The sequence below is a fragment of the Catenibacillus scindens genome (genome assembly GCF_014202115.1).
Classification (GTDB): domain Bacteria; phylum Bacillota; class Clostridia; order Lachnospirales; family Lachnospiraceae; genus Catenibacillus; species Catenibacillus scindens.
In genome coordinates this window covers 57,672-115,342 of record NZ_JACHFW010000003.1, presented here as the reverse complement: position 1 = coordinate 115,342, position 57,671 = coordinate 57,672, and the positions used below count along the sequence as shown (strand labels likewise).

Below are 57,671 nucleotides of genomic sequence, written 5' to 3'. Positions count from 1 at the left end.
AGAAGGGTATCATTTATGTGTCAATACGTCTGGGATTCCAATAAAAGATCTGGTAGAAGTTGTTTATGATTATAGTCAGGTCTGGTTTGCCCATCAGACAGAAGGAGGAAACAAATGATAAAATTTATTCAATATCCAAAGTGTTCTACTTGTATTCGGGCAAAAAAGTGGCTGGAAAGCCACGGCGTTGATTTTGAGGACCGCCACATTGTGGAAAATAATCCTTCTGCAGAAGAACTGAAAGCATGGCATCAAATAAGCGGCCTGCCTTTGAAAAAGTTTTTTAATACCAGTGGAAAACTGTATAAAGAAATGTGTCTGAAAGATAAACTTCCCCAGATGAGCGATGAGGAAATGTATGATCTTCTGGCCACCGACGGGATGATGGTAAAGCGGCCCATTATTGTGGGTGATGACTTCGTTCTCGTAGGATTTAAAGAGGGCGAGTGGGAAGAAAAATTGCTGTAAATGAGTCCGCAGGATAAATTAAGCCAGCTCCGTGAGAATTTTCTCACAGGGCTGGCTTTAAAATTCCTGCAGGTAGTGAGCCAAGACCAAATACTCCCCAGCTTACTGCGGGGTATTTTACTCACTCAGGTTACTTTCGCACCAGGCGTCTAACTGGGATTGATATTCGTCAATGACTTTCTGTACATTGGCGTCTTTTAATTTCTCTATGTACTCATCAAGAGTGCTTACTCCCTTGAGAAATAATTAGTTAAAAATTCTTTTTTCTCTCAAAATTGCAGGAATTGAAATCTTATAAATAGACAAAAGACTTTGCAAGATAGTTTCTTTATCCTGTGTCATCCTATTTTTAACCCACTCGATCAGAAGTCCCGCAGAAGCTTCTGTATAAAAAGCCGCTAAAAAGTTTTTGAATTGTGAATCCACGGTAATCTGCAATTCATCTTCCACCTGTTCAATCGCTCCGTAAATAACTGAAAATAAATCATTGTAGAAAAACCGTTTGATTTCTTCGTATCCCATGGAATCGAAAGCACAGTTTATAATGTGCTTATTTTCATCTGCATACGCCATAACGAACCTAAGGGCTTCTTCCGTATTAACTAGCAAATCGAAGTTCTTTACTACTTCTACGGCTTCCTGTTCCAATGTCCACTTCAAAAGAGAATAAATATCCTCAAAATGATAGTAAAATGTCTTTCTGTTTATCCGGCAAACAGCACACAATTCGCTGATGGTGATTTTAGAAAGTTTTTTGTGTTCCATTGTATTTTTCAGCACTTGGGCAAGCGATTGCTTGGTTTTGAGAGACAGTTCTTCATTTGTCATCACCTTTTACCCTCCCCATATATCTTGCAACTTATTATACATCTGTCCGATAAATCTTTCCACGGACAATGATGAAACTTTTGTCCGGTATCTTCTCCATCAAGTAATCGGGATTTGTCCCATATCTCCCATTTACATTATATTTGCCCGTTTTATCTAATTGGGGAGCAAGATATACTAAAGGTCATAACTGGAAGAATGGAGGATAAAGATATGTTGATTTGTATCGCGCGTGAATTTGGAAGCGGCGGCCATGAGATTGGGAAACGCTTGGCCTATACACTTGGATACGATTTTTACGACCAGGCGCTGGTTACGGAAGCAGCCAGCCGCAGCAGCATTTCCCCCGAGATACTGGAAAAAGCCGATGAAAAAAAAGAAAATTCATGGCTGCACAGCTTTGTATACGATGATACCGATCAGAACCTGCGGGGCATATCTGCGAACGAAGCTATGTTTCGGATGCAGAGTACTGTCATTTTGGAGGCAGCGCAGAAAGATAACTGTATCTTTGTAGGACGCTGTGCGGACTATGTGCTGCAGCAGGCGGCAATCAAGCGGCTCAGTATTTTTATCACAGCCCCCTTTTCTGACCGTGTGCAGCGAAAAATGAAGCTGCTGGGTAAGGAAGAAAAAGCTATAACGTCATTGGTTCGAAAAACGGATAAGCAGCGGAAAAATTACTATGACTATTACACCGGCGGGAATTGGGGGAAGCCATATAACTATGACCTTTGTGTCAACAGTTCCACGCTGGGAATTGAACAGACTGCGGAGGCTCTGGCTGTGTTGGTGAGGCAGATGTGATGATGGAAGCATTATTTTCAGGAAAGGAGCGAAAGTGTATGTGGAGTCGCAGTTATAATGTGATTATGCGGACACCCATCGGGGCAAGATATGGAACTGTGTCCGTCACCGTAGATAACAGTACAATCAGCGGGATGCTGGACATTCTGAAGAAAGCTAACCCATTTCACGGAAACATCAAAGAAAAGGGCGACTGCCGGATCAAAGGGGAGTTGACAACGCTGATGCGAACCATCCCCTATAACGCTATGGGCCGGATCACGAAAGAGGCGTTAGTATTAAAGCTAAAGGGGGAACGGGAAAGTTTTGAGATTACCGGCACGGTTTCTGCTCCTATCCCTGTAAAGGAGCAAACCATATGAGAAAATTTTATCAGATCATTGTAAATAACCCTAAAAAAATAATCATTTGTTTTGTCCTTTTGGCGGTTGTCGGCGCAGTTCTTTCTGGAATGGTCGGAGTGAACTATAACATGACAGATTTTCTGCCGGAGGACACAGCATCTACCGTCTCTCTGGAGGTTATGGAAGAGGAATTTGAAGGCGGCATTCCCAACGCCCGGGTGATGGTGAAAGATGTTTCTATTCCGGAGGCACTGGATTACAAAGAAAAGATCCTTAGCTGTGAAGGAGTAACCGATGTCACATGGCTGGACGATGCGGCGGATATTTTGCAGCCCATCGAAACGATGGATACGGATACGGTGGAGACCTATTACAAAGACAATTCCGCTCTTTTTACCGTGACCATTGAGGATGGAAAGCAGGTAGAGGCCATAGACGCAATCCGAAACATCATCGGCGATGATAACGCTATGGATGGGGATGCGGTATCTACAGCCATTGCCACGACAGGGACAGTCAGCGAGATCAACATCATTACGGTAGTTGCAATCCTGTTTATATTTATTGTGCTGATCATCACGACCACTTCCTGGATAGAGCCTGTCCTTGTTATGATTGGGCTGGGGATTTCCGTCCTGATCAACAACGGAAGCAATCTGATTTTTGGAGAGATTTCTTTTGTGACCAATGCCGCAGGAACCATTTTGCAGGTGGCTGTATCCCTGGATTATTCGGTTTTTCTGATCCACCGCTTTGAAGAATGCAAGATGGAAATTACAGATTCCAAAGAAGCTATGGTAGATGCCCTGTGCAAGTCCACCAGTTCCATTCTATCCAGCGGATTGACCACGGTCATAGGTTTTCTGGCACTGGTTTTTATGCGATTTCGGATTGGCCCTGACCTGGGTCTTGCACTGGCAAAAGGCGTTGCCATCAGCCTGATCACTGTATTTACTTTTATGCCGGTCTTGATTCTGGCAACGCAGAAGTGGCTGCAAAAATCCCAGCACCGCAGCTTTTTGCCGGGCTTTCGTGGATTTGGTAGGGTGGTCTATCGGGTGATGATTCCTCTGGTCTGCGTATTTGTGGTACTGATTGTCCCCAGTTATCTGGCATCCAACTCCAATGATTTTTACTATGGTTCGTCTAAAATTTATGGGGATACAACACAATATGGACAGGATGCGGCGGCCATTGAGGAAATGTACGGCAAGAGTGACACCTATGTGGCGATGGTGCCACGGGGTGATTTAGCTACGGAGCAGGAGTTATCCAGCGCCCTCAATGATATTCCACAGGTAAAAAGTATCCTCTCCTATGTGGATACTGTCGGTTCGGAAATTCCTATGGAATATCTGGACGAGGATGTTGTTTCACAGCTTGTGTCAGAAAACTACAGCCGGTTTGTCATTACAGTAGAGGCGGATTATGAGGGTGAGGAAACCTTTGACCTGGTAGAAAATATACGCAATACCGTTAATACTTACTATCCGGACAGCTATTATCTGGCTGGTACCGGTGTGAGTACTTACGATCTGATGGATACTATAACAGTGGATACGATAAAGGTCAACCTGATCGCCATTGGCGCAGTGTTCCTTGTACTGCTACTGACCATGAAGTCCCTTTCCCTGCCTGTAATTTTGGTGCTGGCGATTGAGACTGCCGTCTGGATCAATGTATCTGTCCCGTATTTCGCAGGTTCCGTAGTTTTTTATATTTCGTATCTGATCATCAGCTCTATCCAATTGGGAGCAACGGTAGACTATGCAATTCTGTTTACGGAACGCTATCTTGAGTTCAGGAGTCAGATGGGGAAAAAATCTGCGGTGATAGAAACTGTGGCGGTAGTTACACCTTCAGTACTTACATCGGGAACCGTACTGGCGGTTGTCGGATTTTTGCTTGGCTATATCTCCAGCCATGGCATTCTGTCTCAGCTGGGAATATTTATTGGGCGAGGCAGTCTCCTGTCCCTTTTCATTGTCCTGTTTGTACTGCCGGGGCTTTTGTACCTGCTGGATGGACTTGCCCAGCGCACAACCTTACACTTGCATTTTTATAAACCATCCAAGGAGGGAATCACCAAATGAAAATTTTAAAGCGCGTTTTACCTATGACGCTTGCGAGCTTGCTGGTCTTGAATTCAGCAATCCCGGCTTTTGCCGCTGACACATCAGGCGTAGCGCCCTCAGAAAAAGAAGAAGTCATCTACATTACGCTGGATGCCAGCGGAACACTGAAAAACACATATGTGGTCAACAGCTTTTCCGGTGGGAGCATTACCGACTACGGCAATTATGCTTCCGTAAAAATGCTGAATACCAGCGATCCCATTGAACAGAATGGGGATACCATTACCTTTTCTACCTCTGCCTCCAAAGCCTATTATCAGGGGGAATTGACGGATGCGGAAATACCGTGGAACATCTCCCTGCGTTACTATTTGGACGGAGTGGAATACTCCGCTGCGGAAATCGCAGGAAAAAGCGGAGAACTGGAAATCCGTTTCCAGATCACAGAGAACACCGCCTGCTCCGACACCTTTTTCGATGATTATGCCCTGCAGGCTTCCTTCACCCTGGACACGGAACGGTGCAACAATATTTCTGCCCCGGACGCAACGATTGCCAATGTAGGAAGCGACAAGCAACTTACCTACACGGTTTTGCCTGGTGAAGGAATTGATACTACCATTACCGCAGATGTGACCGATTTTGAGATGAGCGCCGTTTCCATCAATGGCATCCACCTCAATCTGAATGTGGAAATCGACGACACGGAACTGAAAGATAAGGTGAATGAGCTGATCGATGCGGTGGAACAGCTGGACGATAGCGCAGTAGAACTTTCCGACGGTTCTGCAGAGTTGTTGGATGGCAGTTCTGAATTAAAGGACGGAGCATCTTCTTTGCAAAGCGGAGTCGCCTCTTTGGATGAGGGCGTGGTCACGCTGCAAAATGGGCTGACCACAGTACAGAGCGGGCTTGATACCTTGAATTCACAATCGGGAACCCTGACTGCTGGTTCTTCGGAATTTAAGGCGGCTTTGGTCACGATTCAGACGGCGGTCAACTCGATTTCGGTAACGAGTGAAGATCTGACCGCGTTGACAGAAGCCTCCGGCCAGATCAAGCAGGCCATCAGCGACCTCTATGATGGCGCGGCTGCCTTGCAGGCAAACCTCGGTTATGGCCAGTACAAGGCACTGATGGCTCAGAATGGGTTGGATATTGACGCGTTGCTGGCTGGAAATGCCAGTGCCGTGGAGACAATCCAAAGTTATGAAGCCATGCTGGAACAACTTTCTACCGTTCCGGGAATGGAAGATCTGGTCAACCAGTACAAATCACAATTATTGGGAACATCAGAGCAGATAAAGTCATTGTTGAATGCCAACAGTGCCGCTATTGGCGGAATGGAAAGTTACCTAAATGGTATTTCTGCTGAGTTGCCCGCTCTTACGGAAGGACTGGCCGCATTGAATACCCAATATGAGATATTTGATTCTTCTATCAGCCAGTTGGTCAATACCCTGGGTAATATGACCGGAAATCTCTCTGCTTTGGCGGAGGGCATCAACCAGCTTGTGGTCAGCTACGAGGAACTGGATTCCGGGATTAATGACTACACCGGCGGTGTGGCACAGATTGTAGCGGGATACAGCCAGGTAATGGGTGGCGTATCTTCTCTGGCAGAGGGCAGCAAAGAGCTGGTATCCGGCTCCGGGGAACTGTATGACGGAACTGTGGAATTGTACGATGGTGTTGTATCCCTTTGCGATGGCGCTCAGGAAATGGCTGACGGAACTGGCGAGTTCCGTACCGAAACAGCAGATATGAACGACCAGATTGATGAGGAAATAGACAGTCTTTTGGAATCTATAGGCGGCAGCATGGATGATCCCGTTTCTTTTGTCTCTGAAAAGAATACCAATGTGGAGTCAGTGCAGTTTGTCATTCAGACAGAGGCCATTGAAGTGGAAGAGACGGATGACGTAGTAGTCACCCAAGAGGAGGAACTTTCCTTTTGGCAGAAACTGCTGCAGCTGTTTGGACTGGAGTAATTGAATTTCCATCATAAAAATGCGAGGAGGTGGTGACAAGATGGAAAATTAGCCGTACTGGACTTGGAAGAATCCGGCAGGAAGATCGGTGAAAAGCTGTTTGTCCTGCTTTCTCCTGTTATGAAGTGACTTTTGTCAAGAGGTAAATGAAAGAAATTTTTACCCTTGGCATATGCCACATTTGTTTGTTGTCTGACAGCATCTGAAAAGGGCCGGATTTAACAGTTCTCGGCATATGGCCACTCTGTTATTCGTGGATTGGTTACCTACAGGCTAATGGTCCGCCGGGAGTTCTGCTATCTAATTGCGTGGATCACGGTTTTTCGTGCGCACATAGGAGGATCGCAGTTAACTCGAACCTTGAAGGGATCTCAGCCCTTTTCAGATGCTGTCATATATTTTCTTTGTTACTGGCAGAAATCTGCTTTTAGATGCTGATTTCTGCTTGGATGCCCATCACATCAGGGCCTCTTGGCTGTCAAGAGCATATGCCGCTTCCGCGGTGCCCAGTTATACCGAAAGTTGGATTATCCCGAAACCTTATTTTTCAGCCTGTTTCCATGCTGATTTCGTTCAAAAAATTCGGGATAACTTTTTCTCCCTTTTGAGCTGGTTTCAATACTTTTTCATCAGAAGCTTCCCAACATTCGGGATAATCTTATAGCTTCCCATACATCCATCCTTGATAATAGTTTACAGCAGGAAGTTTACCTGACTATAGAAGAGCTGCGTTGGCATGGCAATAATGCCTTCGATCAAATCATCCTCTATGATTTTCTTGCGGATTTCACCCTCACCGCTTGACTGCGTGGACAATGCCCCATTTGCAAGCACCAGACCAATCTTGCCGTTAGGCGCAAGGTGATGAATCATGTGTTGAATCCATGCGTAGTTGGCATTGCCCGCAGGTGGAATACCATATGATCTGCAGCATAACGTCGTATATTTTTTTGATTATTCCCGAATACTGTAACTGCGTACTATAATCGGAACGGAGTATCTGTATGACTTTTTCACAATGCTGTTTTATCTCTTCCATGTGCTTTGGCGAACCTCATCTAACCACTTCATAAAAATCTCGCTTGAATCTGTCCCCGTCTTTGCGGAACAGATACTTTCATACTTATATTCCGTGTCTATTTTACCGCTTTTACAGTCATAAATCATTCTTAATTCCGTGGGGACAGGTTTTTCGTAATGTATGTATATTTGTCTTATCTTCTCAAGATCCGCTTCCCCAAGATCCAGAAGATCCCATATCGCGTCCGGATCGGCAGCTATATTATTTGTTGTTTTTATCTGACCATCAATCTTGAAAAATGCATTGAACGAAATACTGCTTTCTTCGATAGAGCCATAGGCATAAACTTTATCAGTCCTATTCCCCGCAAATTCGACACATAGTGAAATAATCCGTGACTGCGCATCCATAAATTCATCTTCAAACACTCTATCCATAGCGTCCCCCTTTGAAACAAAACTCTTTTTTAACTTCCGCTGTATTCTCCTGACAGAAGCATTTCTTTCACTTCATCGTATTCGTCCGGCAGCGCCTGCGACAACAAGCCGGACGCTTCTACACGGAAGACCGTTCCGTCATCATATAATACAGCCAGCACCATATGCTGGGGATCTGTAATTTCCTCTTCACCCGTTCCGGATTCCCAGCCAAAAACACCATACTTGTCTAACGCCTCAATGATCTGCTGTCCGTCCGCATAATATCCGCCCTGTATCTGGTAGAGGTCATCAAAGAGATACGCGTCCGACGTTTGATACCTTTTTCTGTCCGGCAGATCATAATATACACATTCTGTACTTGTATTCTTATTTTCCATAAAAGCTACAGCATATACATTTTCTGTAAAATCAGATGTGCGTTCTTCTATGCCGTCTTCAATGAGATAACTTACATCATACATGCTGAATTTGCGTTCCGGTTCGTATTCTTCCAGGAGCAAAGGTATGTTGAGCGTATCCACATCTTCTGTCGTGATGTCAAAATCCTCAATAAACTGTTCCAGATCAACTTTGCTGTACTGTTCTTTTGTAAGTCCTGCCGCCCGGATCAGTTCTTCCGGAGTGATCAGCCTCTGTTCCGAATACGTCTCTTCCCCGGTTTCTGTCACATAGATACCCGGTTTCTGATCCAGACTCCAGAGAAATTCATCCTTGTTAAAAGTTTCTTCCGTAGTGATCTCTATCGCAGTAAGCCCTTCTTTATCCGGTTCTTCTCTGTAAAAAGGAATATAAATATATGCGATTTCATATTGTGCTTCATCTGTAATAACCGAATAGTGCCCTCTCAATTCCCGCCATGTTATTTTTCCGTGTTCACTTTTTTCATGGGAACTTGCATTTCCTTTCCAGCTTTTACATTCGCCCTGAAAAAACTCTATGAATTCTTCCGCCTGTTCCGTTAAGTTTAGCGTACTGTCCCCGGCATACTGCGAAAATAATCCCGTCAGCGCTTTTGCATCTTCCTTCTCTGCGCACCCGATAATGTTTTCTATCATTTCATCCGCCAATTCTTTATCAGAACGATATGCATTGGATGATCCCCGCCTGAAAACGATGCATCCGCTCAAACTGCATACAAGGGCGCAGCATACGATAAGCAGTAATACCTTCCTCATAAATTCTCTTCCTTTCAGCTAATATACGGTCACTTTCCCGCTCCTGGATATCGCGCACTCCGCCTCTTCGGTATAGATATCTTCCCGGAGCTTATCCTCATAATCAGATCTGCCAATCTGTTTCCACGCTTCAGACTCTGCCATGCGCAGATAGATCCCGGCCGGCACGCCCTGACAGTTCTCCGTCAGCCAGTCCGGCACAGCCTCCAGAAACGCCTCGTACTGTTCTGAACACAGGGCGTCGTCCATAAAAATATACGTCACGGCGGAAACCTCGTTCAGTATCGCTTCTTCTTCTGCCGCGCCGCTGCCGCCGTTCTTTATCTCCGTGTATATCTTTATCCCTTCGGAAGGCAGATACTGCTCTGCAAATGCGCGTACCTGCTCTTCATAGGCGGGGCGCATCAGGATCGCCCCGTAATCGTCTTCATACCGGTACATGCCGTTTTCATATGTGCGGTACACTGTCACAACATCCGATTCACCGCCCTGTTCCGGATACACCTTTAGGTGTTCCTGCTCGACGGCATCTCCCGGCGCGTAGGATATATAATGAAACTGCTGCTCATATTTCCCTTCGATCCAGTCCAGCATCTGCACGACAGATGTAACGACCCCTTTCTGTGTATCGGTCAGTTCCTCATAAGGCCCGGTAAGGCCTGTCATGTCCATAACCTCTTCCTGTCTGGCACCAAGCCATGCGCCGCCGTCATAGCTGGCCTTCCATTCGTCGGGCCCGAAGGTGATGCTCCCGTCCGGAAATGTGCCTTCACCGACAGTCAGCCCCGTATGGCAGTTCACGATCTTTGCGCTGACACTCCAGTTTGGATCCCCTGTTTCCATGATTCCGGTCAGGACATCCGATGTCGTGATCGTCAACAGCATCTTTGCCTGTAGAATACCGTCGATATTCTCGTCGATATGATATATGAAACGGCTGTGATCGGTATCCGCCTCTACATAATAGCCCTGTTCGTCTTTCTCCATATCTTCCAGCACATCGTCAATGGACCCGGCGTACATCTCTATAAGTTCTTCTTTCTGCGTCGGCGTCACTTCCAGAATTAGATCATCCCCGTCACGCCTTACATCGGTACAGTAATCTTCAAAAGCCTCCATGTTGTCCTCGATATCTGTATTGGCAAACTTAAATATCGAGGCAGGTATGGTAATCTTCTCTGTCATCTCCGGCAATGTTTTTCCGGCATCCGGGTCCTGGACCTGATCTGCTGCCGGAGCGCCCGCACAGGCGCTGCAGACGAGTACCGAAGCAGCTGTCACCGTTGCGAGCACTGTTTTATATAGCTTGTCCATCCTCTCACTCCTCTGAAAACACATTTCTATGCTGATAATAATACCATATTCAAGCTGTAAAAGTTACCGTTTTTATAGATTTTTTCATCTCAGATCTGCTGAGAACGGCAACACCCCAGGCAGTCAGGGTATCTGTGCGCAATGTATCTCCACTCTCTGTCCTGACAACTGTTCTTCCATGATTAGTACGAGTGCTCCACCGCCTTCTTCTGACTAGTATCCGGTCACTACTGCCGTGATCTCATATTCATATACTCTGCCTTCGACGTCTGTATATGCTAAGACGGCTCTACGGTCTGTGATGCAGGAAAAAAGATTATCCCGAATTTTAGGAATATATCGTTCCAATCCCAGCGGAAGTGTCTTAAAAGTATGGAAAAGTTATCCCGAATCTTTTTATAAAAAGCTGGTGAATAAGCGGTTTTTTCTGAAGATTCGGGATAATCCAACTTTCGGTATAACATCGACAATACCGGATGTCACCTGGGATTCATATTCCGCGGAAATGTTTGTAATTGCCGCGATTTCATTGGTGATGGCGTCAGTATTGCAGTTAAATCCAAGATATGGGGAAATTATGGCAGATTCCATTTCCTGCGCCTGAAGCTCCCGGATATCTGATGAATTTCCATCCCATGGAAGGGTGATAAACTGGTTGGCAATAATGGTATCTCCGGAATGGTATGGGACAGATTCATTGCCGTCCGGATATTTAGCAACTCCGTCTTCTACAACATAGTCCCGTCCCTCGATTCCCCAGGCCAGCAGATTGCTGATGCGGGAGTCTGTGTACATCATGGAAAGGAAAGTGATGGCGGCTTCCGGATATTTTGCCGAACTGGGAACTGCCCAGGCAAATTTTGTGTAGGAACCGGTTGTGATAGGCAGGCTTGCCAGTTTTACAGATGTCATGGACATTCCGCAGCTTGCTGAGGCTGAGGCAGATGCGCTTACATTACCTGCGGACTCTCTGGCTGCAAAACCGCCGCCGTATATAAGAATACCGCCGTTACCGCCGTTGGATCCAAGGCCGGACAGATAAGACCACTCATCGCTTTCTTTTACTGCTTTAAGGATGGGTTCCAGATCCGCCAGGCACTGGATCTGCTCAGCCTGTTCCAGAAGTCCCAGATCCTCAAGGACATCTGTCCGCATATTCATATATAAGTCGGCAACCACATCAGCATTAATGGGAACCGCCATAACAGCGCCGTCAATGGTTGTCGCTCCCATATAATCGCCCACAATGTCAAGAATCGGCTGGCCGTAAGTCTCCAGAAGATCTGTAATATCCATTAACTGTCCCTGGGTGGCCATTGCTGTAAAGTGGGCGGAGCCGCCCGGATAGGTGACAAGAAGATCTACCTGCTCACCTGCGGACATTCGCTGCCTGCGCCAGATGAATTGCTCTCGGAATTGCCGCAGCCGCTAAAAAGGCTCAGGCACATAGTCATTGCAAGCCCCGCCGTTATTAACTTTCTTAACTTCATTAAGATCTCTTCCTTTATTTACGCGATTGGTAAAACTGCAACCGCTCAGCCCAACGCTGAATTTTTTTCTAAAGTATAGTCGAATTTCCTTGATAGAAACAGAGCTAAAGGCTTGATAAAATCGGCTAAATACGATACCATAATTCTATATATGCGCAAGAGATGAAAACAGGAGAGTGATTTTTATGGAACTTAACCGGATCATTTCCTGGCTTTACCACTATTCACAGCCAGAGCAGGAATTAAGAGATTATTATGAAACACACGGAACCATTATTTCCGGGGAAGCCGATGGCGATACGGCGGTTAATTCCGGGGCGCCTCCCCGCGCCTATGAAAATGATCTTAGGGGCGTACTGACTTTTGAAGATTTTTCCGTGTCCCGCAATACCGGGGACGGCAGTTCTCCTGTTTTTAAAGAACCGCTGTATTTTTCGGAAAATTCCGACGTGTTTATCAGCAAACATCCCAGGTATTCTGCTGTACCTATGCATAAGCATCAGTTTTTTGAGATCGTCTATGTTTACGAGGGATATTGTGAACAGACCCTATCCTGTCTTGGATACACGCGCACGTATACGATGAAGGAGGGAGATTTTCTCTTTATTCCGGCGAACCAGGAGCATGCCATTACCGTGGACAGTGACAGTATTGTTATTAATATCGGCCTCAGGACAAGCACTTTTGAGCGCACTTTTTTACATAACATTCCCCAGGATTCCATACTTGGCAGATTTTTTTCGTCACTGCTGACCATGGAGGATTCCACCCAGTTTATTATCTTCCATACAGATGCGCATTTTCCCTGCAAACCTTATGTACATCAGATTTTTATGTCCTACTGCAATGGAGGCGTTTATGCCAAGAATCTTTTAAACCTTCAACTGAGCCTGCTTTTCCTTTATCTGCTCCAGGAATACAGCGAAAATGCCGAAATCATCAACGGAACTACAGATTCCGTCTATCAGATCCCGGCATTAATCGCTTACATGGAAAAGAATTATTCAACTGTAAATATTAAAAGTATGGCAAAGCATTTTGGTTATTCAACAGACTATCTTAACCGGATTTTTAAGCAATGGACCGGACAGACTATTTCCGAAGCTCTTATGCGTGTTAAAATGGAACACGCAGTTCGTTTTCTGGAAAATCCCCGGATGACGGTCAGTGATGTGGCGGAATCTCTCGGCTATAAAGATACGACAAATTTTATCCGCAATTTTAAAAAATATTATGGTGTTACACCGAAAGCTTACAGATCCGGCGCAGGGACAGTCCGTTTATGAGTAGAGTTTTTCCACATCCTTTTTTAACAAATCTATATTGTCTATATTCAGGTGCAGGTAGGGAATTTCGCAAAGCCGTGCCAAAGAGTCCTGGCCGTGAAAACGGGGAATGTTTTGCCAGCCGGCAAAATATTTGTCCAGCAGCGGGCGGACAGGAATGCACTCCTTTAATCGGTTAAATGGGCCGTCAATCTCAGGGAGCTCACCCAGAGGCTTGATGGCTTTATAATGAAACTCGTAGCTTCCGGCGCGAAGAAGTTCCTCCCGGCCGTTGCTAAAAGGCAGGATAAGCCGCGCCTCACAGTCAAAAGGTACCTGGACGCGAAGGCGTATGGTTTTGTCTGTTTCCATGTGCCAGCCGACAGTGTAAATGCCGGCCGGGGAATTTAAGGAGGCTTCCACAGATTTCAGGCGGAAATTGGGCCGGGGCGTCAGCACCGCCTTTTTAAAGCCGGGGGACTCTGCTGCCGGATTAATGCCGGCCATGTATCGGTACATCCACTCCATGACCGAACCGTAAGCATAGTGGTTAAAGGAGTTCATACCCTCGGAACTGATACTTCCATCCGGGTTTAAGGAATTCCACCGCTCCCACACGGTTGTGGCTCCAAGATTGACCCCATAGAGCCAGCTTGGCATTCCTTCATTGAATAAAAGCCGATAGGCCGCCTCGTCTTTTCCTGCGGCGGAAAGTACCTGGCATATATAAGCAGTTCCTAAAAAACCGGTATTCAGGTAGCCGTTGTTGGACAGCAATTTTGCTTCCAGCGCATCTGCGTTTTGTTCCACAGCATTATCGGGAAGAAGGCCCATGTATAAAGCGAGGATATAAGCCGCCTGATTTCCAAGTATCCGCGCGGTTTGGGCCACGATCATCGTACTGTAATAGTAATAAGCTGTAGAAATATAGGTAAGGTCTGTGGCGCCCAGAAACATTTCTTCCGGATCATCGTGATCCATGGCCAACCAGTCGCCGCGTCCCCCCAGGCGCTGCAGGCCGGCGTATTTTCGCCAAAGGCGGGGATAATTTCCGTGACGCATCCTACTTCCTTTTGGGTCATTGCCATATCCCACAGATATTTGCTATAGAAAGCATAGCTGTCCATGTTAAAGCAGGCGGTATTTAAAAATACCTGGGCGTCGCAGGTCCATCCCATGCGTTCATCTCTCTGGGGACAGTCGGTGGGGAAATCGAGAAAGTTGCTTTTTTGCCCCCAGCGGATATTGGAAATCAGTTGATTGATCTTTGGGTGATCCGTTGTCAGCGTCCCAGTGTCCTAAAGCTCGGAATAGAGGACACATCCGGTAAAATCTTCCAGATGGATGTCTGAGAGGCCTTCTACTTTTACATAGCGAAATCCATAATATGTAAAATGAGGGGAGACAAGGCGGCGCTGCCCATCGGAAATATATACATATTCCGCCTTTGCGCTGCGAAGGTTCTTGTTATAAAAATTTCCCTCCTGGAGAATCTCCCCATGAAGAAGACGGATTTTTGCCCCTTTGGGCGCATCGGCCACAAACTGCACAAATCCGGTCATGTTTTGTCCCATATCCAGAACCCATTCCCCCGCGGGAGTGTGAATCAGCTCTTTGGGTCGTATTTTCTCTTTAATCCTTACGGGAAGGGACAGCCGCGGCATAAGTTTCACGCCGTTTCCTTCAACTGTTTTGGCTGCGCAGATTTTCTGGCCGCTGCCGGGAGCGTACCATTCGCCGTTGTAAATACTGTTGGATATAATATCGCCGTGGCGGACGGTCCATGAGGCGTCTGTCGCACAAAAAAGCTGTTCTCCTTTTCGGATCTCCAAAATCAGGCGGAAATCACTGCCATAATCCGGGCCGCCAAATCCCATGGAGCTTTTGTACCACCCATTTCCAAGACTGGCCTCGATGTGGTTTTCGCCTTTTTTCAGCCGGACTTCATAGGTCTGGTACTGAAGCCACATATTGTAGTCATTACACCCCGGCGCCAAATATTCGTCACCGCATTTTTCCCCGTTAAGAAAAACTTCATAGACGCCGAGCCCGCAAACATAGATCCTGGCGTCCTCCACTTCCCTGTCCACAAAAAAGTCTTTACAAAAAACCGGGTTTTGAGTATCTGATTCCCAGTAACCGATCCATTGGCCATCCCATGGCCCGTCCGGCTTTGTCGTTTCAAACCAGGACGTCTCGCTGATCCCATGTTCACCGTTATCCGCTTCCACGGCAACCTTCCAGTAGTACCGGGTATATGGCCGGAGCTTTACCGGAATTTCCCATCCCAGGCTTGACGCCTCTTCACTTACGCCGGAATCATAAATGAGTTGGGTAAAATCGGGAGTTTAGGACACATAGATCCGGGCGTTTTTTTGAGATTTCCCCTCTGTGTCTGATACCTTCCACGACACCCTTGGCGTACCGAGATAAAAGCCAAGAGGATTTGTCATATGATTAGTTTTACAATCAAAAATTTTCATGATTAAACCCCTTTCCGTTAAAATATAAATTTTAATGTCAAATTAAGGACTCCTTCGCCAGTTCTGGCGGGGGGACGGGTCAGCGTCAGCGGACATCTCCCCACCGGATATATCGGGTTGGACTTTGTACAACTATATTAATTCATATTTTATTGCGGGGAAATGGCAAATCGCGTGAAATTTTCGGCTAAAAACGATAAGAAAAAGGGGCCGCAGGATAAATCAACAATTTCATTGAAGATAAAAATGAATTGTCATATAATTATAATATGAGTTGCTCATTTGTCGGGCAACTCCAATACAGCAAATTTATAAATGACCGATGAAAAAACTGGCATTTATAATCTTGTCTTTAAAGGAGGAATATGAATGAAGGGAAAAAGAATCTTGCTAATGATGTCCGCCACACTTTTACTGGCAGGAATGCCGGCGTGGGCTTCTGAGGTTACTGATGGAACTATGGCGGCAAGTGTGGAATTTCCCCAGTATAACGAGCCTGCGAATAGCAGCGACAGCGCGGAAGGTTTCGTGTCCCGATTGTATCAGCTGGTGCTTGGCAGACAGCCGGACGCAGGGGGCCTTAATGCATGGACAAATCAGCTTGTCAGCGGACAGGCCACGGGAGCCCAGGTTGCCAATGGATTTATCTACAGTACCGAATTAAAAGGCAGAAATTTAAGTAATTCAGATTATGTGGAAATGCTTTATCAAACCTTTTTAAATCGTCCTTCAGATGCGGAAGGAAAAGCAAGCTGGGTGAATCTTCTTGAAAAAGGCATGTCCAGAGAATATATCTATAAAGGATTTGCCAATTCCGGTGAATTTCAGGAAATCTGCGACAGCTATGGCATTCAGAGGGGTGAAGTAGTTTTAACGGCGCCGAAAGACCAGAATCAGGGCGTCACCATGTTTATTTACCGCTGCTACGAGAAATTTCTTGGACGAAAAGCGGACGACGCCGGCCTTAATGACTGGGCCAACGAACTTCTGACAGGCCGTATTGATGCGAAAGAAGCGGCCAAAGGCTTTGTGTTAAGTTCGGAATTTCAGCAGAAAAATCTGAGTAATGCAGACTATGTGAAAACGCTTTATCTCGGCTTATTTGACCGGGAAGCGGACTCAAAGGGGTTATCTGAGTGGACAGCCCATCTGGATGCAGGCAACTCAAGAGAAGCTGTTTTCTATGGATTTGCTGATTCGGACGAGTTCAGACAACTGGCGGCCAGCTTTGGCTTAAACAGCTCCTGGGCAGGAACGCCGGTGACTTACGTGGATAACACTATTTTTAAAGAGATGCCATCGGAATATACTTTTTCCAGCGGCGCCGGGGGATGGGCGACACAGATTACTTTAAATGACGATGGAACATTTACCGGTCATTACTCTGATTCGGATATGGGAGATAGGGGCAGCGGATATCCAAGAGGGACAGTTTATATATGTGATTTTAGAGGGAAATTTACGCAGCCCCAACAGATTGATGCGTATACATATTCAATGAGGCTTGAGTATTTGTCGCAGGATGGAACTGTGGGCGATGTATACTATGAGGATGGGATTCGTTATATTGTATCATCCCCTTATGGTTTTGATAACGCCGATGAATTTTTTATCTATCGTCCGGGCATCCCTATGACAGATTTGCCGGAAGGATTTAGATTATGGCTATCTGCATTTTTCAATGTCCAAACGACAGATACCCTTCCATATTATGGAATTTATAATGCAGACGGTGAGGAAGGGTTTGTTGCTGATGAGTAAGCAGGTAATCGGTTCGTTCTGCTAAGGATTGCAATCCCCTTTTTCATTTTCAAAATCTATGGTAAAATATGGCCTTGAATGGGAGGATGCCGCATATAACTTACGCGGCATCCTCTTAATTTCAATCTCCATCTATTTCTACCACCACCTGACATTGCTTTTTAAAACATGCAATGCCATATTTAAGAATTTTGCTGCATCCCTCTGATTTTAATCTATCCGCATATCCGCAAACATTGATCTGATGCAGGGCATTTTTACATGCAGATTCATATTTGCCATTTTCAGCATATTTTATTTCCAGGATAATTCCAGTATTTTCCTCATCTTTGATAAAAATATCGCTGTATCCATTTCCTGTTTCTTTATTAGATCTCACATACCATCCACTTTTGTATCCAAGGATGCCCAGCATGATCCCATGATAAAAGTTCTCTTTGGCAGACTTTTTGACAAATGTATCTCTAATGCTGATCGTTTTATTCAAATAGGCAGAAAATCTTTGCTGTACCGCATTAGCATCCCCCTTTTGCAGAGCTTCACAAAATGCATTTAAATTTTTTCCATCTTGTGCTACATTCTTCTTAAACATCTCCATAATCTGTTCAGTAAAGATATTTCGTATTTCTGTGTTCGGAATAGCCAGAGAGTACAATTTTCCAGTCAATCTTTCACGATAAGTCAGATATCCGGTCATAAACAACACACTCCAAATATTATTAATGGAATCGTAAAGCCTGTTATACGTCAGTTCTTCGTGGATCTCTTTGACTACGGCTTCTCCCGCCACCAAAGCTTCAATTTCATCGTCAGTAAAGCCAAAATATTCGTCAAAGCGAACCGTTGTGATAGACAAGATTTTAGGATTATTAAGTCCGGTAAAAATGCTCTCTTGGCATTGACCACTTAGTGAGGTCTTTTCGAGCTTAGTAGGAAAGCCCGCCTTGACCACTTGGCGAGGTTTTGTCGAGCCTAGTGGCAATGGCGTTTCTTTAAAAAGAAGACAACCTGTCAACACAGCAAAATAAAGACTGTCATTGGTTTTTAACACCTGCTCAAATATATTACGGATTAACAGAACCATTTCATCATAATATCCTTGTTCATTAGCCTTTGCCAGCGGAACATCATACTCGTCAATAAGAATAATTGCCTTTTTTCCATAATGTTTTTCCGCCAATACCGACAAAGTTCTGAGACTTCGCATTAAGACATCGTCAGGCATACCAAAATTTCCCGGTTTATTTGGGTCAACATTGATAAGTTTCCTGTACAATTCTTTTTCCTGAACAGATAACCTGCTGCTACTCAGCAGTTCACTATACCTGAGCGCCTCTTCCCCGATGACTGAACATATAAGAGAACGGGCTGACCAGTAATCAGCCCCGCTGATTCCTTTCAGGCTGATAGAAATAACCGGAAATTTTCCCATATATTGTTCACAGAGCTGTTTTTCACCGGAAATCGTCAGTCCTTCAAACAGTGCCGGATTACATCCTATCTACAGGAAGCATTTCAGCATACTCATATTCAGTGACTTTCCAAATCGTCGAGGACGGGTAAAAAGATTGACTTTACTCCACTTTGTCAATAAATCTTTGATCATTCCAGTCTTATCAATATAGTAAAAGTTTTCTGTGCGGATTTCCTCAAAGTTCTCTATTCCCACCGGTAATCTCTTTCTTTCTCCATCTCCCATTAATCAACGCCCCTTCCTGAAGATGTTCCAGCCGTCTCTTCTGTTCTCATATTATCATGCAAATTTCACAAAGACAAGGTTTTGCAGGAGGAATCCTGCAGGGCCTTGATGTAGCTGATCTGGGGAGAATATATGGACTATTAGAATGAAATAAAAGGAAAAGCGCAGTCAGAAGTTGATGGACCCAAAGCTATGATGACTGCCTACAATAAGGTAAGGTGATCATTTCATTACGATCATTTCATTACTTTGATCTGTTATATACCGTTTCTGCCCTCCTGCGCAATAGCCTCCTCCAAACTGGACAGATCCTCTCCGGTAATGGAAGGCATCTGCATCAGATCTTCAAGTGTATAGGTCTGAGGTTCCTCGAAAGACTTTTCCTCGCCGTCGATGATCAGGCGGTAGAAATGGGCCTCGTCAAAGCCGATTTCCCGCTCCACGGCGGCCACCGTCTGTCCGCCTTCGGACCACTTGTAATTCTGCTCGATGAGGATGGCTTTGTCCCCCTCTACAGCTTTGACAATGCCTACGTGGGAGTAAGTGAGGGACTGCATCATATCCCCCGGCTTTGGCTCGGAAACTTCCACAAGCCGGACGTCGTGGCCGGGTTTCACAACAGTCGGCATACCCCACACAATGTTGATATTATATGTATCGACACCGTAAAGCTGCTTGTAAAATTTGATCACATATCCGGCGCAGCAGTAGTCTCCGGTATTGGAATTACCGGTGCCGGTAATGTAGTTGGCCTCAATTCCCTGAAAGGAGTCGGTGGCCATCCCATCGTAGGTGATGGGGACAACTTCCTCGGCGTGAGCGTTGACAGGAGCAAACAGGGCGAGAGCGCCGCAGAGCAGGGCGCCGGCGAAAAATTTTAATTTCATAAATATCCTTTCTGCTAAGAGCTGTCCGGACGGGGCCTGACCGTGGTGTGCAAACTGGGGACAGAGTCGCTGCCGCTGATAAGCGGGAGTATCTATGTGCGTAAACAATAAGTCATAATTACTTCACAAAACTTTATAAAATGTAACAAAAACTTAACAACTTGTTCATAATACCACAGGGGGCTCTTAAAATCAAGTGGGGTTTATTGGATGGGAAAAAGGCTTTTGTGACAGTTGGCCGGAAATGTCACATTTGATGGGCAATATGATCAATTCCTGTAGGCAAATTCCAGGGAAATATGATAAACTATAGGTGTATACTCGGACAGTATGTGTCAAAAGAGCGAAAAGGAGAGGTAAAAGGTGAAGACATTTGTTGAAGATGTATTAAAAGGACAGGGTGACAATTATATTTTCCCATTCTTTTGGCAGCACGGCGAGAGCGAGGACGTTCTGCGTGAATATATGAAAGTGATCCATGAATCCAATATTGGCGCGGTGTGTGTGGAGGCGCGTCCTCATCCGGATTTTGCCGGGCCTCGGTGGTGGCACGATATGGATATTATTTTAGATGAAGCCAGGAAGCGGAATATGAAAGTGTGGATTTTGGACGACGCCCATTTCCCCACAGGCTATGCCAACGGATTGCTGCCACAGAAAGAAGACAGCCTGTGCAAACAATATCTGGCTTATAACTGCGCGGATATTTACGGCCCAGTAGCGGAGGCGTCCCTCCATGTGGCGGAGCTGGCCCACTACGCGCCGACGATCCATGATTTTGTTAATCCCATTTTTGATGAGCAAAATCCGAGAAAATTTGACGATGATCAGCTTTTTGCTGTTGTGGCTGCCAGAGTGCTGGAAGGGGACACGGTGAGCAGGGACACTGTGGTGCTTACCGATAAGGTGAAAGACGGATGGCTGGAATGGGACGCGCCGGAAGGCGTATGGCGGATCTTTGTGTTTTATCTGACGAGAAACGGCGGCGGAAAAACAAATTACATTAACATGCTTGACGCGGATTCCTGCCATGTTCAGATCGAGGCTGTGTATGAACCTCATTACGCCCATTATAAAGACGATTTCGGAAAGACTATCGCCGGTTTCTTCTCCGATGAGCCGGCGGTTGGCAATACGAAAGGTTTTGCCTTTGACGAGTCCATCGGGCGGAAAAAGATGCATCTGCCATGGAATAAAGATATGAATGCCATGATGGAAGAGCGACTCGGAAAAGATTATGTGAAAGTTCTCCCTGCCCTTTGGACGGCCATGGATGATGATCTGGAAACCGGCCGGACACGCTACGGATATATGGACGCCGTGACAGAGCTGATCTCAAAAAGCTTCAGCGGACAGATTGGTAAATGGTGCGAGGATCACGGCGTGGAATATATCGGCCATATTGTGGAGGACGGCGGGCAGCACAGCCGTCTTGGAAGCAGTATGGGCCATTTCTTCCGGGCCATGAAAGGACAACACATGGCCGGCATTGACGACATCGGCAATCAGGTGATTCCGGGAGGGGATTATAACCGCCGGCTAGACGGTTTCGCCAAAGGCGGGCAGGGTGAGTTTTTCCACTTTGAGCTTGGGAAACTGGGCTCGTCCTATGCCCATATTGATCCGAAAAAGCAGGGAAGGGCCATGTGCGAGATTTTCGGCGCCTACGGATGGAATACCGGCGTAAAGACAATGAAATATCTGGCGGATCATTTTCTTGTGCAGGGTTTAAATTATTTTGTACCCCACGCGTTCTCGCCGAAAGCATTTCCTGATCCGGACTGCCCGCCTCATTTTTACGCCCACGGGGAAAATCCCCAGTACCGCCATTTTGGAAAGCTGATGGCGTATATGAATCGGATGTGCCATCTGTTTAACCATGGCCGCAGCGTTGTTCAGGCGGCGCTTCTGTATCATGGCGAGGCTGAGTGGAGCGGCGGCTATATGTTTGATCAGAAACCGGCAAGAGAGCTTATGGAACATCAGATCGACTTTGATATTGTTCCGGCGGATGTGTTTGCCTTTGGGGAGTATTTTAACACTGGCCTGACACCGGCGGGGGAGAAGGAGGGAATGGCCCTTCTTGAGATTAATGGCAATACATACAAGGCGCTGGTTCTTCCTTACTCCCAGTTTATTACCCAGGCGGTGGCCCGGTTTATTATAAAGGCCCAGAAGGAAGGTTTTCCTGTAGTGTTTGTTGACGGACGCCCTGAGGGAATCTGTGATGTGCCTAAGGAGGTGTCTGCAGAACTGATGAGAGAGATGGAAGGCTGCGGATGCGTGGCAGCCCTCTGTGAACTTGCCGGCTGCCTTCAGGGGAAGGGTGTTTGTGAGATTTCCCTGGATCAGTCATTTAAACGGTTCAGATATTATCACTATGTCCAGGATCAGGCACATATATATATGTTTTTCAACGGGGATCCGGGGCAGTGTTTTGACGGCACGGTGACCGTGTCGGCCGCAGGTCCTGCTTTCCGTTATGACGCCATGGAAAACCGGATGTATAAAGCAGATGTCAAAGATCTGGGCGGGGAGAGCCGGATCACTCTTAAACTGGCTCCTGGCGAGAGCGCTGTGTTTATCTTTGACGAATGTGTGGATAACCTTCCGGAATTTTATACCGGTAGTGGACGAAACCGAAAGGTGGAAGGTCCGTGGCAGGTTTCCCTGTGCGAGACGAAACAGTATCCCGACTTTAAGCCTCTGGCTGTGGTAGATGAACTTCATGATATCGGCCGGCTGGCCAGAGATTTCTCCGGATTTATCCGCTATGAGAATACATTTACTCTTTCCGGCGACAGTGATCTCCCGGAAAAATTAGTCATCGACCAGGCCTATGAAGGCGTTGAAGTGTGGGTCAATGACAGCTACGCAGGTATGGTGATCGCTTTGCCTTATGTCTTTGATATAAAGGATAAGGTGAAAACCGGGGAAAATACACTGCGGATTGAAGTGGCCACAACCCTGTACCGCAAAGTCAGCGGCATGGAAGATAAGAACAATCCTTTCAGAAATCCGCCCATTGTTCAGGAACCGATAGGTATTATCGGAGATGTGCGAGCCTGCGTGTATTGAGTACACAGGCGGGGCTAAAATCCCGCATATGGTTGGTCTTGAGAGACTGGCTGTATGCGGGATTTTTTTGTCATAGGAAACTGCGTTCCCTATGACATGGTCAGATAACGGTTTGCAGTCAATGTGTGCAGAGATGAGCGATCCAGCCTGCCGCCCGGAGATTGCAGGAAAAGTTGAAAATATGGAGCAATACGATACTATTTTCATCGGCTTCCCTATCTGGTGGTATGTAGAGCCGAGAATCGTGGATACCTTCCTGGAGAGCTATGATTTCTCCGGCAAGACTTTGATTCCTTTCGCAACTTCCGGAGGAAGCGGTATCGGCAAAGCAGAGAAGAGCCTGAGAGAACACTGTTCAAAGGCAAACTGGAAACGGGGAAAACTGGTAAACAGCGGAGCGGCTGCACGGTCAAAGTCCGTTCTGGGAGAGTGAGGCGGCTATGCCAAGGGGGTCTGAAGAATTAACGAACGCAAGAAAAGAAGAAATCTTTCTGGCACTTTTGAAACGGGAACATGATGCCTGGATTGCGGATATAGAAGAAATGATGTGCCAGAATACTTCCATAGATGCGGAAGCATTTGCGGAAACGATGGCCCGTATTTTGGAAAAACGCGGCTGTATGCTGAAGCTGATGTCCATGAGCATTTATGATATGGAAGTCAACAGCAGGCTGGAAAATCTGTTAGATTTCAAAAAGTCTTACGCAGGAGCTTTTGATGCTTTGGCCGGATGTCTGGAAAAGTTTTTCCCTGTCATGACAGATAAGGACAGGAAGGAGTTCCTTTATAGTTTCTTTCCGTTTCTGTTTGGAATACATCCATTTACTACTCATACAGAAAAGCAGTTAGCAGCTATGAAACAGGCAGGGATAAAAGAGGGTGACTGTACGATTTTTGAATTGGCAAAGCCTTTTTTGCTTCGGTTATTGAAATCCTTTTTATAAGATGCGATCTAAATCAATGATATCAGGAAACGGAAGAAAATAAAGAAAAAGACTGCCCCATGAGAAATTTCATTCCTCAGGGACAGTCTTTTTCTTTGGAGAAGGTATTTTTTGTTTCATATGGGGTGTAACAAAAAACTATATAATGTATTGGGGGGGTTTACGGTTATTATAATACCATGGGAGGCAAATAAAGTGTCAACAAAGATGGAAAAAATTTGAAACACTTTCTATGCAAAATGCCGTGAGGGTAAAACAGGAGTTTCTTTTGGGTATGTGACAAAATATACAAAAATCAGACAAAAACAGGTTCCATATCTTTTAAAGGGGGATTATTTCGATTATAATAAAGTGTAATTATCTGCGGACAAAAGACAGGAAGGTGCGAAAAATGACAAGAGAAGAACAGCAAAGATATATGATTTCCATATTGGAGCGGATCGTGAATATTCCCAGCCCGTCAGGGTATACCAAAGAGGTTATGGATTTTCTCACGCAGGAGGCGTGGGCTATGGGCTATCCTGTGGAACATAATAATAAGGGCGGTATTATTATTAAAGTGGCCGGAAAATCAGGGGAAGTTCTTGGCCTTGGCGCCCACGGGGATACCCTGGGGGCAATGGTGCGGTCGGTCACAAAGAATGGTTGTCTGAAGATTTTTCCTGTGGGCGGTTATATGATGTCTACCATTGAAGGGGAGTACTGTAAGATCCACTGCCGCAGAAACGGAAGGACTTACACAGGGACAGTGCTGACCACAAAACCGTCCGTCCATGTATATGACGACTGCCGTACCCAGGAGAGGGTGGCTGAAAATATGGAGATCCGTATTGATGAGATCGTGGAGAGCGACAAAGAAGTGGAGGCGCTCGGCATCGGTGCCGGAGATTATATCAGCTTTGATCCAAGATTTGAATATACGCCCAGCGGCTTTATCAAATCACGGCATCTGGACGACAAAGCCAGCGTGGCGGTGTTGATGACTTTCCTGAAATATCTCCATGAGACAGGGAAGCAGCCGGAAAAAACACTGAAGATTATTTTTACCAATTATGAGGAGATCGGCCACGGCGCCAGCTTTATACCGTCGGATATCCAGGAGTTTCTGGCGGTGGACATGGGGGCTTTGGGGGACGATCTTACCGGGAACGAGACAAAGGTGTCCATCTGCGCCATGGATTCTTCCGGGCCCTATGATTATGATATGACCAACCGGCTGATCCAGATCGCCGAAGAATTGGGACTTGGCTATGCGGTAGATATTTTTCCTCATTATGGTTCCGATGTTTCTGCGGCTTTGCGTGGCGGCAATAATATCCGCGGGGCGCTCATCGGCCAGGGGGTTCATGCCTCCCATGGTATGGAGCGCACCCATATCCAGGGGATGATGAATACTCTGGCGCTGATCAAAGGCTACACAGGACTGGAGGATGACCATGATTAACGCGGTAATCTTCGATATGGATGGGGTTTTAATCGACACAGAAAAATATCTGGTTCGATTTTGGGTGCAGGCCGGCAGAGAAGCAGGATTTGACGTCCGGCCGGAGCATGGACTTCTCATCCGAAGCCTGGCCGGGAAATACGCCGGCCCGCTGTTGAAGAAAATCTTCGGGAAAAACTTTGATTATCCGGCGGTGCGGGCACGGAGAAAGGAACTGATGGCCCGCCATATCGCAGAAAATGGCCTTGAGAAAAAACCTTTTGTGGATGAAACCTTGGACGCACTGAGATCTATGGGGATAAAGACGGCGGTGGCTACAGCTACCGATCGGGAGAGAGCCAGAAAATATCTGACACAGATCGGCGTCCTGGATAAGTTTAACAAGATCATCTGCGCAGATATGGTGGAAAATGGCAAGCCGCAGCCGGATATATACCTGTACGCCTGTAGTCAGATCGGCGAGGTGCCAAAAAACTGTATGGCCGTAGAAGATTCCCCCAACGGCGTTCGCTCAGCGGCATCGGCCGGGCTTGTGACGGTCATGGTTCCGGATCTTACCCCGCCTGACGATGAACTAAAGGCATTGATTCAGGCAAAGGGAGAAAGTCTTAAAGATATTCCGGAAATTGTCAAAAGGATCAATGGACGGGATATGGATTTTCAGATATGAGAAAAGGCAGCCAACGTTCGGCTGCCTTTTCTTTGGAGAAGGTATTTTTTGTTTCATATGGGGTGTAACAAAAAACTATATAATGTATTGGGGGGGTTTACGGTTATTATAATACATGATCTTTGGCGGGAAGTGTTCACAAAAATCTTTTTTTTTGGAGGATGTTTTTGTGCAAAACATGAGAACGATATCACAAAAGATTTTTTTGCTGGATATTTTTGTGTAATCTATGAATTTACGGTTTTTTAAAAAGGAAGGTTTTGGGCAGATAGCCACAAATGGCCGTCGTTTGTGGGAAAATAATAAGGTTTCAGTCTGCCCGTTCTCTTATTGTTGAACTGTAAAAAAAGAAAAAGCAGCCAAATCCGAACGGCTGCTTTTCCTTTTTGGAGAAGGTATTTTTGTTTCATATGGGGTGTAACAAAAAACTATATAATGTATTGGGGGGGGTTTACGGTTATTATAATACTGAATCTTTGGCGGGAAGTGTTCACAAAAATTTATTTTTTTAAAGAATGTTTTTGTGCAAGCTGTGAGCGGACAAAAACAATATTGTAGAGAATGGCAAGTCTTTTTTCTTATAAAACCATTTTTTAAGAAAAAAGTGACAATAATCGGGAATAAATAACTGTCAGATTCAAATGATATGGCGGATCTGGCGCCCCGGCTTTGGAAATAAAACTGGGAGTGTTGAATATTTCAGGAATATACTTTAATATGGAAGATACTATTTTATAATATTTCCGGAGATGAGAAAATGAAAAATCAAAACAAAGGGGCATACAACATCTGGCAAAATACCGCTTTTATGTTAAAAACTGCCTGGAAAACCCGAAAAAGCGTTCCGGTGCTTGGGGTTCTTTTGGCGGCGGCCACTGCCGGACAGTCGGTGGCTGAGCTGCTTGTGGGGCCGGTACTGCTTATGGAAGTGGAGGAAAAAGTCCCTCTGACCAGTCTGATTTTGTCGATTTTGGGATTTACCCTGATCCTGTTTATTCTGGCCGGACTGGGCGCATGGCTGAAAGACGGCGGGTTTATCGGCCGGATTGCTGTGCGTATGAATCTGCTGCGGCAGATCGACAGTAAAGTGGCGGGAACTTCCTACCCGAATACCCTCGATACGAAATTTATTAACAGCCAGAGCAAAGCCTTAAAGTCCACATCGGCCAACAGGGAGGCAACGGAGGCTATATGGACCACATGGACAGATATTTTGACCAACATCTTTGGTTTTATTGTCTATCTGACTCTGCTGTCCGGCCTTCATCCTCTGCTGACTGTGGTGGTGATCGCAACAACGGCGGCCGGTTATTGTGTCAATAAGCGGTTCAACAGTTGGGGGTACCGCCACCGGGAGGAGGAGTCTGCCTGTCATGAGCGGCTGGCCTATATTCACCGCGTTTCAACCCGGCGCTCCTATGCCAAAGATATCCGTGTTTTTGGTCTGAGAGACTGGCTGGAAGATGTGTGGGATAAGACAATGGGGCTGTACCGGGCATTTGTGGCCCGAAGGGAGGCAGCATATTTGTGGGGCAATGCTGTGGATCTTGTGCTGACATTTGCCCGCAACGGCATTGCCTACGCCTACCTGATTACCCTGACATTGACTCAGGGGCTGGCGGCCTCGGAATTTTTGCTCTATTTTAACGCAGTCAGCGGATTTACCCAGTGGGTGACAGGAATTTTGGAAAAATTTTCCCAGCTTCATCTTCAAAGTCTGGATATTTCCGCTCTGCGGGAATTTCTGGAATGGCCGGAGCCTTTTAAATTTGATGATGGCGAGCCCCTGGAGGCGGACCCGGAGAAATCATATGAACTCTGCCTGGATGATGTGTCCTACCGTTATCCTGGCAGCGAAAAGGATACTCTGTCCCATATTTCTCTCACGATTCATCCCGGAGAGAAGGTGGCTATTGTAGGATTAAACGGCGCGGGAAAAACCACCCTGGTGCGGCTGATCTGCGGTTTCCTTGACCCTACACAGGGGCAGGTGCTGCTCAACGGACGGGATATACGAAAGTATGACCGGAGAGATTATTACCGGATGTTTTGTGCGGTGTTCCAGGATTTTTCACTGTTAGAAGCCAGTGTGGCCCAGAATGTGGCCCAGCGGGTTGACGGGATTAATACTGACAAAGTGTGGAAATGCATTGACCAGGCCGGGCTGACTCAGGTTGTCAGGGATCTTCCCCTGGGGATTGATACTCCTGTGGGGCGTCAGGTTTTTGAGAATGGCGTGGAACTGTCCGGTGGTCAGACCCAGCGCCTTATGCTGGCCCGTGCATTATATAAAGACGCGCCCATTCTTGCCCTGGATGAGCCTACAGCGGCCCTGGACCCTATCGCGGAAAATGATATTTATATGAAGTATTCCAAGATGACCCACGGACGGACATCCCTGTTTATTTCCCACCGGCTGGCATCCACCCGGTTCTGCCACCGGATTCTGTTTTTGGAACATGGAAAGATTGCTGAAGAAGGCAGTCACGAAGCGCTAATGGACGCCGGTGGCGCTTATGCCCGCCTTTTTGAGATTCAGAGCCGGTATTATCAGGAAGGAGGGGGAACTCATGAATCAGGAAAATGAAAAAATATCTTTCACAGAAGCTATCAGATGGCAGGGGCGTTCATGGAAGGTTCTGGGGAGCCTCTGTCCGTCCTTGTTTATATCGGGCATTTTATATGAGGTGTCTAACGCCGCCATTCCTCTGGTGGAAGTGTGGCTGTCTGCCCGTATCCTTAACGAGCTGGTGTCGGAGCGGGATCCCCGCATCCTTTTTCGCCTGGTTGTTATCCAGCTTGTATCTTCTGCAGTTCTCGCGGCGGGGCGGGCTCTTCTGCTTCGTTGGAAAAACTATGAGGAAGCTGTCTGTAGTCAGGGTGTGGAAAAGATTTACATAGATAAAATGATCGGAATGGATTTTGAAAATATAGACAGCCAGTATGTGTACGATACCTACTCTCAGATCTGCCAGTCGGACAACTGGGGCGGCTGGGGGCTGAAAGACAGCATCTACAGGACGGCCCAGATGGCCGGGCAGTTGGCCCGCATTGTGGGCGGCGTGGGCCTGTCTGTCACGTTGTTTGCCAGCAAAGTTCCTGTGGACGGAGGCTATGGATGGCTTAATCATCCCCTGTGTCTTGTGGTGATCCTTGGTATACTTCTCTTTGTGACGCTGTTCTCTTTTGTATGTTCAGACAAAGCTAACGGGTGCGTGGATAAAGCTTCCGGGGAGATTATGCTCTCCAATCGTTTTTTTGCCTTTTTTGGAAATATGTGTACAGAGCGGGAGAGGGCGGCGGATCTGCGCGTTTATGAGCAGCAGGAAAATGTGTGCAACCCTTATATGGAGAGGATGGATATGTTTCGGCGGGGCGGAGTGCTGGCGAAAACTTTTGCCGGCCCTATGGGATTATGGAACGGCCTGTCCGCCAGCCTTTCGGCAATACTGACAGGGGCTGTCTATCTCTTTGTTTGTATGAAAGCCTGGGCCGGGGCATTTGGCGTAGGCTCCATTGCCCAGTACGTTGGGGCGATCACCAGTCTTTTCCTTGGTCTGACAAATCTCCTAAGATCCCTGGGGGTGATGCGGTTTAACGCCGCTTATCTGAAAAATACTTTTGCGTTTTTGGATATTCCTGACAAAATGTATCAGGGTTCCCGGCCTATTGAGGGAACTGCGGATAACAGGACTGCTGCAGGTAAGGGGCTGCCGGATCAGCCGGCGTCCAATAAAGAGTTTGAGATTGAATTTCGGGATGTATCTTTTAAGTATCCGGGAAGCCAGGATTATGCCCTCAGACATGTCACTATGGCATTTAAAATGGGCCGGCGCACAGCGGTGGTTGGGATGAATGGTTCGGGAAAGACTACATTTATCAAGCTTTTGTGCCGGATGTACGATCCGACTGAGGGGCAGATTCTTCTCAACGGCGTGGATATACGCCAATACAGGTACAGCGATTATATCCGGCTGTTTTCTGTTGTTTTTCAGGATTTTGTTCTCTTTGCCCTGCCTCTTGGGGAAAATGTGGCCGGAGTAAAAGATTATGACCGGGAACGGGTGAAGGAATGTCTGGAAAAAGCCGGTTTTTCCCGGCGTCTGGATAAAATGCCCGACGGTCTTGACACCTATCTGTATAAAGATCTGGATAAAGAGGGTGTGGAAGTTTCCGGAGGTGAAGCGCAGAAAATTGCCATTGCCCGGACTCTGTACAAAGACGCTCCTTTCGTGATTCTTGATGAGCCGACGGCGGCTTTGGATCCTGTGGCGGAGATGGAGATTTATAGCAAGTTTAACGATATTATTGAGGACAAGACGGCAGTTTATATCAGCCACCGCCTGTCCTCCTGCCAGTTCTGCGATGAGATCCTTGTGTTTGACCAGGGCCGTATCGTTCAGCGGGGCAGCCATCAAATCCTTGTGGCGGATACAAAGGGCAAATATTGTGAGATGTGGACGGCTCAGGCCCAGTATTATCAGGACGGGGAACAAAAATTTGCCCCGCTCTGATGACGGAAATTGGTAACAGTTCAGCCATCAGGGATGGCGAGGGCTGAACTGTTACGGAAATTGAAAAAATTAAATGATACAAAAAAATTACAAAAAAAATAGTAAAAATAATAGAAAAAATGTGGGGACATGGGATAATTATTTATCAGATGTGGGAAGAATCCCGCGCCAAGACCCGCAAGCGGGGCTTGAAAATAGTTTAGAACGGCGGGTTAGAAGATGCGCCGTCCTGAACGGTTGCAGCAATTATTTCAGGAAATCAAAGGGGAGGACATATTAATGAAACGAAATATGAGACAATGGGTAGAAGATGTGAAGGCTGCACCGGTGAAAAAGCCGCTGCCGGTGCTTTCATTTCCGGGGATACAGCTTATGGGTATTACGGTGCGCCAGCTTATTGAAAGCAGCGATCTGCAGGCTCAGTGCATGAAAGCGGTGGCGGACCGGGTGGACACGGCGGCGTCCGTGAGCTTTATGGATCTCTCTGTGGAGGCAGAGTGTTTCGGCTCCACAATACGGGTGTCAGACGATGAGGTGCCTACAGTGATCGGGGCTGTGGTTAAGGATGAGGATGACGCGGGAGCGCTTAAAGTGCCGGAAATCGGCAGCGGCCGCACAGGTATTTATGTGGAAGCCATAAAAAAGGCGGTGGAGATGATTACAGACCGTCCGGTACTGGCCGGGGTGATCGGGCCTTTCTCCCTCACAGGAAGGCTTCTGGATGTGTCGGAGGCCATGATCTGGTGCTACGACGATCCGGATTCCGTTCATCTGGTTCTTGAAAAAGCCAGTGAATTTATTACAAATTATATTCTGGCCTTTAAAGCGGCGGGGGCCAATGGTGTTGTTATGGCGGAGCCTCTGGCCGGACTTCTCTCTCCAGCTCTGGCGGAAGAGTTCTCGGCGGAGTATGTAAAAAAGATCATCGACAAAGTTCAGGAGGATGACTTCATTGTAGTCTACCACAACTGCGGAAACTGCACCATTCAGCAGATTGATTCCATTGTGGCCACTGGCAGCCCTGTTCTTCATTTCGGCAACGCTATTAACATGAAAGAGATGATGTCCCACATCCCGCCCCATATTGTGGGCGCGGGGAACGTTGACCCTGCCGGGGAATTTAAAAACGGCACACCGGAGTCTATCCGGGAAAGCACCTTGAAAGTGCTGGATGAGTGCAAAGATATGGACAATTTTGTCATCTCCTCCGGGTGCGATATTCCGCCCATGTCCCCATGGGAGAATATTGACGCTTTCTTCCAGGCGGTAAAAGATTTTTACAGTGGGAAATAATATATTGATAATAATTCAGCCATGAATCCGGTATTCCCGGCGCCATGGCTGAATCAGTACACAGATTTACCGGAATTGCTTTGGAGTGATTCCGGTATATTTTTTAAATACTTTTGAAAAATAACTCTGATCTTCAAAACCTACCGATACGGCGATATCAATAATGGAGAAGCTGCTGTTGGCCAGCAGGCGTTTGCTCTCTTCAATGCGCACCTGGTTCAAGTATTCTTTAAAGGACATCCCCATTTCCTTTTTAAACAGTGTGGAAAAATAGGAGGCGTTAAGATGAACCTGATTGGCCACAATATTTAATGTGAGAGGTTCGCTGTAGTGCTGGCTGATGTAGCTGACCGCCTTTTTCATAAGATCCCGGTTTTTAATATTGCTATGGCTTAACAGGTTGTTGGCGAACGTTTCTACAATGTCCTGGAGGATGTAGCACAGGGATTCATAGGTCTGGCACTGGGCGATCTTGTGGATAAAGCCAGTGTTCAGATGGAGGATGGGATCGGCCATCCCGCCGGCTTCAATGGACGCCCTGGACAGAAGAGCGCAAAGCTCCAGGGCCCGGGATTTAATGGTTTCCAGCTTCCCTCCCTCTGCGAAGAGAACGTAGCCTAAAAGATCGTTGAGAATCCCCTTGGCCTGGGCCACATTGCCGTTTTTTACCTTGGTGATCAGATCATTTTCTTTTTCTACAGGGTAGGAACTTGTATCCAGAATGTGGTTTTTGTAGCTCTGGATGCTCTCGTTGATCTGAGACTGCTGAGAGAGGCGCTTCTGCTTTTCCAGGAGGATCTGGCGGCTCTCGTTCATGAGGTTGGAAAATAGGTAGTACAAAAGCTTGCTGACCTGACCGGCGGTGTGGGGTGTGATTACAGGAATATTCTGCGCCTCGTCATAAAGTTCCAGAAGATCGCTGGTAGGGATATCCGGGTAACGCCGGGACAGGTCTGAGAGCATAATAGCGTCCGGGGCGTTTAGAAGAAACGGGCCTACAAGGACAGAGCCGAAAAGGGATTCTTTATTCATCAGCGGGAAAACGATGTGATTGAGCCCCGCCGGGCAGGTGAAAATGTAGGTTTCTCCCAGGGATATGGAATAGCGGCAGGCTTTCAGATGGACGTTTTCACACATATCGTCAGATTTGGCGTATTTGCGGAAAATAGCGCAGTAGGCACAGCCTGAAGTGTCCGGATCCAGGGCATGTCCCTTGTCATCAAGTATCCGCACAGGCAGTCCGGTACAGCAGTGGAAGGCAGTGAGCATTTCATTAAGTTTTTTCTGGTCGACAACTGTATATAAGTAGGGGATCATATTGCATTCTTCCTCTGGTAAAAATTTTGAGATATACATAATTATTCTTGGAAAAATTATAGCATATTTTCGGGAAAATTGTAAATATATCAGATCGAAAGATAAATAATCGGGCTGCGGAAATCCTTTTTTTTGTCTGGAAATTTTGCAAAATAATTGCCGATATTCTGTAAAAAATTCCACGGAAGTATTTGGGATATGTTATAATAAATTTAACGTAATAGTTCAGGACGGCGGGAAAAAAGATACAAGTCAACAAAAAATGTAACAGTTCAGTTTGCGCCTGCCGCTGCGCCGTGCGTACGCCGCCCTGTTCCTGATGGCGGAACTGTTACCAAAAATTGGAGGTATGTACGATGGGAATGGAACTTTTAGAAGAAATTTCTGGATTTTTGCAGAAAGGAAGAGCTAAAAATGTAAAAGCCCTGGTGACCCAGGCGCTGGAGGAGGGGATCGACCCCAAGGCCATCCTTAACGAGGGCCTGCTGTCCGGGATGATGATTATTGGTGAGAAATTTAAAAAGGACGAAGTCTTTGTACCGGAGGTTCTTGTAGCTGCCCGCGCTATGAACGCCGGTCTTGCCATCCTTGAACCAAAGCTGGTTGAAGTGGGCAATGAACCTGTGGGAAAAGTGGTTATCGGCACTGTCAAGGGAGATCTTCATGATATCGGTAAAAACCTTGTGGCCATGATGCTTAAAGGCGCCGGTTTTGAAATTCATGATATTGGCGTAGATACCGACCCGGAAAAATTTATTTCTGAGGCGGAGAGCGTGGGCGCCGACGTGATCTGTATGTCTGCGCTTCTGACAACTACTATGCCAAATATGAAGGTTGTCATTGACATGCTCAAGGAAAAAGGACTTCGCGATAAATATATTGTTATGGTAGGCGGCGCTCCGGTTAATGAGGCATTCGCCAAGGAAATTGGTGCTGATTACTATACTGAAGATGCTACAACAGCCGCTGAGGTTGCCAGGGACGCTGTTCTGGCAAAATAGGAGGTTTTATAGTAAACGACAAATATATTTGTCGTTTACTATAATTTTGGCCCGTGCCGGATGCAGGGCAGCCCTTGTGGGCTATCCCTGAACGGTGCGGGCTCAATTGTCGGAAAAAAGAAGAAGGAGAGCAGATATGCAGACAAAAAAAGAAGCGATGTTGGCAATTTACCGGGGCGAGATGCCTGATTTTATCCCTGCGGAAACCCAGTGTACCGCCGGTGTGGTATTTCCCGGTGATAGATATTTTGGTGAAAATGAAACAGGGGACGACTGGTGGGGCGTGAACTGGACAAGGCTCGGCCCGGATCCCGGCATTGACGGAAGTATGGTGACGCCACATTTTATCATGTTTGACGATATGGAAGAATGGGAAGAAAAGGTACATTTCCCGGATCTTGACGCTATGAACGCGGAGCAGATTTTGCAGGCTATGGCGTCCGGACTTGATTATGAGAACAATGCCACCCATGTGCTGATGCTTTCCGGTGCTTTTGAGCGGATGAATGAGATGATCGGTATGGAAAACGCCCTGTGCGCTTTTTACGAGTGCCCGGAGGCGGTAGCGGACTTTTTTAACGCCATGTGCGACTATAAGCTGAAATGTATTGAGATCGCCCACAAAGCGGTTCATCCGGATATTATCCATATGCACGATGACTGGGGAACTAATTCCAATATGTTCTTTTCACCGGATATGTGGCGGGAATTTATTAAACCTATCGAAGCCAGATACGCGAAAAAGATCCATGAGCTTGGCATGATCTATGAGCATCATTCCTGTGGATATATTACCCAGATCATTCCCGATCTTGTGGAGATCGGCGTAGATTGTATCAATCCGCTGAACGTGTGCAACGATATGGAGATGATCAAGAGGGAGTACGGATCAAAGATCACCCTTAAAGGCGGCATTGACAATCAGAAGATTGACGCTCCCGGGTGTCCGGAAGCAGAGATCCGGGCGGAGGCCAGACGCGCTATGGATGCCTACGCCGCCGGCGGCCGCTACATCCCCGGCTATATTTACTCTGACGCCAAAGTGCGGGATATTTTTAATGACGAAGTTGCTAAATACGGCGCAGATATTTATAAAAAGTAAAATAATAAAAAAGGGAACGCGGGTGTTCCAAGCCATTTTTTCGGCGTGGAGACACCCGCGTTTTTATAAAAATATGGAAATAATGTAAAAATATATGTTGTATTTTGAGGGGATGCTTTTTTCACAGCCCCTTTTACTCCTTCACGCCGCCCAGGGCGATACCCGCTACAAAGGCTTTCTGGAAGAAAGGATAGAGAAGCAGAACGGGAATAACACCGATAACGGCCATGGCCATGCGGATAGAATTTCCGGGCATCCTGGCCAGGGCCTCGCCGACGCCGGAGCTTCCTGCAAGGCTGGATAGATTGTTAATATTATCAATAATGCTTTTTAGGAACTGCTGCAGTGAGTACAAGTGTGTATCGTTAATATAGTACAAGCCGTTAGTCCAGTCGTTCCAGTAGCCCAGGCCCACCATCAGACCGATGGTGGCAAGGATTGGCAGAGACAGGGGCAGGACGATGTGGAAATAAATATAAAATTCCCCGGCTCCGTCGATTTTCGCCGCTTCCACCAGCGCCGGATGGATATTGGCCTTAAAGTTATTTTTGTACAAAAGGATATAAAATCCGTTAAATACCAGCGACGGGAAGATTAGTCCGAAGATGGTATTTTTTACGTGGAACACAGACGTATACATCAGGTAGCTGGGAACAATGCCGCCGTTAAAGAGCATGGTAAAAAATACCATAAAACTCAGCACCTTGGCCCGCTTATAATCAGGGCGCGCCAGGGTCCAGGCAAGCATTGGGCCAATGAGAAGGCTGATGCATGTTCCCACGGCGGTGACGATGAGGGTTATGCCGTAAGCCCGAAAGATCCGGATGCCATTGGAACTGAACAGATATTGGTAGGCGTAGGCCGAGAATTTTCGGGGGATAAAGCTGTAGCCCTGGGAGAGCAGCGTGGACTCCTCTGTAAAGGAGGAGGATACCAGCAAAATAAAGGGCAGAATTGCCAATGCCGCAAAGACGGACAAAATTGCGATGATAATGGCCTGATAGCGTTTGTCGCTGGCGCTTTTTACACTTGAATCCATAAATCCATCCTCCTTTCACTAAAACAGGGCGTTTTCACGGTCTAATTTACGAACGACCATGTTGACGCAGAAGACAAGGGCAAAGCCTACAATGGCCTGGTAGGTGCTTCCTGCGGAAGCAATGGATACGTTATTCAAGACCATAAGGCTGCGGTATACATAGGTGTCCACAGTATTTGTCACATCGTAGAGAGCTCCGGAATCCAGAGGCACCTGGTAGAACAGGCCAAAGTCGGAGTAGAAGATACGTCCCACCTGGAGGAGCATCAGGGTGATGATGGTGGACTTGAGCATAGGCAGGGTGATAAAAAGAATTTGCTGCCATTTTGTGGCGCCGTCTACTTTGGCCGCCTCATAGAGCTGCCGGTCAATGCCAACGATGGCGGATAAAAAGATAATGGCATTATAACCCACCTGCTTCCATACATACACAAACACAAGGATAAAAGGCCAGTACTGAGGACTCTGGTAAAAATTAATAGGTTCATCCAGAAGGCTGTTGATCATTCCTGTCTCATTTCCAAGCAGAGCGAAAACAATGTAGGCTACAATAACCATGGAAATAAGCTGAGGCAGCAGGATACTTGTCTGGAAGAAGCGCTGGAGCGCCCTTTTGTACAGATCTGACAGGCAGATGCCTACAAGGACGCCGACGATAATGCCAAGGGCGATAAATACGGCGTTGTAACATAAAGTGTTTCGAGTGATGATAAATGCGTCGCTGTCAAAAAAGCTTCCCCGCGATGAAAAAAGCATTTTGAAATTTTCCAGGCCAATCCACGGACTGTTCCATACGCCAAGGCTATAATCCACTTTTTTAAAGGCAATGGTAATACCGAACATAGGAATGTACCGGTCGATAATAAAGTACATCATGCCCGGCAGGGCCATGAAGTCCAGAGTACATAAGATCTTCAGATTCCACAGGCTGTAAATAGCCGCGGCCAGGATGAGAATCATGAGGATAAGGGCAACGACACATCCATAGCCGGCCTCCGGATTTCTGGCCCGGCGGAATGTACTGGAAATACCCAAAATAAATTTACAATTGCAAACGACGTTTACAAGGGCGCCCAGGCCGATAAACCGGAAGGAAATCTTACGTTTAAACAGCGGAAACAGCAGGCTCCCCACAAAGACAGCCAGCAGTCCCACTAAAGAAAGAATGAAAAAGACATCTGTGGTCAGGACAATCTCTCCGCCGCAGATGGTCCTTCCTGTAACAAAGTCCAGCCCGCTGACAGTATAAACATTTCCGTTATACCCATAGCTGGCAAATGGGTTTGTATACATGATCACTGTGATCACTGCCAGTATGATAAATTCCCATCGTATCCGGTCTGAGGCGGCCCAGGGACGGATATTGGTTAGTAGTTTCTGACGATCCACCATCGTCTCCCCCCTATCTGTAATAATTAATTGCCGATGAGCCGCCGAAGCATTTCATGGTGGCGGCGAACCTGGGTGACTTCATCGGGCAGAGCTTCAAAGTCAAGATCCTGCTGATCCCGCTGGCCTTCATATTCGGAATCAATGTAACCGTCATAGCCGCATTCCTTCAGATACTTTATAGGTTTTTCGTAGTCGATACTCTTCTCATCATAACATCCCGGCTGTCCGGGAACTTCCGTCATATCGTAAAATTTGCCGTGAATGCTGACAATATAGGGTACAATGTCTTTAATATCTTCCGGAATGGACACCGGTTCATGGAAGGCCAGCCGTTCCATGGAAGTAATGGTCATATCGCTGTCCGGATATTTTTCATGGGCCAGGTCCACAAGATCATCAAAACTGTAGTTTTTGCAGTTTTCCACAATAAAATCCACTTCCTCTGGATATTTGGCGTTTCTGCGCTCATAGTCCACAGATACCTGGGGTGCGCTGTGCTGGAAAATACCAAAGTCGGGCACCAGGCCGACATAAGGGCTTCCGGTTTTATCTTTAAGCTGGAGGATCTGTTCCACAAGTCTGAAATCCCTCACCGCGGACATGCCATATTTATTTTTCTTTTTTTGCCGCTGCTTAATGGGAATGGGGAAATGGATTTCCTTTCCGATGCGTACGTTGTATTTTTCCGCGGTGTCCAGTGCCATCTCAATGACGTCAATGGGGACGCTGCTTAAAGTCCGCACATTTTCAAAGCCCATTTTGGAGGCGATGATAATATCGTTTTTCAGCCGCTGGGCGGCCTCCCTGTGGTTCATCACATGATCCCGGAACTGATGGACGTCCAGAAAGACGTCTGCCGTTACTGCTTTCATGTTGTAGCGGGCCATGGTGTTGTTCCAGTCAAATATAAATTCTTCCGTGGGGAAGGGGTAGCGGGGAACGGCGGAATCCATAATAATCTCAATGCCGTCGGTCTCCAGATGGTCGTGAACTTCGGCGATCATATCTTTCAAGGTCATTTTTCCGAAAAACTGCGCCTGCTGATAGCTGTATAAAGAAACTCCCCGTTTAATCATGGCTGCCGCCTCCCTCCTTTAATTCAAGCTGATAAGAAAATACGGATGATGATTTTCCGCTTCCCGCGCCGCTGCCGGGTACCGGAGGATTTTTTACCCACTCCTCATCCCATGGGGCGTAGCCGTACTGCATCAGTATGGACTGCTGGAGGCGGATCGTGTGGGTTCCTGGGGCAAGACCGCCCGGCTTTTTCACATGGACAATGGCTTCAGTGGCATAATCCCAGTGTTCCCACACGCATTTTTTGAGTTCTTCAAAGGTTCTTGGAGCCTTGCCGTTGACTTCAAAGGTCTGAACTTCTCTCGGATATTCCACGCCATCGCACTGTATGTAATAACCGTTGTGAAGGGAGAGGAAGCATCCTCTGTAGTCTGCGATTTTGACGCTGAAGGAGAATCCCACGGCCTGGCCGCCCATATAATCGTTTTTTAGACTGTCCGGGCGAATTAAAAATTTATCAAACATAGTGTGTACCTCGTTTTCACCAGCGATTGTATTAATATTGCTCCGCTGTTTTTATGGATAAGCCGCAAAGCCGGCAGTATTTGCCGGCTTTACGGGAATCACAGTGTTTTACTGCTGGTTTGCCAGCCATTCATCCAACTGGCTTTGATAAGCGCTGACCAGTTCATCAATGCCGCTGGCTGTTAATTCGTCAAGGAATTGCTGATAGTAAGTGTCATAATCCTGGCTGCAAGAACCGGAAAGAATCGTTGTTTTATATTTCTCGAAAACATTGCTGCAGGCTGTAAGGGTAGCCTCAAGGCCGGTATTGTCCAGAGTAAAGCCTAGATATGGGGATATCTCTGCTGCCTGGTTAGATTCTTCCTGGATTTGGCGCAGATCGGGGTCATTGCCTGCCCATGGAGTTACATTCATACGGCTTCCGTAAAGGAAATCCGCAATATGATACGGAACGGTTTCGGCGGTGACTCCTTCGGGATAATCGGCACAACCATCTTCATTGATCACATAGTCCCGGCCTTCAATTCCCCAGGAGAGCAGATTGCCAAGTCCGCTGTCGGCGGTATAAAGAAGATTGAGGAATTTAATGGCAGCTTCCGGCTCAAGGGCTGTTACAGGAACGCCAAAGCCGAATTTGGTTAAAATACCGGTAGTGATCATAGACTGATGTTCTGTCACCGGATTTAAAATGATCATGTCGTATCCTGTAGAAGCGGCTGAGGTAATTTCGCCGCCGACTTCTGTTGTAGTGATCACGCCGCATCCAACGCCGTTTTTAAGTAAAGTTGTGCCGAAATCCTGGGACATGGCGGCATCTTTGTAAATAAGTCCTTCCTGATACCAGTCATAGGTACGGCGCAAAACTTCCTGAACATCCTCATTAAAATACAGACATTCAATTTTTCCTGTTTCTTTGTTGGCCATAAACATATTGGCGGAATCTCCCAGGTTATCGTAGACATAGCCGTCGGAGAAATTTTCTCCCGCGCTTAATGTAGGGCTTGCAGTTAAGACAGAGCCATTAATATCTGCATTGACAAGTCCCTGTCCGGACTGCTCAGAGATGGCTTTTAAGGCTTCTTCCACCTCTGTCCATGTGGTTGCGTTTTCAAGTTGTTCAGTAACCCCGGCTGCGTCGGCGAGATCTCTGCGGACCAGCATCATAGATTTAAAGACAAGGGGACCATAGTTTCCAACACCGTAAATCCTTCCGTCCCGGGAAGTGGCTGCAAGAAATTCATCTCCCAAAGTGGCTTTGATCTCAGGGCCATACTGGTCAAGATAATCGGTAATATCCATTAACTGGTTTTGGGACATTAATGTATTGTAGGTAGTACTTGGATTTGGGGTAAACATCATCAGGTCCATTTTTTCGTTTCCGGTGATCATCATAGGAACCTGTGTTTCATATTGTGCGGAATCAATCCACATCAGATCCACAGCTACATTAATTTCCCGCTGGGTGATTTCATTGACAGCTTCCTCAACAGCGTCTGATGCTGATTCCTCCACAGTTCCAAGAGTACGCAGGACAACAGTGATTTCTGTCATTTCCCCGGAATCGTCCTGGGCCTGGGCGTCATTGCTGCTCTGACCCCCGCTATCACTTTGAGTGCTTCCAGAGGTATCTCCACTTGCGGATGGGGGAACTTCGCTTTCCGGATTTCCTCCGCAGCCGGCGAGCATACCAGTGATCATTGCAGATGCCAACACTGCTGATAATAATTTCTTAAACTTCATGATACAACCTCCTTCTCCAAATTATCTTCTCCTGTTTAGAGTTTAAATAAACGTTCCGCATTTTTATAACAGATGGCTTCCAGCTCCGCTTTGTTAAAACGGCATGCCTCCAACTGCCGGATGGCAGTTTCTGTTGGAAAATGGGGATAATCGGTGCCGAATAGTATTTTATCAATACCAAGAGCCTCAATGGCACAGGCCATAGTTTCCGGCCGATAGCCGCCGCTTGTGGCAATATACAGATTTTTTTTCAGGTATTCTGAGGGTGGACGTGTGATGATTCCCTGTTCCCAAAGTCTCCGGCACTCATAGCCTTCATCCAGACGTTTGAGACAATAGGGGATGGTTTCGCCCATATGGCCTAAAATAATCTTTAAGTTTGGATGTCGTTCAAAGACGCCGTTAAAAACCATGCGCAGCAGGATAGTGCCAATGACAAAGCTCCAGTTCCATGTATTGCCAAGAAGGGCGGAACACCCCTTAAAGGCACGAACCTGGTCAGCTTCCGGGTTTCTGGGATGAATATAAAGCGGAACATCCAGAGCTTCCATTGTTTCCCAGAGAACATCATAGGCAGGATCGTCATAATAGGGATATTCACCAACGCCGGTCTGTCCCTGTACAAAGGCTCCTACAAAATGTTTCTCCTCAACGCACCGGCGAAGTTCTTTTTCCGCAGCTTCGGGTTTCTGCATTGGCAGAAGCGCCATGGCCCGGAAATGCGTTGGCGACTGATTTACGAAGTCTTCCATCATGTCATTGACCTGGGCCGCCATTTCCACGGCCCGTCCAGCATCATGGAGATACTGGACGGCATGGGTATTTGGAGAAACAATCTGAATGTCAATGTTAAAACGCTCCATGGTGGGCAGCCGGTGTTCGTCCACTGGCATGTCAAAAAGATCTTTTAAATACTGAGCCCTTTTTTCATCCGCAGTGGCGGGAAAGGTGTTTTCGTCTGTGGCTTCTCTGTCAAAAAGACGAAAAGTCTCGTTTTCTACATGTTCTTCAATAGCAATTTTCTTCATGTAATCCCTCCGTGTCTTGTAATTATGCTTATTTGTTACTTCTCTTTGATATAATTTTAGTGTATAATGACTAATGTTTCCAGAATACAAGTTTGATAGTAATTATCAGATTTTGACAAAACTTATCAGAATTTGACAAGTTTTTTAAAATGGATATAATAAATTTATGTGATTTTTGCATATTGTATTTAAGAAAGAATATGACGGCATTTGTTACTCATTAAAAATTAGGAGGCGAATCATTTTATGACAATCATACATGACTTAGTTGCTGTATATAACTCAATTTCTGTAGACCGGGCTTTTCACAGTGTTATTGCAGCACTCTTAAAAAATTTACCTCAGATTCCCCGGATGTCTCTGGAAGAAACCGCGGAATTGTGTAATACATCGGTAATTACCATAAACCGTCTGCTTAAAGAGATTAACTGTCCGTCATTTAGAGCTTTTAAACAAAGAGTTTCAGATGTGATTAACGGATACAGTAAGCATAACCGTGTTTTTCCCTATGATTGGCAGATGCCGGCCAATGACCACGACACAGCAGCCCAGATTGCTAATTATTTTATGTATCTTCAGGGGAATATTCAGGAAATGGCCCGGCGTATGGATGTGTCACAAATTGAAATGGCGGCGGATATTTTGCATAACGCAAAGGATGTTCATGTCTATGGGATGTACCCGGCAAGTCACGCAAAAAAACAGTTCCAGGTAGATCTTATGGTTTCCGGAAAGTATTATATCTGTTACAGCAAGCCTGCGGATATCCGGGAAGATATACGGACACTGGGACCGGAGTCTGCAGTAATCACCCAGGTTATTGCCTCCTATAAAGACTATTCGGAAATTATGCCTGCCATAAACCATGTTCTGGAACTAAAAATTCCAACGATTGTTATTTCATCGACGAAAACATTGAATAATTTTAAAGATGCCCGGTGTGTTCTCACATTTCCGGGGACAGATACAGCTATGGATAATTATTTCATAGATATTCTTTTTAATCTCATGTGTATGATATACCGGACAAACTATATTGATGGAAATTAATTGAAAAAATGAAACGAGGGGAAAAGGAGGGAGACTGGCAGGTGCGCCCTGCCAGTCATTATGAAAATGAAAAGATTATCAAAAAAAGCCTGACGGCTTCATATAAATATGCTATCGAAAATTTGTGAAAAAATCATGGCTATTTTGCAAAAAAACAGTAATATTTACGTAAAATAATCTGCTTCACATAGCGACTTCCTGATGAATTTAATGTTCAAAGCCTGTAACTCATCATTGCGGTTTAAACGTTCGTACAGAGGAGAGATTTGACTTGAAAGTGAGTTTTATATGGACAAGCTGTTGATGAAATTAGGAGACTCAGAAAATTTTAAAGACAGATAATTTGGGGAGGGAGTTCCGGCCGGCTTTCGTCGGCCGGAAGTTATGAAAATGAAAAAATTACTACAAAAAAACAAGTATTTTTTTGTATGTTTTAATCATAGAGGAATTTTGTGAAGAAAATATGTCGTATTTGTCAAAAGATTGTGATTTTCGCTCCGCTCATCAGGAATAGGGCGGTCTGCTCTTTATGCAAGCATAAATCATCCCGCCTATTCCTGATGGCTGAACTGTTGCCTGATTTGGAAATATATCAGTTCTTTTTGCCTACTGACATTATAGCATATGCAGTTTGGAAATGCAATATTCGGGAATTTTTTTCGCATAAAACAGGAAATCCTTGGTTACTGTTTACACAACAGCCAGACACTTGCTGGCTTGCCAGTGAACAGCAACAATCCTTGATTTATGCGGAACAAAAAAATAATGCAGAAGATGGGAGTTGAACCCACACGTCCTTGCGAACACTAGAACCTGAATCTAGCGCGTCTGCCATTCCGCCACTTCTGCATGCATTTATAATACCACATTCTGAAAAAAATGCAAGCCCTAATTTTTAAAATTTTTAAAATTTAACGAAAAATATAAAAAACAGGTAAAATCATCACAGTTCAGGCGGGACATGGCGGAGATTTTTCCTGGCTTTATGGCTGGATAGGTACATAAATTTCTAATTTTGAAAAACAACGTGATAATAGAAGAAAATTTTCCTGGAATAAAGTATAATAGAAGTGCAGCAAAAAACGGAGAGGGACACTGTGAACGCAGCAGAATCCTGAGATTATGATTTTTTTGAAAGGGGAATGCATCATGAATGAAGCAGTAAAAGCCATTGTTGAGAGAAGCAGTTGTAATAAGTATAAACCGGATCATCTTAAAAAAGAGGAGATTGATCTTATTGTGAAGGCCGGGCTTAACGCGCCTTCGGGAATGAACCGCCAGTGCCAGAGATTTGTCGTTGTTCAAAACCCGGATATGGTTAAGAAACTGTCTGCCATGAACGCGGGCGTCATGGGAATGGATGGCGATCCGTTCTACGGCGCTCCGGATGTGATTGTTGTTTTGGCAGATAAGAGCAGCGCTACATATTTATATGACGGCAGCCTTGCTATGGGCAATATGCTCAACGCGGCCTACTCCATGGGACTGGGCGCGCGGTGGATTCACCGGGCCAAAGAAATTTTTGACGGTGAGGAAGGAAAAGCGCTCCTGAAAGCGTGGGGGCTTGAGGGAGATCTGGAAGGCATTGGTTTTTGCATTGTAGGTTATCCGGATATGCCTCTTGAGACAAAAGATAAAGTGGGCGGACGGGTTGTCTATGTAGACTGATGATTTGGATGTTTTAGGAATAACATTCGGAAATATGTTATCAAGAAAAAGATTGTCTGGCTGGAACCAGGCAATCTTTTTCTTTACAGAATTTCTATTACAGAAAATTTTTATGGGGAAACTGTATCTCTGAAATCTGCCCTCCAAATAACGGCCGCACCTATAATAAAAATGGCGCAGATGAGCCAGGTGACAGGCTCACAGATGCATACAGCGAAATACCCGAACAAGGGAACAATAAGCAGAGCAAATACAATTTTTAATGTCATTTCAATAAGACTGCAAAACAAAGGTGCAAGCTGATGCTTCATTCCCTGGAGAGCGGTACGTAAAATGACAAGGAACATCAGGGGCGGCATGGAGGGAATGTTGATTTTCATATAAAGAACTGCGCTGGAAATAACTTCCGGGTTTGTGCTTCCTGTAATCAGCCGGATAAACTGCGGCGAGAAAAGGAAGGTCAGAGCCATAGCCACAAGCCACCAGAGGGCATAGAGAAAGAGCGCTGTCCGTATGCCTTTGAAAATTCGTTTCCGCTGCCCGGCGCCATAATTTTGGCTGGAAAAAGTAGCGATAGCAGTGCCGATAGATCCTCCCGGCGTAAAAAAGAACTCAGCGAGACGGCGGGCGCCGACCTGGGCGGCGATATAGACGCTTCCAAGGGCGTTAATACTGCTTTGGAGAATAACACTGCCAATATTATAAATAGTGGACATAAGAGCCATGCTGATACCAGACCAGAGCATATCCATAACAAAGGATTTGGATACATGGAGTTCTTGTCTTGAAAAATAAAATTCCGGATAAAATCTGATAATGTATGCAAGACAGAGCAGAGCGCTTATTCCCTGAGATAGAACGGTTGCTATAGCGGCGCCTGAAACACCTGTGTTTAAAGGCCCCATGAACAGAAAGTCCAGGATAACATTGAAAACCGAAGAAAAAAGCAAAAACCACAGGGGAGTCATGCTGTTGCCTACCGCCCGCAAAAGACCGGCTTCCATATTATAGCTCATGCTCAGAGGAATACCGGCGAGAATAATCGTTAAGTAGCTCAAAGCCCCACTCAGAAGATCCGTTGGCGTTTGTAAAGCTTGCATAAGCGGATGTCTGAGAATAAGAAAGACAACCGTTAAAACAGCGGCAAAAGAAAGCGAGAGGTTGATCATCCAGCAGACGGACTGGCGCATTTCTTTAGGGTTTCCTGCACCGAAGCTTCGGCTGACTGCCAGAGAAAGACCATTATTAAGCCCGAAACAAAAGTTGGTGATCAGACCATAAAGGGCCGATGTGGCGCCAATTTGAGCGAGTGCCTGATCTCCGATAAGGTGTCCCGCGATGGCTGTATCGGCCATGTTATAAAATTGCTGAAGGACATTGCCAATGATTAGCGGAAGCGCGAATTTAAGTAACAGGCGTGCCGGATTACCTGTAGTCATATCAAGAATATTATTTTTGCGGTTTTTCTCCATGAAAATCTCTCCTTTCAGGATTTTCCGACACATTTCACTGAGGGCCAGGCGGTTTACTTGCGTTAATTGTAGAAAGGAAAATGTTCGGAATATAACACCATTATAAATAAAAAAAACAAAAAATGTTTTAAAAGTGTGAAAAAAATGGTTTCAGATTTTGAAAGTCGAGGAAAACTTTTGGGGACAAAACCTTGAAATAGAAACATGGAAACAAAAGCTTGGGTGAAAACAGACAGAATAATCTTTACATTCTTCTTTTCTCTTCCTATAATGAATGTAGCTCAAAGCTGGCGCCATAAATTTGTGCGGACAAAGAGCCGGCAAAGAAAGGAGACTCGTATTTTGGAAAATAAGACACCGGGGAAATTATTTTTATGTGCTACGCCCATTGGAAATCTGGAAGATATTACTTTTCGGGTGCTGGAAACCCTCAGATCTGTGGATCTGATCGCGGCGGAGGATACCCGCCATAGTATTAAGCTTCTAAATCATTTTGAAATAAAAACCCCTATGACCAGTTATCATGAATTTAATAAGATTGACAAGGGGAAATATCTGGTGGACCAGCTTTTGCAGGGGATAAATATCGCGCTGGTGACAGACGCGGGGACGCCGGCCATTTCTGACCCTGGGGAAGAGTTAGTAAGAATGTGCCTGGATGCAGGGATTGAAGTGACTTCCCTGCCCGGTCCTGCGGCCTGCGTTACGGCGCTGACCATGTCCGGTTTGTCCGCCCGGCGTTTTTGTTTTGAGGGATTTCTTCCTACAGATAAAAAAGAGAGAAATCAGGTTCTTGAGCGGTTGAAAAATGAGACCCGGACAACAGTAATGTACGAGGCGCCTCACCGTCTTGTAAGGACGATGGAGATTTTAGAGGAAGTCCTTGGGGACCGGAGAATTGTTTTTTGCAAGGAACTGACCAAAAAGCATGAGCGGCGGATGGAGATGACATGCCGGGAAGCGCTGGCCTGCTTTGAAAAGGAGGAACCCAGAGGGGAGTTTGTCCTGGTCATTGAAGGCCAGGACCCTGAAGTGCTTCTGGAGGAGGAGCGAAGCTCCTGGGAGCAGATGAGTATTGAGGAACACATGGAAGTTTACACAGACCAGGGGATGAATCGAAAGGAAGCAATGAAAGCGGTGGCCGCGGACCGTGGCGTAAGTAAGAGGGATATTTATCAAGCCCTGCTGGATCATGAGCAGGGGGACTAAAAAAAGAGGGCTGGCGGCGGCTATCTGTCTGGCTGCGGGATTTGCCCTTCTGGCTGCGGCAGCACATATTCCCGGCTTTTCTCAGTGGTATGTCACAACACTTTACCCTTTATATGTAGGGAGCGTGGGACGGCTGTCCGGAATGAATGATGACGTGCTGGCGGATCTTCGGGACAACAACGCATTTTGGGATTTGTACGACGGAAGTATTTCCCGGATGTCCGACTGGATGAACGATACCTATTTAAGGGCTAACGGCCAGGCAGATGGTATCGCCAGTTACGACAAAATGGTAGATCTTATCATTTCTTACTGTAAGGACATCTATTGATTAGGCGGAAAAAATAGTATATAATGGGGATAACTTATTTTGATAATCAAAGTATTATGCATTACTGTTCACACAGCAGCCAGACACTTGCTGTCTGGCTGCGTCAGAATGTGATTCAGGCGTTCGCAGGCTTGCCAGTGAACAGTAAACTATTATGCCGGCAGGGAGGGATGATATGGACAATTATGAAAAGCTTGGCGGAGTGCTTGTGGAGTTGTTTAATGAAACTCTTGGGATTGAGCGAAGATATGTGGAGAAAAGTATTTATAAAGATATTTCTGTCAATGATATGCACATATTAAATGCTATCGGAATTGAAGGGAAAAAAAGTATGTCAGTTATCGCCAAACAGATTGGCGTGACTGTAGGGACATTGACGATCGCTATCAACAGTCTTGTGAAAAAAGGCTATGTATCCCGTTCCCGCAGTGAGAGGGACCGGAGAGTCGTGCTTGTATTTTTGTCCGATAAAGGCCGGGCAGCATGTGAATATTACCAGAGATTCATTCGGTCAATGGTTCAGGCTATGAGAGATGGCCTGGACGATGGCCAGTGTGAAGTGCTTGTCCAGGCCATGACCAATTTAAGGGAATACTTTCTCTCTGTCTGAGAAAGATCCGGGCTTTTTCTGGCAAAGCATTGCGTTTCCCGGTGCCTCATGTTTAGCGAAAATATTTAATGGAACGCACCGGCTTTGGATGCTCCCTGCGCTCTGCGATAGGATTTTTCGGATATCCGATATTGCAGGCGTCAAAGGCGTAGACCTCGCCCATGTCCAGGCCCAAAAGATCTTTTAGCGCGTCGGTATTGGAAATATCGCTGATGCCGGAACACACCCGGAAGGCAAGATCCATCTCTGTAGCCTTCAGCCACATATTTTCCATAATATACCCCAGGCAAGTCTCCTCCCGCTGCGGCAGACCGCCCCTTTCGGCGATGATGATCAGCCATGGACTGATGAAAATATCGTTGGCCGGGCGCTCACTCATAGCTTTGGCGATTTTGGCAACCTCAGGATATCTGTCCGCCAGACCGTTATTTTTTATGCGGACAACTTCCTGGCGCCGGGCCTCCTCGCACAGCACTTTGATCTTTTCGGCCATATCGCTGTCCCTGTGAATCACAAAAAAGTGGCGGAAGCTGTCCGTATTTTTCTGGACAAGGCCGGCGAATGGGGCCAGCCGGCCCGCTTCAATCACAGCCTCAATCTTTTCTTCCGGAAGTTCTGTGATATCAAATTCACGGATGCTTCGTCTCTGTTCTAAAATTTTGTCCAATACCATTTTCTCAATAAACATATGTAGACCCCTTTCCAATACAGTTTTTTGCAAAGTTAAGATGTAAAAAGGCGCTGCCTTTAAGTCTGAAACTTTTAGCAGCGCCTGAAAGTCATTTCATGAATGATCAGTCAACCTGAGGACCTGCGGAAACTAACGCCTTTCCTGCCTCATTTGTCTCATATTTAGCGAAGTTTTTAATAAATCTCTGAGCCAGGTCTTTTGCCTTTTCCTCCCACTGGGAAGCGTCAGCGTAAGTATCACGGGGATCAAGGATATTTGTGTCAACGCCCGGAAGTTCTGTAGGCACTTCAATGTTGAAGTAAGGAATCTTCTTTGTAGGAGCCTTTAAGATATCACCGTTAAGGATAGCGTCAATGATGCCGCGGGTATCCTTGATGGAGATACGTTTGCCTGTGCCGTTCCAGCCTGTGTTTACAAGATAAGCCTTAGCGCCGCTCTGTTCCATTCTCTTAACAAGCTCTTCGGCATATTTTGTCGGATGAAGCTCAAGGAAAGCCTGTCCGAAGCAAGCGGAGAATGTAGGTGTAGGCTCTGTGATGCCCCGCTCTGTACCTGCCAGTTTAGCTGTGAAGCCGGACAGGAAATAGTACTGTGTCTGTTCCGGAGTCAGAATGGATACCGGAGGCAGTACGCCGAAAGCGTCAGCGGAAAGGAAGATAACTTCTTTAGCTGCCGGAGCCGCGGAAACCGGGCGGACAATTTTTTCAATATGGTCAATCGGGTAAGATACACGGGTATTTTCTGTAACGCTCTTATCCGCGAAATCAATCTTGCCGTTTTCGTCCAGTGTAACGTTCTCAAGAAGCGCGTTGCGTTTGATGGCGTTGTAGATATCCGGCTCGGATTCTTTATCCAGATTGATAACTTTTGCGTAGCAACCGCCCTCAAAGTTGAAGATACCGTTGTCATCCCAGCCATGTTCATCATCGCCGATGAGAAGACGTTTGGGATCTGTGGAAAGAGTCGTCTTTCCTGTGCCGGAAAGACCGAAGAAGATGGCTGTGTTTTCGCCGTTCATGTCGGTGTTAGCGGAGCAATGCATGGAAGCGATGCCCTTTAACGGCAGATAGTAGTTCATCATGGAGAACATACCTTTCTTCATCTCGCCGCCGTACCATGTGTTAATGATAACCTGTTCACGGCTTGTGATGTTGAACACAACAGCAGTCTCGGAATTAAGGCCAAGTTCTTTGTAGTTTTCAACTTTAGCTTTGGAAGCGTTATATACGATGAAGTCCGGCTCAAAGTTTTCAAGTTCTTCGGCTGTAGGACGAATGAACATGTTTGTAACAAAGTGTGCCTGCCATGCCACTTCCATAATGAAGCGGATTGCCATGCGGGTGTCTTTGTTAGCGCCGCAGAAAGCATCAACAACATAGAGTTTTTTGTTGGAAAGCTCTTTAAGAGCGATGTCTTTTACGGTGTGCCAGGTTTCCAGACTTGCCGGATGGTTGTCGTTCTTATATTCGTCAGAAGTCCACCATACAGTATCCTTTGAATTTTCATCCATAACGATAAATTTATCTTTGGGTGAACGTCCAGTGTACTCGCCTGTCATAACGTTAACAGCACCCAGTTCGCTGACCTGGCCTTTGTCATAGCCAGTAAGCGCCGGGTTTGTTTCTTCTTCAAATAATAATTCGTAAGAAGGGTTATGCACAATTTCCAGAGTACCTGTAATGCCATACTTACTTAAATTGATTTCTGCCATTCTACATTTCTCCTCTTTCTTGATTTGATATTTGCGTCAGTTTTTCAGCAGGACATATAACGTATGCCAAAAAACTGCTGTTTCTTAGGTCATAAAGCAGCAAAAAAAGCTGCTCCCTTTCATTATTATACATAATTAATTAATTAAATCAACAGATTTTGGAAGGATTTTTTGGGAAAGGAAGGTTTTTTGGCTATTTTTTAATAGAAATTGGCGCGTCCTGTCGGAAATAATATCCCAGCGGGACACGCCAATTTATGTTGTTTTCTACGCCGCCAGACCCGGATTTTCATTCTGGCTGTCCAGCCATTCTTCCATCCGCTCCTCAATGAGATCAAAGGGCGCTGGGCCGGTGGTCAGGATAAAGCGGTGAAACTCTACCGGGTCAAAATTGCCGCCAAGGGCCGTTTCAGCGTCACTTCTCAATGTCTCAAAAGCTTTGTAACCAATATAGTAGGAGAGGTAGTTGGTCGGCTCCGCCACAACAGCCTCATAAAGCCAGTCGACGGTATCTTCATCTCCCATGGCGAACTGATCCAGATACTGGGCCGCGTCCTCCCGGTTCCATCCCTCGTAGTTGACCCCAAGGTCAGCGCGGGCGCAGATCCCCAGGGAAAAATCCTGGTTGGCCGCCAGGGTCGCAGCCACATCCTCATCCAGCCCTGCCCAGGCAAAAGAGCGCATTTCAACATAGGTGGCCCATCCCTCAGAATAGCCGGAATAGCTTAAAAGCCGGCGGATCGGGTGGGGATCGGTGCTGTTAAACCATGTGGTCTGATACAGGTGTCCGGGATAACCTTCGTGGGCCAGGGTGGCGTACATGGACATGGCATTTTCTTCATTAGTGTAATAATTATTAATATAGATGGTATTGCTGTCCGTGGCGTCCACCGCCGGGATCATATAAAATGCCGGGCTCAGGTTTTCCTCCAGGGAGGGATGGACATATTTGATTGTAAATTCTGAGGATACAGGCGCCGGAAATTCGTCGGTGATCTTAGTCTGGAGCTGATTTAAGATCGCCTCAGGGTCAGTGACCGGCGGCTGGGCCTGGGTGAGTTGGGTAAAAAGCTCCTCATTGTCCATGTAGAGGGCGGCGATGGTGTTTAAATCGTTATAGAGAGACTGGTCCGTCATGTCGATCATGTCCTCCACAGACCAGGAGGTGCCTGTGGCAGACTGTGCCAGGAGAGAATAGTACTGAGCCCCCTGGTCGTAATTGGCCAGGCCGCCTTCGTTGGTCCCGGTGCCTTTGAGCTGGGTCAGGGTGTCGATGATCATATCATAGGCAGGAATCACTTGTTCTTTCACAGTCTGGGCGTTTTCTTCCATGTAACGGTTTTTATCCGCTTCTGACAGATCCGGCATTTCAGAATCCAGCTTTTCCTGGAAAATATCTATGAGAAGGTTCTCGTCCGGGTTGGCGATAAATGTTTCACACTGCGAGATAATGGCGTCGGCTGTGTAGTCCGCCATAAAAAGGCCGGCCTCGCTTTTGGCCTTTTCAATTTCAAGGAGATCGGAAAAATACCGGGGCACGTCCTGGAGGAGGAGAAGATAATCCTCAATGTCTTCCTGGACGCGGAATGTATATTCGCTTAAAATTACCGGAAGCTGGGCCTGAATACCCAGAGTGGGGCTAAAAACAGTCTGATATAAAATAAAATCAAAGCTGTCAACAGACTCCTCAAAACTTTCCTCAAGCATATCATAAATAAGCTGCTGCTCATCAGAAAGCGCCTCATAATCAAAACTTTCAAGGGTTTTAAGAGCTTTCTGCGTGTCCTCAAGGTCTTCATCCGCCGTATCCAGGCTGACGTCACCGAAACTGATCTCATCTATGGACAGGCCGTAATTTTCCGGGTGTTCCAGGGAATAGTGAAAGTCTATGGCATTGGCTGTGACCTGCTGGCCAAAAAGCTCCGTTAAATACTGGTCAAAGGCGTTGCTGCCCTGATTCTGGGCGGTGTCGGAAACTGTCGGGGATACATTGGAGCTGTCTGCCGTAAAAATGTTTGAACCGCGGCAGCCGGACAGGGGAAGGGAAGATAAAACAATGGCAAGGCCCAAAACCGGCATAAGTCCCGGACGGTATATTTTCATTTTCATAAAAACTCCTTTCGGCCGGCGTTTCACCGGCAACTGTCAATTCATGATTAGTATGTGCAGCAATTCTATTTTTATCATTTTCGTAACTATTCAGCCGCGCAAGCAGCGGTAAAGCAGCGTTAGCTGCGGAAATCCGAGATGCATGGCTGAATAGTTACTCATTTTCAATGATTTGGCCGTAAAACTCAATCTTAACAACAGCATATCATAAGGGCCGGATTCAGGCAACTGTGAACAGTAACCAGGCAATCGTGCATAGCAACAGTGGCCTGATAAATAGAACATTTTTTGTTTTTTTGATATGGACATTTTCAAGGATGTATATGCTATAATCAAATGTACAGCTTGACCCCAGGTATAGTCCTGGACTTTGAGAACATACTGCAGAAAAATATAGGAGGTTTGTTTATGAAGGTATTAGGTATTTCTTTTGGCCGCAAAGGCCGCTGTTCAGACATTTTGACAAAGGAGGCTCTTTTTGAGGCGAAACGCTGCGGCGCGGATGTGGAATTTATTAACGTTATTGACTTAAATATCGGCCACTGTACAGCCTGTGACGCCTGTTCTAAGGCAAAAGAGCGGGGGATGCAGATTAAGTGCTTTAAGAAAGATGATTATCATATTCTTGAGGAGAAGGTTCTGGATGCCGACGGTATCGTACTGGCAGCTCCGGTGTACGCCGTTGCGCCTGTAGGACAGCTTAAAAACTTTATCGACCGCTTTGGACCGGCTCATGACCGGGCTGCCTTAAATAAGGAGCAGGAGAGACGTAAAAAAGAAGGTATGGAGCCTCTGGACGCCAGATATTTTAAGGACCGCCCCATCGCCTATATTTCTGTCGGCGGCGCTATCACTCAGAACTGGGTATCCATGGGTCTTCCCATTATGCACCTTTTTGGTATCTCCTTAAAGATGAAGAGCGTGGGCCGTCTGGACGCTTACGATATGGGCCGCACAGCCAGTCCTGTCCTTGATGAGAAACTGATGGCGAGAGCCGCTGCTCTGGGACGCTCTGTGGCTGAAAATCTTGGAAAGCCTCTGGAAGAGATGACCTTTGCCGGGGACGACGGCTGCTGCCCGGTATGCCATAATAATCTGCTCACATTTACAGGCACAACGACTGTAGAATGTCCGATCTGTGGCATTAAAGGTCAGGTTACTGTGGATGGCGACAAGATGAATGTGACTTTCAGCGAGTATGAGCAGAACCGCGCCCGCGGCACAGAGAATGGCCTTATTGAACACTGTGAGGAGATTGCCAGCATGATCCCCATTGCTATTAAGAAGCTTGAGGAAAATAAAGACCGGCTTCCGAAACTTCTGGAGAAGTACGAGCATTTTGAGGAAACGATTGCCAATATGTAAATTTACAGAAAATTGTCTACATAGAGACAGCCCCGGAAATATTCACCGGGGCTGTCTTTATGCAGGCATAAATCATCCCCCGCCTTTTCTGATGGCTGAACTGGTTTTTTCTGTAACAGCTCAGCCCGCGCCATTCGCAAAGTCGTGCTTGCGCACTGACTCGCGGCTTGCGCCGCCCCTTTGCTCATTTTCAGGCGCTCTGCACATCAGAAAAGGCGTGGTCTGATCTTTATGCGAGCATAAATCATCCCCCGCCTTTTCTGATGGCTGAACTGTTACATAACATCGTCAAATTCGTCGTCAAAATCTCCGTTGGCGATGATCTCCCGACCGGTGACGCCTTTGCGTACCCGCTCTTTCTCGATCAGCTCACTGAGAAAATCCTTCACATCACGGCTGCGTTTAATATTTTTCAGAACAAGAACCGGGTCGGAGTCATCGGTTGTGCGCATGGTGATGGTTCCTGTACCGCAGATCAGGTTCAAAAGCCCCCGGCGCAGAGAGATGTCCAGGATACGGTAAAGCAGGCATTCATGCTCTTTCTGGTTGATCAGGCCGTGATGGCAGTAGATCCGTCCGTTGGCCACGCGGTATGTATCAAAGGTGAAGGGAAACCACAGGATATGCCTGCGATCCTTCCACAAAGTTGTGGTATTAGTGCTGTATTCCATTCTAAAAACCCCTTTCTTATAAATTCGCAGCGACTCAGCCATGCATCTCATATTCCCGCAGCGAACGCGCCTTATATTTCTATCATACACGAAAAAATACGTTTGGCAATCCAGTAATGAAAAAAAGACAAATTTTGAAACTGTAAAAGTTCAGCCATCAGGGATTGGCGAGGTCAGTCAGGATACTGGAATTTCAAAAGATACGCTTCACTTCTATGACAAAATTGGTCTGCTTGTTCCTGACCATATTGACCCCAATAACCAGTATCGTTATTATTCATTAAGAAATTTGTGGCAGTTGGATATGATTACAACCTGTAGAAAGTTGAATATACCCCTGGAAACAGTGAAAAAAATTCTTTCTCTGAAAAATAGAGGAGCTGCGTCATGCGTCGTCGATCAGAAGGAAGTATGGATATGTTTTGGATTTAAGCTGTTTGGAAAAGGGAAAATTTATAAAGCGCAGAGAATATTTAAAGATGGGTCATCAGGAATATGTTCATATTTTCCCAAATAATCTTTATCAGATACCGGCTGGAAAATAAATCGTGTTTACCTTATAAATAAAAAGTGAAGAAGCTGACTTTTCCTGTCACCGAGACCACTGCGATGTGCTGTTGTTTTTTTATCTGTCGTAAAGGGACAGTACGCGGTTCAAGCCATGTCTATTTGCGGTACTAAAGTTTCAAAAATGAGACAAGTATCCCTTAAAATACACGAATGACTGTTTTTGGAAATCTTTGTTCTCCACTTCGCGCCCCTGAAATCAGCCTCATTACTTATAATAAAATCATCATCAACCGAAGTATTGAGGAAGGAGTGTTTCAGAATGAAGTACAGTTTATGTATTGATCTGCTCTATCTTGAAATCACACCCCAGGGTCCGGTATTTGCCGATACGGACAAGATCCTGGCAGGGATGGAGCTGGCGAAAAAAGCAGGGTTTGATTGTGTAGAATTTTGGGATTGGGCCAATAAGGATGTGGACAGACTTGTAGCCAAACAGAAAGAACTTGGCCTGACGGTCACATCCATCTGTGCAAAAGACAGAGGGACTTTAGCAGACCCGTCTACCCATGAAAAAGCTCTGGAAGGCTTAAAAGAAACGATTGAGGTAGCCAAGAGATTTGACTGCAAGAACATTATCGTAACCGCTGACGAGATGCCTGGATTCAGCCATGAGGAAAGCCACAAGAACATTGTTGAGGGCTTTAAGATGCAGGCGCCTTTAGCTGAGGCTGCAGGTGTGACACTGATTCTGGAGCCAATTTATGCGCCGTTTCCAGGATTTTTCAGAGATAGCGCAGAGCCTTTTGCTGTAATCGACGAGGTTGGCAGCGAAAGCCTGAAGCTGTTGTATGATATTTTCCATTATCAGCTTATGGAAGGAAATATCACCAATACACTTAAAAACAATCTTGATAAGATCGGACATATTCATATCGCTGCTGCCCCTAACCGCACAGAGATCACAGACGGAGAAATTAACTACAGCTATATTTTAAAGACACTGAAAGATTTAGGTTATGACAAATATGTAGCTTTGGAATATTCCGCTACAATGGATAAAGAAGCAAGCCTTGCGGCCTGCAGAGCCTTATTTATTTAATTGGTATTTTTTAATCAAGGGGAACCGCGGCATGTAAACGTTCCAGACCGCGGTATATAAATGGGAGGTAAATCATTATGAAATTAAAAAGAACAATGGCACTTATGCTGACTGTTGCCATGGCCGCTTCTTTAGCAGCCTGCGGAAACAGTGAGGGTTCAGGGTCCGCGTCCGCGGATACAACAGCGGAGTCCGCAGGCGATACAGCCGCAGCGTCAGACGATGCTTCCACAGCAGGCGACACAGCAGCCGCTGATGATTCCGCTGCTGCAGATGATGGCACATCAGCAGCCGCTGGCAATTACAATGTGACATGGGATGATATTGTTGATATTGATATGATGTATCTGGCCACAAGCACGATTCCAGCCGGCCTTCAGGATGTTGAGGACGCCATCAATGAGATTACGGAAAATGAGATCAATGTTCACGTTAATCTTGAGATGGTTGAGACCGGAAGCTATGCTCAGCAAGTGAGTCTCCGTATGGCATCCAGCGAGCCCATGGATCTTCTTTTGACCATGCCGATGGACGCGGCGTCCTTTACAACTATGCAGACTCAGAACCAGCTTATGGATATCACAGATCTGCTGGATGAGTATGGTACAGACATTAAAGAAATCCTTGGGGACAAACTCAAAGGGACATCTGCTGATGGCCGTGTTTACGGTGTTCCGGGAAATCGTACATACGTTGCAAGCACCTGGATCATCATGCGTACTGATGTTCTGGAGGACCTTGGCCTTCTTGAAAAAGCTCAGAACATGACAAGTCTTGCCGAGTACGAAGAAATTCTTGAAGCTGTGAAAAACAGTGATAAATGGGGCAACCTGGCAGGTATTGTATCTTCCGACGGATTTGGCAACTGCCTTGGCATCAATCCTGGATACCTGGCAACAGATACTTTCGCTGAGGCCACCTGCTATGACTCTTTAGGGGATAACAATAACGTGATTTCCATTAATCCTGACGGCAGCGATACGACAATCCGCAATAACTATGAAACAGAAGAATTCCAGGCTG

The 57,671-nt window shown here is 46.3% G+C and carries 50 protein-coding genes, 1 tRNA gene and 4 pseudogenes (2 of these 55 cut by a window edge); 28 read left to right on the top strand and 27 right to left on the bottom strand.

The features are described from left to right. Positions 1 to 118: the 3' end of a cytidylate kinase-like family protein gene (locus HNP82_RS05410; protein ID WP_183772299.1), read on the top strand. 518 nt of this gene lie to the left of the window's left edge; only the last 118 of its 636 coding nucleotides appear in the window; the start codon falls outside the window, past its left edge; the stop codon is at positions 116 to 118. Further along, positions 115 to 468 carry an arsenate reductase family protein gene (locus HNP82_RS05405; RefSeq protein WP_183772297.1) on the top strand — a complete coding sequence of 118 codons (354 nt, stop codon included), beginning with the start codon at positions 115 to 117 and terminating at the stop codon, positions 466 to 468. Before HNP82_RS05410 ends, HNP82_RS05405 begins: the two co-directional genes overlap by 4 nt. A 117-nt stretch (positions 469 to 585) precedes the next feature. Here HNP82_RS05405 and HNP82_RS18770 read toward each other — a convergent pair. After that, a pseudogene (locus HNP82_RS18770) lies at positions 586 to 684 on the bottom strand (DUF3502 domain-containing protein); the annotation flags it as partial. Between the two features lie 30 nt (positions 685 to 714). Next, on the bottom strand, positions 715 to 1,296 hold the full coding sequence (locus HNP82_RS05400; RefSeq protein WP_183772625.1) for a TetR/AcrR family transcriptional regulator C-terminal domain-containing protein: 582 nt from the start codon (positions 1,294 to 1,296) through the stop codon (positions 715 to 717). A gap of 213 nt (positions 1,297 to 1,509) precedes the next feature. Here HNP82_RS05400 and HNP82_RS05395 point away from each other — a divergent pair, with 213 nt between their 5' ends. The 4 genes from HNP82_RS05395 to HNP82_RS05380 are packed head-to-tail and all read left to right on the top strand — an operon-like array spanning position 1,510 to position 6,513. Next, entirely contained in the window at positions 1,510 to 2,103 is a 594-nt protein-coding gene (locus HNP82_RS05395) for a cytidylate kinase-like family protein (RefSeq protein ID WP_183772295.1), read from the top strand. Beyond that, entirely contained in the window at positions 2,103 to 2,465 is a 363-nt protein-coding gene (locus HNP82_RS05390; RefSeq protein WP_183772293.1) for a hypothetical protein, read from the top strand. The genes HNP82_RS05395 and HNP82_RS05390 overlap by 1 nt, the downstream gene beginning before the upstream one ends. Further along, positions 2,462 to 4,540, top strand: coding sequence for an efflux RND transporter permease subunit (locus HNP82_RS05385; RefSeq protein WP_183772291.1), 2,079 nt, complete (start codon positions 2,462 to 2,464; stop codon positions 4,538 to 4,540). Before HNP82_RS05390 ends, HNP82_RS05385 begins: the two co-directional genes overlap by 4 nt. Further along, the gene (locus HNP82_RS05380; RefSeq protein WP_183772289.1) at positions 4,537 to 6,513 is read left to right on the top strand and encodes a methyl-accepting chemotaxis protein; all 1,977 of its coding nucleotides are present in this window, start codon (positions 4,537 to 4,539) and stop codon (positions 6,511 to 6,513) included. The genes HNP82_RS05385 and HNP82_RS05380 overlap by 4 nt, the downstream gene beginning before the upstream one ends. Before the next feature lie 714 nt (positions 6,514 to 7,227). On the opposite strand, the pseudogene HNP82_RS05375 reads toward HNP82_RS05380, so the two are convergent. The 5 genes and pseudogenes from HNP82_RS05375 to HNP82_RS05355 form a co-directional block, all read right to left on the bottom strand. After that, a pseudogene (locus tag HNP82_RS05375) lies at positions 7,228 to 7,434 on the bottom strand (HsdM family class I SAM-dependent methyltransferase); the annotation flags it as partial. Positions 7,435 to 7,539: 105 nt separating this feature from the next. Beyond that, on the bottom strand, positions 7,540 to 7,971 hold the full coding sequence (locus HNP82_RS05370; protein ID WP_183772287.1) for a hypothetical protein: 432 nt from the start codon (positions 7,969 to 7,971) through the stop codon (positions 7,540 to 7,542). A gap of 29 nt (positions 7,972 to 8,000) precedes the next feature. Beyond that, a complete protein-coding gene (locus HNP82_RS05365; protein ID WP_183772285.1) occupies positions 8,001 to 9,149 on the bottom strand; it encodes a DUF5104 domain-containing protein in 1,149 nt (382 codons plus the stop codon). An 18-nt stretch (positions 9,150 to 9,167) separates the two neighbouring features. After that, positions 9,168 to 10,463 (bottom strand): hypothetical protein, encoded by a 1,296-nt coding sequence (locus HNP82_RS05360; RefSeq protein ID WP_183772283.1) that lies wholly within the window; start codon positions 10,461 to 10,463, stop codon positions 9,168 to 9,170. 396 nt (positions 10,464 to 10,859) lie between these two features. Continuing rightward, complete coding sequence (locus HNP82_RS05355) at positions 10,860 to 11,846, bottom strand: ABC transporter substrate-binding protein (RefSeq protein WP_183772281.1); 987 nt, start codon at positions 11,844 to 11,846, stop codon at positions 10,860 to 10,862. Positions 11,847 to 12,138: 292 nt separating this feature from the next. Between HNP82_RS05355 and HNP82_RS05350 the strand changes: the two genes are divergently transcribed. After that, positions 12,139 to 13,239, top strand: coding sequence for an AraC family transcriptional regulator (locus HNP82_RS05350; RefSeq protein WP_183772279.1), 1,101 nt, complete (start codon positions 12,139 to 12,141; stop codon positions 13,237 to 13,239). On the opposite strand, the gene HNP82_RS05345 is transcribed toward HNP82_RS05350, so the two are convergent. From HNP82_RS05345 to HNP82_RS18875, 4 genes and pseudogenes are all read right to left on the bottom strand, one after another. After that, complete coding sequence (locus HNP82_RS05345; protein WP_408609655.1) at positions 13,234 to 14,115, bottom strand: alpha-L-rhamnosidase-related protein; 882 nt, start codon at positions 14,113 to 14,115, stop codon at positions 13,234 to 13,236. The genes HNP82_RS05350 and HNP82_RS05345 overlap by 6 nt on opposite strands. Continuing rightward, positions 14,112 to 14,462: an alpha-L-rhamnosidase-related protein gene (locus HNP82_RS18765; RefSeq protein WP_408609654.1), complete on the bottom strand. Its 351-nt coding sequence runs from the start codon at positions 14,460 to 14,462 to the stop codon at positions 14,112 to 14,114. The genes HNP82_RS05345 and HNP82_RS18765 overlap by 4 nt, the downstream gene beginning before the upstream one ends. A 54-nt stretch (positions 14,463 to 14,516) precedes the next feature. Continuing rightward, positions 14,517 to 14,882: a family 78 glycoside hydrolase catalytic domain gene (locus tag HNP82_RS18880; RefSeq protein ID WP_456298369.1), complete on the bottom strand. Its 366-nt coding sequence runs from the start codon at positions 14,880 to 14,882 to the stop codon at positions 14,517 to 14,519. A gap of 75 nt (positions 14,883 to 14,957) precedes the next feature. Then, a pseudogene (locus tag HNP82_RS18875) lies at positions 14,958 to 15,701 on the bottom strand (alpha-L-rhamnosidase N-terminal domain-containing protein); the annotation flags it as partial. 369 nt (positions 15,702 to 16,070) lie between these two features. Between HNP82_RS18875 and HNP82_RS05335 the strand changes: the two are divergent. Then, positions 16,071 to 17,462: a DUF4214 domain-containing protein gene (locus HNP82_RS05335; protein WP_183772273.1), complete on the top strand. Its 1,392-nt coding sequence runs from the start codon at positions 16,071 to 16,073 to the stop codon at positions 17,460 to 17,462. A gap of 121 nt (positions 17,463 to 17,583) precedes the next feature. Here the strand turns inward: HNP82_RS05335 and HNP82_RS18870 are convergent, their stop codons facing one another. The 3 genes and pseudogenes from HNP82_RS18870 to HNP82_RS05325 all read right to left on the bottom strand — a co-directional run bounded on the left by HNP82_RS18870 (position 17,584) and on the right by HNP82_RS05325 (position 20,048). Beyond that, positions 17,584 to 18,054: a PD-(D/E)XK nuclease domain-containing protein gene (locus HNP82_RS18870; RefSeq protein WP_279288883.1), complete on the bottom strand. Its 471-nt coding sequence runs from the start codon at positions 18,052 to 18,054 to the stop codon at positions 17,584 to 17,586. Between the two features lie 408 nt (positions 18,055 to 18,462). After that, positions 18,463 to 19,161 (bottom strand): annotated as a pseudogene (locus HNP82_RS18865) (AAA family ATPase); the annotation flags it as partial. Between the two features lie 257 nt (positions 19,162 to 19,418). Further along, positions 19,419 to 20,048, bottom strand: coding sequence for a CHAP domain-containing protein (locus HNP82_RS05325; RefSeq protein ID WP_183772271.1), 630 nt, complete (start codon positions 20,046 to 20,048; stop codon positions 19,419 to 19,421). A gap of 363 nt (positions 20,049 to 20,411) precedes the next feature. Between HNP82_RS05325 and HNP82_RS05320 the strand changes: the two genes are divergently transcribed. From HNP82_RS05320 to HNP82_RS05285, 8 genes are all read left to right on the top strand, one after another. Further along, positions 20,412 to 23,126 carry a glycosyl hydrolase family 2 protein gene (locus HNP82_RS05320; protein ID WP_183772269.1) on the top strand — a complete coding sequence of 905 codons (2,715 nt, stop codon included), beginning with the start codon at positions 20,412 to 20,414 and terminating at the stop codon, positions 23,124 to 23,126. Positions 23,127 to 23,217: 91 nt separating this feature from the next. Continuing rightward, positions 23,218 to 23,559: a flavodoxin gene (locus HNP82_RS05315; protein WP_183772267.1), complete on the top strand. Its 342-nt coding sequence runs from the start codon at positions 23,218 to 23,220 to the stop codon at positions 23,557 to 23,559. Between the two features lie 7 nt (positions 23,560 to 23,566). Then, entirely contained in the window at positions 23,567 to 24,070 is a 504-nt protein-coding gene (locus HNP82_RS05310) for a TetR/AcrR family transcriptional regulator (RefSeq protein ID WP_183772265.1), read from the top strand. 391 nt (positions 24,071 to 24,461) lie between these two features. Beyond that, positions 24,462 to 25,514 carry a M42 family metallopeptidase gene (locus HNP82_RS05305; RefSeq protein WP_183772263.1) on the top strand — a complete coding sequence of 351 codons (1,053 nt, stop codon included), beginning with the start codon at positions 24,462 to 24,464 and terminating at the stop codon, positions 25,512 to 25,514. Further along, on the top strand, positions 25,507 to 26,184 hold the full coding sequence (locus tag HNP82_RS05300; RefSeq protein WP_183772261.1) for an HAD family hydrolase: 678 nt from the start codon (positions 25,507 to 25,509) through the stop codon (positions 26,182 to 26,184). The genes HNP82_RS05305 and HNP82_RS05300 overlap by 8 nt, the downstream gene beginning before the upstream one ends. 757 nt (positions 26,185 to 26,941) lie before the next feature. Continuing rightward, positions 26,942 to 28,771 (top strand): ABC transporter ATP-binding protein, encoded by a 1,830-nt coding sequence (locus HNP82_RS05295; RefSeq protein WP_183772259.1) that lies wholly within the window; start codon positions 26,942 to 26,944, stop codon positions 28,769 to 28,771. Then, a complete protein-coding gene (locus HNP82_RS05290; RefSeq protein ID WP_183772257.1) occupies positions 28,755 to 30,698 on the top strand; it encodes an ABC transporter ATP-binding protein in 1,944 nt (647 codons plus the stop codon). Before HNP82_RS05295 ends, HNP82_RS05290 begins: the two co-directional genes overlap by 17 nt. A 279-nt stretch (positions 30,699 to 30,977) precedes the next feature. Beyond that, positions 30,978 to 31,991 carry a uroporphyrinogen decarboxylase family protein gene (locus HNP82_RS05285; protein ID WP_183772255.1) on the top strand — a complete coding sequence of 338 codons (1,014 nt, stop codon included), beginning with the start codon at positions 30,978 to 30,980 and terminating at the stop codon, positions 31,989 to 31,991. 66 nt (positions 31,992 to 32,057) lie between these two features. On the opposite strand, the gene HNP82_RS05280 is transcribed toward HNP82_RS05285, so the two are convergent. Continuing rightward, complete coding sequence (locus tag HNP82_RS05280; protein ID WP_183772253.1) at positions 32,058 to 33,308, bottom strand: AraC family transcriptional regulator; 1,251 nt, start codon at positions 33,306 to 33,308, stop codon at positions 32,058 to 32,060. Positions 33,309 to 33,664: 356 nt separating this feature from the next. Here HNP82_RS05280 and HNP82_RS05275 point away from each other — a divergent pair, with 356 nt between their 5' ends. Both HNP82_RS05275 and HNP82_RS05270 read left to right on the top strand, forming a co-directional pair. After that, on the top strand, positions 33,665 to 34,309 hold the full coding sequence (locus HNP82_RS05275; RefSeq protein WP_330599444.1) for a corrinoid protein: 645 nt from the start codon (positions 33,665 to 33,667) through the stop codon (positions 34,307 to 34,309). Positions 34,310 to 34,445: 136 nt separating this feature from the next. After that, a complete protein-coding gene (locus HNP82_RS05270) occupies positions 34,446 to 35,411 on the top strand; it encodes a uroporphyrinogen decarboxylase family protein (protein WP_183772251.1) in 966 nt (321 codons plus the stop codon). A gap of 133 nt (positions 35,412 to 35,544) precedes the next feature. Here HNP82_RS05270 and HNP82_RS05265 read toward each other — a convergent pair whose 3' ends face one another. The 6 genes from HNP82_RS05265 to HNP82_RS05240 form a co-directional block, all read right to left on the bottom strand. Further along, positions 35,545 to 36,450 carry a carbohydrate ABC transporter permease gene (locus tag HNP82_RS05265; protein ID WP_183772249.1) on the bottom strand — a complete coding sequence of 302 codons (906 nt, stop codon included), beginning with the start codon at positions 36,448 to 36,450 and terminating at the stop codon, positions 35,545 to 35,547. An 18-nt stretch (positions 36,451 to 36,468) separates the two neighbouring features. Beyond that, positions 36,469 to 37,842 (bottom strand): ABC transporter permease, encoded by a 1,374-nt coding sequence (locus tag HNP82_RS17945; protein WP_243164655.1) that lies wholly within the window; start codon positions 37,840 to 37,842, stop codon positions 36,469 to 36,471. A gap of 23 nt (positions 37,843 to 37,865) precedes the next feature. After that, positions 37,866 to 38,918, bottom strand: a complete 1,053-nt coding sequence (locus HNP82_RS05255; protein ID WP_183772247.1) for an apurinic/apyrimidinic endonuclease family protein — start codon at positions 38,916 to 38,918, stop codon at positions 37,866 to 37,868. Next, complete coding sequence (locus tag HNP82_RS05250) at positions 38,911 to 39,384, bottom strand: C-glycoside deglycosidase beta subunit domain-containing protein (protein ID WP_183772245.1); 474 nt, start codon at positions 39,382 to 39,384, stop codon at positions 38,911 to 38,913. Before HNP82_RS05250 ends, HNP82_RS05255 begins: the two co-directional genes overlap by 8 nt. 108 nt (positions 39,385 to 39,492) lie before the next feature. Continuing rightward, positions 39,493 to 41,124: an ABC transporter substrate-binding protein gene (locus tag HNP82_RS05245; RefSeq protein ID WP_183772243.1), complete on the bottom strand. Its 1,632-nt coding sequence runs from the start codon at positions 41,122 to 41,124 to the stop codon at positions 39,493 to 39,495. Between the two features lie 35 nt (positions 41,125 to 41,159). Then, the gene (locus tag HNP82_RS05240; RefSeq protein ID WP_183772241.1) at positions 41,160 to 42,152 is read right to left on the bottom strand and encodes an amidohydrolase family protein; all 993 of its coding nucleotides are present in this window, start codon (positions 42,150 to 42,152) and stop codon (positions 41,160 to 41,162) included. 246 nt (positions 42,153 to 42,398) lie between these two features. Here HNP82_RS05240 and HNP82_RS05235 point away from each other — a divergent pair, with 246 nt between their 5' ends. Beyond that, positions 42,399 to 43,202: a MurR/RpiR family transcriptional regulator gene (locus tag HNP82_RS05235; protein ID WP_183772239.1), complete on the top strand. Its 804-nt coding sequence runs from the start codon at positions 42,399 to 42,401 to the stop codon at positions 43,200 to 43,202. 452 nt (positions 43,203 to 43,654) lie between these two features. Then, on the top strand, positions 43,655 to 43,987 hold the full coding sequence (locus HNP82_RS05230) for a hypothetical protein (RefSeq protein WP_183772237.1): 333 nt from the start codon (positions 43,655 to 43,657) through the stop codon (positions 43,985 to 43,987). Here HNP82_RS05230 and HNP82_RS05225 read toward each other — a convergent pair. Then, a tRNA-Leu gene (locus HNP82_RS05225) sits at positions 43,969 to 44,051 on the bottom strand. The genes HNP82_RS05230 and HNP82_RS05225 overlap by 19 nt on opposite strands. Before the next feature lie 300 nt (positions 44,052 to 44,351). Here HNP82_RS05225 and HNP82_RS05220 point away from each other — a divergent pair. Beyond that, complete coding sequence (locus HNP82_RS05220) at positions 44,352 to 44,870, top strand: nitroreductase family protein (protein WP_183772235.1); 519 nt, start codon at positions 44,352 to 44,354, stop codon at positions 44,868 to 44,870. A 110-nt stretch (positions 44,871 to 44,980) separates the two neighbouring features. On the opposite strand, the gene HNP82_RS05215 is transcribed toward HNP82_RS05220, so the two are convergent. After that, complete coding sequence (locus tag HNP82_RS05215) at positions 44,981 to 46,342, bottom strand: MATE family efflux transporter (RefSeq protein WP_183772233.1); 1,362 nt, start codon at positions 46,340 to 46,342, stop codon at positions 44,981 to 44,983. A gap of 342 nt (positions 46,343 to 46,684) precedes the next feature. Between HNP82_RS05215 and rsmI the strand changes: the two genes are divergently transcribed. The 3 genes from rsmI to HNP82_RS05200 all read left to right on the top strand — a co-directional run bounded on the left by rsmI (position 46,685) and on the right by HNP82_RS05200 (position 48,492). Further along, on the top strand, positions 46,685 to 47,551 hold the full coding sequence (rsmI, locus tag HNP82_RS05210) for a 16S rRNA (cytidine(1402)-2'-O)-methyltransferase (protein WP_243164654.1): 867 nt from the start codon (positions 46,685 to 46,687) through the stop codon (positions 47,549 to 47,551). Further along, positions 47,535 to 47,882, top strand: a complete 348-nt coding sequence (locus tag HNP82_RS05205; RefSeq protein ID WP_183772231.1) for a DUF3810 family protein — start codon at positions 47,535 to 47,537, stop codon at positions 47,880 to 47,882. Before rsmI ends, HNP82_RS05205 begins: the two co-directional genes overlap by 17 nt. A 175-nt stretch (positions 47,883 to 48,057) precedes the next feature. Next, positions 48,058 to 48,492, top strand: a complete 435-nt coding sequence (locus HNP82_RS05200; protein ID WP_183772229.1) for a MarR family winged helix-turn-helix transcriptional regulator — start codon at positions 48,058 to 48,060, stop codon at positions 48,490 to 48,492. Between the two features lie 52 nt (positions 48,493 to 48,544). Here HNP82_RS05200 and HNP82_RS05195 read toward each other — a convergent pair whose 3' ends face one another. From HNP82_RS05195 to HNP82_RS05185, 3 genes are all read right to left on the bottom strand, one after another. Then, complete coding sequence (locus tag HNP82_RS05195; RefSeq protein WP_183772227.1) at positions 48,545 to 49,180, bottom strand: nitroreductase family protein; 636 nt, start codon at positions 49,178 to 49,180, stop codon at positions 48,545 to 48,547. Positions 49,181 to 49,286: 106 nt separating this feature from the next. Continuing rightward, the gene (pckA, locus tag HNP82_RS05190) at positions 49,287 to 50,894 is read right to left on the bottom strand and encodes a phosphoenolpyruvate carboxykinase (ATP) (protein WP_183772225.1); all 1,608 of its coding nucleotides are present in this window, start codon (positions 50,892 to 50,894) and stop codon (positions 49,287 to 49,289) included. A gap of 267 nt (positions 50,895 to 51,161) precedes the next feature. Further along, positions 51,162 to 53,003: a DUF885 domain-containing protein gene (locus HNP82_RS05185; protein WP_183772223.1), complete on the bottom strand. Its 1,842-nt coding sequence runs from the start codon at positions 53,001 to 53,003 to the stop codon at positions 51,162 to 51,164. A 408-nt stretch (positions 53,004 to 53,411) separates the two neighbouring features. On the opposite strand from HNP82_RS05185, the gene HNP82_RS05180 reads away from it, so the two are divergent. Beyond that, entirely contained in the window at positions 53,412 to 54,368 is a 957-nt protein-coding gene (locus HNP82_RS05180; protein ID WP_183772221.1) for a flavodoxin family protein, read from the top strand. A 275-nt stretch (positions 54,369 to 54,643) separates the two neighbouring features. On the opposite strand, the gene HNP82_RS05175 is transcribed toward HNP82_RS05180, so the two are convergent. Continuing rightward, entirely contained in the window at positions 54,644 to 55,039 is a 396-nt protein-coding gene (locus HNP82_RS05175; protein ID WP_183772219.1) for a PH domain-containing protein, read from the bottom strand. A 40-nt stretch (positions 55,040 to 55,079) separates the two neighbouring features. On the opposite strand from HNP82_RS05175, the gene HNP82_RS05170 reads away from it, so the two are divergent. The 3 genes from HNP82_RS05170 to HNP82_RS05160 form a co-directional block, all read left to right on the top strand. After that, a complete protein-coding gene (locus HNP82_RS05170) occupies positions 55,080 to 55,556 on the top strand; it encodes a MerR family transcriptional regulator (protein WP_183772217.1) in 477 nt (158 codons plus the stop codon). A 312-nt stretch (positions 55,557 to 55,868) separates the two neighbouring features. Then, positions 55,869 to 56,648 (top strand): TIM barrel protein, encoded by a 780-nt coding sequence (locus HNP82_RS05165; protein WP_183772215.1) that lies wholly within the window; start codon positions 55,869 to 55,871, stop codon positions 56,646 to 56,648. Positions 56,649 to 56,725: 77 nt separating this feature from the next. Continuing rightward, positions 56,726 to 57,671, top strand: partial view of an extracellular solute-binding protein gene (locus HNP82_RS05160; RefSeq protein WP_183772213.1) — the 5' portion only. Its footprint extends 719 nt past the window's final position; only the first 946 of its 1,665 coding nucleotides appear in the window; the start codon lies at positions 56,726 to 56,728; its stop codon lies off the right edge, out of view.

What these genes read in the sequence shown, in the direction of transcription:
- HNP82_RS05405 (WP_183772297.1), top strand. Translation starts at nt 115, where the DNA reads ATGATAAAATTTATTCAATATCCAAAGTGTTCTACTTGTATTCGGGCA.
- HNP82_RS05400 (WP_183772625.1), bottom strand. Translation starts at nt 1,296, where the DNA reads ATGACAAATGAAGAACTGTCTCTCAAAACCAAGCAATCGCTTGCCCAA.
- HNP82_RS05395 (WP_183772295.1), top strand. Translation starts at nt 1,510, where the DNA reads ATGTTGATTTGTATCGCGCGTGAATTTGGAAGCGGCGGCCATGAGATT.
- HNP82_RS05390 (WP_183772293.1), top strand. Translation starts at nt 2,103, where the DNA reads ATGATGGAAGCATTATTTTCAGGAAAGGAGCGAAAGTGTATGTGGAGT.
- HNP82_RS05385 (WP_183772291.1), top strand. Translation starts at nt 2,462, where the DNA reads ATGAGAAAATTTTATCAGATCATTGTAAATAACCCTAAAAAAATAATC.
- HNP82_RS05380 (WP_183772289.1), top strand. Translation starts at nt 4,537, where the DNA reads ATGAAAATTTTAAAGCGCGTTTTACCTATGACGCTTGCGAGCTTGCTG.
- HNP82_RS05370 (WP_183772287.1), bottom strand. Translation starts at nt 7,971, where the DNA reads ATGGATAGAGTGTTTGAAGATGAATTTATGGATGCGCAGTCACGGATT.
- HNP82_RS05365 (WP_183772285.1), bottom strand. Translation starts at nt 9,149, where the DNA reads ATGAGGAAGGTATTACTGCTTATCGTATGCTGCGCCCTTGTATGCAGT.
- HNP82_RS05360 (WP_183772283.1), bottom strand. Translation starts at nt 10,463, where the DNA reads ATGGACAAGCTATATAAAACAGTGCTCGCAACGGTGACAGCTGCTTCG.
- HNP82_RS05355 (WP_183772281.1), bottom strand. Translation starts at nt 11,846, where the DNA reads ATGTCCGCAGGTGAGCAGGTAGATCTTCTTGTCACCTATCCGGGCGGC.
- HNP82_RS05350 (WP_183772279.1), top strand. Translation starts at nt 12,139, where the DNA reads ATGGAACTTAACCGGATCATTTCCTGGCTTTACCACTATTCACAGCCA.
- HNP82_RS05345 (WP_408609655.1), bottom strand. Translation starts at nt 14,115, where the DNA reads ATGATCGTGGCCCAAACCGCGCGGATACTTGGAAATCAGGCGGCTTAT.
- HNP82_RS18880 (WP_456298369.1), bottom strand. Translation starts at nt 14,882, where the DNA reads ATGCCGCGGCTGTCCCTTCCCGTAAGGATTAAAGAGAAAATACGACCC.
- HNP82_RS05335 (WP_183772273.1), top strand. Translation starts at nt 16,071, where the DNA reads ATGAAGGGAAAAAGAATCTTGCTAATGATGTCCGCCACACTTTTACTG.
- HNP82_RS18870 (WP_279288883.1), bottom strand. Translation starts at nt 18,054, where the DNA reads ATGTTTAAGAAGAATGTAGCACAAGATGGAAAAAATTTAAATGCATTT.
- HNP82_RS05325 (WP_183772271.1), bottom strand. Translation starts at nt 20,048, where the DNA reads ATGAAATTAAAATTTTTCGCCGGCGCCCTGCTCTGCGGCGCTCTCGCC.
- HNP82_RS05315 (WP_183772267.1), top strand. Translation starts at nt 23,218, where the DNA reads ATGACATGGTCAGATAACGGTTTGCAGTCAATGTGTGCAGAGATGAGC.
- HNP82_RS05310 (WP_183772265.1), top strand. Translation starts at nt 23,567, where the DNA reads ATGCCAAGGGGGTCTGAAGAATTAACGAACGCAAGAAAAGAAGAAATC.
- HNP82_RS05305 (WP_183772263.1), top strand. Translation starts at nt 24,462, where the DNA reads ATGACAAGAGAAGAACAGCAAAGATATATGATTTCCATATTGGAGCGG.
- HNP82_RS05300 (WP_183772261.1), top strand. Translation starts at nt 25,507, where the DNA reads ATGATTAACGCGGTAATCTTCGATATGGATGGGGTTTTAATCGACACA.
- HNP82_RS05295 (WP_183772259.1), top strand. Translation starts at nt 26,942, where the DNA reads ATGAAAAATCAAAACAAAGGGGCATACAACATCTGGCAAAATACCGCT.
- HNP82_RS05290 (WP_183772257.1), top strand. Translation starts at nt 28,755, where the DNA reads ATGAATCAGGAAAATGAAAAAATATCTTTCACAGAAGCTATCAGATGG.
- HNP82_RS05285 (WP_183772255.1), top strand. Translation starts at nt 30,978, where the DNA reads ATGAAACGAAATATGAGACAATGGGTAGAAGATGTGAAGGCTGCACCG.
- HNP82_RS05280 (WP_183772253.1), bottom strand. Translation starts at nt 33,308, where the DNA reads ATGATCCCCTACTTATATACAGTTGTCGACCAGAAAAAACTTAATGAA.
- HNP82_RS05275 (WP_330599444.1), top strand. Translation starts at nt 33,665, where the DNA reads ATGGGAATGGAACTTTTAGAAGAAATTTCTGGATTTTTGCAGAAAGGA.
- HNP82_RS05270 (WP_183772251.1), top strand. Translation starts at nt 34,446, where the DNA reads ATGCAGACAAAAAAAGAAGCGATGTTGGCAATTTACCGGGGCGAGATG.
- HNP82_RS05265 (WP_183772249.1), bottom strand. Translation starts at nt 36,450, where the DNA reads ATGGATTCAAGTGTAAAAAGCGCCAGCGACAAACGCTATCAGGCCATT.
- HNP82_RS17945 (WP_243164655.1), bottom strand. Translation starts at nt 37,842, where the DNA reads ATGGTGGATCGTCAGAAACTACTAACCAATATCCGTCCCTGGGCCGCC.
- HNP82_RS05255 (WP_183772247.1), bottom strand. Translation starts at nt 38,918, where the DNA reads ATGATTAAACGGGGAGTTTCTTTATACAGCTATCAGCAGGCGCAGTTT.
- HNP82_RS05250 (WP_183772245.1), bottom strand. Translation starts at nt 39,384, where the DNA reads ATGTTTGATAAATTTTTAATTCGCCCGGACAGTCTAAAAAACGATTAT.
- HNP82_RS05245 (WP_183772243.1), bottom strand. Translation starts at nt 41,124, where the DNA reads ATGAAGTTTAAGAAATTATTATCAGCAGTGTTGGCATCTGCAATGATC.
- HNP82_RS05240 (WP_183772241.1), bottom strand. Translation starts at nt 42,152, where the DNA reads ATGAAGAAAATTGCTATTGAAGAACATGTAGAAAACGAGACTTTTCGT.
- HNP82_RS05235 (WP_183772239.1), top strand. Translation starts at nt 42,399, where the DNA reads ATGACAATCATACATGACTTAGTTGCTGTATATAACTCAATTTCTGTA.
- HNP82_RS05220 (WP_183772235.1), top strand. Translation starts at nt 44,352, where the DNA reads ATGAATGAAGCAGTAAAAGCCATTGTTGAGAGAAGCAGTTGTAATAAG.
- HNP82_RS05215 (WP_183772233.1), bottom strand. Translation starts at nt 46,342, where the DNA reads ATGGAGAAAAACCGCAAAAATAATATTCTTGATATGACTACAGGTAAT.
- HNP82_RS05205 (WP_183772231.1), top strand. Translation starts at nt 47,535, where the DNA reads ATGAGCAGGGGGACTAAAAAAAGAGGGCTGGCGGCGGCTATCTGTCTG.
- HNP82_RS05200 (WP_183772229.1), top strand. Translation starts at nt 48,058, where the DNA reads ATGGACAATTATGAAAAGCTTGGCGGAGTGCTTGTGGAGTTGTTTAAT.
- HNP82_RS05195 (WP_183772227.1), bottom strand. Translation starts at nt 49,180, where the DNA reads ATGTTTATTGAGAAAATGGTATTGGACAAAATTTTAGAACAGAGACGA.
- pckA (WP_183772225.1), bottom strand. Translation starts at nt 50,894, where the DNA reads ATGGCAGAAATCAATTTAAGTAAGTATGGCATTACAGGTACTCTGGAA.
- HNP82_RS05185 (WP_183772223.1), bottom strand. Translation starts at nt 53,003, where the DNA reads ATGAAAATGAAAATATACCGTCCGGGACTTATGCCGGTTTTGGGCCTT.
- HNP82_RS05180 (WP_183772221.1), top strand. Translation starts at nt 53,412, where the DNA reads ATGAAGGTATTAGGTATTTCTTTTGGCCGCAAAGGCCGCTGTTCAGAC.
- HNP82_RS05175 (WP_183772219.1), bottom strand. Translation starts at nt 55,039, where the DNA reads ATGGAATACAGCACTAATACCACAACTTTGTGGAAGGATCGCAGGCAT.
- HNP82_RS05170 (WP_183772217.1), top strand. Translation starts at nt 55,080, where the DNA reads ATGCATCTCATATTCCCGCAGCGAACGCGCCTTATATTTCTATCATAC.
- HNP82_RS05165 (WP_183772215.1), top strand. Translation starts at nt 55,869, where the DNA reads ATGAAGTACAGTTTATGTATTGATCTGCTCTATCTTGAAATCACACCC.